Below are 55756 nucleotides of genomic sequence, written 5' to 3'. Positions count from 1 at the left end.
CCGGCGACTACAGCGCACCGGTCGGCACCAACACCGGCGTGCTGCCCGTCGCCGCGACCGAGCGGACGGACCGCAACGGTGATCCGGGGGACGACGGGCGCGACGCCGACGTCGCCCGGGCCGGCCGGCTCGACGGCTCCCACGTGATCACGCCGGGGGACCGGCGGTGAGCCTGCCGGAGACGACGCCGGCGATCGCGGAGCCGGCGGCCGCGGAGTCCGGGACCGCGCAGTCCGCGGGCCGCCGCGGTCGGCTGCGTCGCGGGGTGCCGGTGGCCCTGCTGGTGCAGCTCGGCGTCATTCTCGTCGCTCTCGCGGTCCTGGTGCTGTGGCTGCTCAACGCCCCGCTGACGCCGACCGAGGCGACGACCCTGGCGCCGTCCGCGCTGTGGGCCTACACCGTCGAGCACCTCAAGCTGACCGTGGTGGCGGCCGTCATCGTGCTCGTCATCGCACTGCCCCTGGGGATCCTGCTCACGCGCAGCCGCACCCGCTTCCTGGCCGGCCCCGTCTCCGCCGTCGCCAACGTGGGGCAGGCCGCACCGGCCATCGGGCTGATCGTGCTGCTGGCCTTCTGGCTCGGCTTCGGGTTCTGGGCCGCGATCGTCGCCCTCGTCGTGTACGCGGTGTTGCCGGTGCTGCGCAACACGGTCGTCGGCCTGCAGCAGGTGGACCGCCGGTTGATCGAGGCCGGCCGCGGCATGGGGATGAGCGCCGCCGCCGTGCTGTTCAAGGTCGAACTGCCGCTCGCGGTGCCCGTCATGCTCAGCGGCATCCGCACCGCGCTGGTGCTGCTGGTCGGCACGGCCGCCCTGGCCACCTTCATCAACGGCGGCGGACTCGGCATCCTCATCACCACCGGCGTCAACCTCAACCTGACCACCGTGCTGGTGGCCGGCTCGATCCTCGTCGCGCTGCTCGCCCTGTTCGTCGACTGGGTGGGCCGCCTGGTCGAGTACCTCGCGACGCCGAAGGGACTCTGACATGGCGACCTCCTCTGTTCGTGCGCGCGGCCGGCGCCGGCTGCGCGCCGTCGTCACCGCGGCCGTCCTGACCCTCACCCTGGGGGTCTCCGGATGCGGGTTGGCTCCGGCCACCTCCTTCGTGCCCGACGTGAAGCCCGGGTCCATCCGGCCCATCGAGGGCCTGCCCGTCGGCACCGGACTCACCGTGACGAGCAAGAATTTCACCGAGCAGCTGATCCTCGGCAAGATCGCCGTCATCGCCGCCCGGGCGGCCGGGTTCGACGTGCAGGACCTGACCAACGTGCCCGGCAGCCAGCCGGTCCGCCAGTTGATGCTCGACGGGCAGGCGGACCTGACCTACGAGTACACCGGCACCGCCTGGCTGACCTACCTGGGCAAGGACAAGCCGATCCCGGACCAGCGCAAGCAGTGGCAGGCGGTCAAGGACGCCGATACGGCCAACGGCCTGACCTGGGGCCCGCCGGCGCCGATGAACAACACCTACGCGTTCGCCATCCGCAGTGCGAAGGCCAAGCAGCTCGGCGTGACATCCCTCTCGGACATCGCGACGATCCCGCCGGCCGAGCGCACCTTCTGCATCGAGGCGGAGTTCAATTCGCGCCCGGACGGTATGAATCCGCTGCTCAAGACGTACGGGATCCCGCGCGGGTCCGGCGTCCCGAACGGCCAGATCGGCATCTACGACACCGGCGCGGTCTACACGGCCACCGCCAACGGGGACTGCAACTTCGGCGAGGTGTTCACGACCGACGGCCGGATCAAGGCGCTGGACCTGACGGTGCTGGCGGACGACAAGAAGTACTTCCCGGCGTACAACGTCTCCCCCGTCTACAACACGAAGACGCTGGAGGAGCACCCGCAGCTCGCGCAGGTCTTCGACAGGATCTCCCCGAAACTCACCGACGCCGAGCTGCAGGAGCTCAACCTGCAGGTCGACGTCCAGGGCCGGGAGCCGGCGGACGTCGCCGCCGACTGGATGGTGAAGGAAGGCTTCGTCACCCGGTAGCGGCGGCGGTCGAGCTCACCGACGCCGGAGCAGCACCACCGAGCTCATTCTCGGCGGTAGGGACATTGGCATCTCCGAGCTTCACCACTTCGTGTTGCAGAAGAGGTACGCTCACCGGGCATGTCTACCGTGCCGACGTTACCGATGTCCTCCCGCGCTCGGTCGATCGCGCCAGGTTGGCTGGCTCACCTGGTTCCGGGCTCCTCGTGCTGGCGGGCGATGAAGCCGGCCATGCCGGGGACCGTGAAGGCGATCTGCCCGTGCTCGGGAGAGTAGATGAGCCCCTTGGAGATGAGCTGCGCCCGCGTGGGGCCGAAGCTGGTGACCTTCTTCCCCAGTCGGGTAGCGACGGTTCCGGTGGTCGACGGCCCTTCGCCATCGACCGCCATGGCGTTCATGTAGTCGCGTTCGCGTGCTGTTGCCCGGTCCCAGCGGGACGGGAAGAATCCGGCGTCGAGACGCTGCCGGCCGACCCTGACCGCCTCATGAGCGTCGTCGACGTTGAAGGGGCTGACGTTGGCCACTTCCCAGATGGCGCTGCCGAATTCTTGAATGAAGTAGGGGTACCGTCCCGATGCCTCCAGCAGCGAGGCGAGTGCTTCTTCCGTGAAGGACTGTCCCATCTGGGAGGCGGGGACGGCCAACGACTCCGCGGCCTGGTCCGAGTCGAGCTGCCCGATCTGGCGGTAATCGAAGAGCCGCTCAGCGTAGCTACGGGCATCGGCAAGCCGAGCGGGAAGATTCGGCAGACCGGCACCGGTGACGAAGAACGGAAGCTCGTGCTGCACGGCGTGGTGCTGCACCGTCACCAAGGCCGCGAGGAGGTCATCGTCGACGTCCTGCATTTCGTCGATGAAGACAGCGAAGCCCTTGCGCAGGGAACGGAGGGCGGTGCCGACGTCTTCGACCACGTCCTGGAGGTCGATGTCGATATGGCCGGTGGTGGCCCGGGCGGGGTCGATCTCCACCCCGAGGGAGATGCCCTCGATGCCGACGGTGGCGCTGAACGAGGTGACGGTGCGCAGTAGGGCCTTCACTGGTCCTACGCCGATCTGGGACACGTAGCGCCTCGAGGCAACCTGCAGTTCTCGCGCCAGGGCTTTGCGAATGTCGCGCGCCCCGTGTTCTCCGGGTCGACCTTCGAGCTTGACCGTCAGCCAGCCGTGGTGGTCGGCGATGCCCTTCAGTCGGTTGAGCAGCACGGTCTTTCCCACCCCCCGGAGCCCGCTGAGCACCATGGGCCGTGCCGGCATCGACAGGGCTGTCCGTGCGACCAGAAGGTCGAATCCGTTGATCTCTGCTTCGCGGCCAGCAAGAAAGCGCGGGGGAACCCCGGAGCCGGGGTTGTAAGGGTTGAGCTGAGCCTCCATCCGCGAACTGTACCAATTTATGTTCGCCTATTGGGAAAAAACTATAACTATGTAGCGTTTCCTATACATCTCACTCAGGGCGGGGTCGTCACGCTCGCGTCGTCGACGTCGCACCCGCCGTTTGAGGTCGACAAGCCGCGGATGACGTCCAACGAGGTGAGTCTTGGCTACGCGCGCGAGTCGACCTCGAGCCAGTCGATCGAGCGACAGCGCCGCACCGTGGCGGTCACCTCGCACATGGTAAAGACGGGTAGCCGAGGCGAGGCCCGTTCACTCCAGCAGGGACCGGATGTCCTCGGCGGTGACGGCCGCGGAGAACGCGTTCTCGTCGTCGATCACGGACGCGAACAGGGCGGCCTTCTGCTCTTTCAGGGCCATCACCTTCTCCTCGATGGTGCCGGCGGAGACGAGCCGGTAGACCATGACGTTGCGGGTCTGCCCGATCCGATGAGTCCGGTCGATGGCCTGCTCCTCGGCGGCGGGGTTCCACCACGGGTCCAGCAGGAACACGTAGTCCGCCTCGGTGAGGTTCAGGCCGAACCCGCCGGCCTTGAGACTGATCAGGAACACCCCGGCGTCGCCCTGCTTGAAGGAGTCGACCACCTCGCCGCGCTTCGTCGTCGACCCGTCCAGGTAGGCGTACCGGATGCCGGCCTCGTCGAGCCGATCCGCCGCCCGGCCGAGGAACGACGTGAACTGGCTGAACACCAGCGCCCGGTGCCCCTCGGCGAGCACGTCGTCGAGCTTCTCCATCAGCGCGTCCAGCTTGGCCGAGGGCACCCCCTCGTGCTCCTCGTCGACCAGTGCCGCGTCCAGGGACAGCATCCGCAGCAGCGTCAGCGACCGGAAGACGATGAACCGCTGTCGGTCCAGGTCGTCCAGCAGGCCGAGGACCTTCTGCCGCTCCCGCTGCAGCTGCGTCTCGTAGATCCGCCGGTGCGCCTCGTCCAGCTCCACCTCGAGCGTCTGCTCCTGCTTCTCGGGCAGGTCGCGGGCCACCATCTCCTTCGTGCGGCGCATCATCAGCGGCCGCACCCGGGTCCGCAGCCGGTCCAGCATCCGGGTGTCCGCGTTCCGCTCGATCGGCTTGACGTAGTCCTCGGTGAACACGCGGGAGGTGGGGAACAGCCCGGGCGCGGCGATGGCGAACATCGACCACAGCTCCATCAGGTTGTTCTCCATCGGGGTGCCCGTGATGGCCAGCTTGAACGGGGCGGCCAGATCCCGGGCGGCCTGGTGCACACGGGCCGTGCGGTTCTTGACGAACTGCGCCTCGTCCAGGATCAGGCCGGCCCACTCCCGCTTCTGGTAGGCCCGCTCGTCCAGGCGCAGCAGTGCGTAGGAGGTGACGACGACGTCGGCCCCGTCCACGGCCTCCGCGAGGGACCCGGCCGCCTTCCCCTCGGTCCGGGTCAGGGCGCGGACGGTCAGTCCCGGCGTGAAGCGGGCGGCCTCGGCCACCCAGTTGTGCACGACGGAGGTCGGCGCGACGACGAGGAACGGCGCCCGGCGCTCCGTGTCGGTGCCGGCGCCGGCACCGGGGTGCTCTCGGGCGTGGGCGACGAGCGCCAGGGTCTGCAGCGTCTTGCCGAGCCCCATGTCGTCGGCCAGCACGCCGCCGAGGCCGTGCTCGTACAGGAACGTCAGCCAGGTGAAGCCGTCCCGCTGGTACGGGCGCAGGTCCGCGTCCAGGCCGGCCGGCAGGGCGGGGGCCGGCACGGCGTCGACGTCGAGCAGGCCGGCGACGGTCCGGGACCAGGCGGCCGACTCGTGGGTCTCCCACGCCAGCTCCTCCAGCTCCTCCCACAGCCCGGCCTGGAACCGGCTGATCCGTGGGCCGGTCTCCCACTCGCGCAGCTCCCGCGCGTCGTCGATCAGGTCCCGCAACCGGTGGAACTCCGGGCGGTCGATCGAGAAGTAGCTCTTGTCGACCAGCATGACCTTGGTCTTGCCCGCGCTCAGCGCCTCGAAGATCTTCCGGAAGGGGATCTCGTGCCCGGCGATGCGCACCATCAGGCCGAGGTCGAACCAGTCCCGCTCGGTCGAGTCGACCGTGCTGACCACCAGCCGCGGCGTCTCGTCCAGTTCGCGGAAATCCGGCCGGGTGCCGAGGTCGTGCACCTCGACGCCGTCGACGTCGACCAGCCGCGGCAGCGTGTGCTCGACGAACTCCGCGGCGTCGATGTCGTGCAGCGTGCGGTCCGCGACGGTGGCGTCCTTCGCGCCGTCGTCGGTGTCGGCGCCGGGCCCCGCCAGCGCGACGGCGGTCCGGGCCAGGACGGCGTCCTCCGCGTCCCGATCCCGGTGGCCGGGCGCGCCCGGCGAGCGGCGCAGGGGCCGCCGCGAGACGCGGGCACCGTGCGCGTACTCCCAGTGCCAACGGGCCTCGACGGTCGGACCCTCGGCGTACTCGACCTCGAGCACGAGGGTGGGCGGTTGTGGGACGGGCAGCGGCACCGACCCGTCGGTGCTGGTGACGAGGATCCGGTCGGCCAGGGCCGGGTACACGTCGTGGACGAACTCGTCGGCGTCGGCGGCGGGGATCACGAAGCCGCCCGGCTGGGTGAGCAGTTCCTTCTGGGTGGCCCCGAGCCGCTCCTCGAGCGGGGCGAGGAGAATCTCGGCGCTCGCACCCGCGGGGCCGGCCGCTCCCTGCGGGTCGGTGATCTCGCGGCGGACGTAGACGCCGTGGTCGGCGATCGTGCTGACGCCGGTGAGGTCGGAGGTCCGGCCGTCGACGTCGAGCACCGGCACCACCCGGACGTCGCCGTCGCCGGTCTGCGGGTCCTCCGCCGCCTCGACCCGCTCGGCGTCCAGACTGATCCGTGCCCGGCGCCCGATCCGCACGGCGGTGTCCTTCGCGGAGGAGACCAGGGGAATCCCGAGCCGGGTAGCCTCGTCCAGCAGCTGCCACAACAGCGGGTTGGCGAAGTCGTCGAGGTAGAGCCACGAGTCGTTCTGCCCGAAGTAGCCGACCCCGGCCGCCCGGTGCAGGCCGGGGAACTGGGAGAACCAGCGGTGCTGGTCGGCGTCGAAGGTCAGGCCCTGGGTCTGGTAGGCGATGTTGGACCAGGCCAGCTGGTTGCGCACCCACCGGCCCTTCTCGTTGCGGATCACCGGACGGACGCCGAGCTTGTGGTTGGCGCTGCGGCGCTTGATGCCGCGGCTGGCCGCCCAGCGGGAGAAGGTGTCACCGAGTTCGCGGAGCTCGAACTGCAGGCCCAGGGGGGTCGGCGCGGCCTCGCCGTCGTCGGTGTCCTCGCCGGGCAGGAGCGTCTCGACGTGTTCGCGCCAGTCCGGCTCGGTGGTGCGGGCGGCTCGGGCCCGCTCCTTCTCCGTGCGGTGCCGGTCGCGGGCGTGATCGGCGTTGGCCTGCAGGACCGTGGCGGCGACGTGCTTGCAGGCGGCGCCGACGGGGCAGTCGCACGACGTCGACGCGATCCGGTGCCGTCCGTCGCGCAGCGGGGCGAGGGTCAGCCGGGTGCGGTAGGGAACCGGTTCGCCTCCCTGCACCCGACTGCTCAGGCGGCGCGCGTCGGCGTCCCATTCGAGGGAGATGACGGCGCCGTCACGCATGTAGGCCTTGCCGCGGTGCATCGCGGGGCCGCCGACGACGCGCAGCAGATCCTGGGCATCGATCAACGGCACGGTGGGCATCCGCTCATTCTCTCACCGCGCGGCCGCCCGCCGCACACGCCCCTCTCCCGCTGACTGGTCAGTAGATGCCGGAATCGGCGTCGCGGGACGCGGTATTCCGACAACTACTGACCAGTCACGGGATGCGGAGGCCGGGGGTGGCCTTGTGCGCGGCGGGCCAGCACACTGGAGGCATGACGGAGCGCAGACCTGTCCTGACCGAGGCGGAACTGGCCGCGGAGGACTATCACGAGAAGCCCCGCCCCGGCGGTCCGGAGGGACCGCTGGTGCCGGCCCCGGAGGAGTTGCTCGATCCTGAAACGACGGGGGAGCGGTCGGGCGGGTCGTCGGACGCCCCGACGGCGACGCCGGTGGAGGGCGACGCCACCGCGGCGGTCGCCGATGCGGCGGGCCCGGGCGCGGCCGCGCAGACCGACGCCGACGCCGGGGAGGCGGACCTCCCGCCCGGCGACGACGTCGTGCCGGGCGAGGACCGCTGACGTCGGTCCAGGCACCCCGGCGCCGAGGTGAGTGATCAGGCCGAACCGCTGATCAGGCGGTGCTGTCCTCGGGCTCCGGACCCCAGGACCGGTCCCGCGCCTGCGGGCTGACCCGGCCGCCGTAGGTCGGATCCCACGCCAGGCCGTCCGCTTCCGCGTTGAGCTGGTAGGCGACCTTGCCGTCGAGCGCCTCACGGATCAGGTCCGCGTGCCCGGCGTGCCGGGCGACCTCGGTGGCGACGTGGATGAACACCCAGCGCGCGGTCCAGAACTCGACGTCCTCGGGGAACCACGGGGCGTCCGGGACGGGCACCGCCACGTCCAGGGGCACCGACTCGACGACGGGCCGCACCCGCGCCGCGACCTCGTCGTACGCCGCGAGCAGGTCGGCCAGGGACGCGCCCGGCGGCACCTCCGCCCCGGCGTACCAGGACCCCGCCAGCACCGCCGGCCGGCCCTGCCCCAGTCGCGCGGCCCCGGCGGGCTCCGGTGCCACCTGGGCACGCACCAGCCAGGTGTGCGTCGCGAGGGTGACGTGGGCGATCAGCCCGGCGATCGACAGGGTGCTCGGGGGGACGGTGCGCCGGGCCTGCTCGTCGGTCAGGCCACCCGCGGTCAGACGCAGCTGGTGCAGCTGCTGCTCGATGAAGGTGGCGTGGGCGTCCGGCTCGGATCCGACGGGGGCGGTGAGGAAGGCCATCAGGACTCCAGGGTGGGAGGGGCTCCTGTCAGCATGCCACCGGCGGGCGGGACGGTCGAGATCGGGAACGGGGCAGGCCCGGCCGGGCACGCGGGGTGCGTGACCGGCCGGGCCCCCGGGCATCAGTCCTGCCCGCGCCGACGCCCGGAGAGGACCATCCACCACCCGAAGCCGGCCAGCAGCAGCACGCCGACCACGATCACGACGACGGGCAGCGGGTTGCTGTCGGAGGTCCCGGCAGGCGCGGGGGCCGACGACCCGGTGGAGGACGGCGTCGCCGCCGATGACGCCCCCGCCGCCGACGTCGTCGGCCCGGCCGAGCTCGCCGCCGTGGCGGTGAAGGTGAACGTCCCCTCGATCGGGTGCGAGTCGGAGGAGACGATGCGCCAGTCGACGGTGTACCTGCCGGCCGGGGCGCCGGGCTTGATCGCCTGGGCGGCGGTCGTGTCGGTGATCCGCACCGAGCCGTCGGCCTGGTCGTCGCCGGCCGGGTCGAGCACCTTCACCTGCGCGCCCAGGGCGATGGGCGTCTCGTTGAACCGCAGGGTGATGGTCTCCGGGACGGTCGACACGGTGGCGCCGTCACCCGGGGTGGTCCCGGTCAGCTGGTCGTGCGCCTGGGCGGCCGGGGCGCCGAGGCCGAGACCGGCGAGGGTGAGCACCAGGGCGAGGGCAACCGCACGCCGCCGGCTCATCGCCCGGCCTCCTGCCGCGCCGACCGCGGTTCCGTCCCGCGGTCACGGGCGGCCGGGGTCCCGATGGCACCGCGCCGGGTCAGTAGGGCGACGACGAGCGCGGCGGCCCCGAACACGAACCCGGCGGCGCCGAGGCCGAGGCCCCAGCCTGCGGCCGGCGAGCCGCCGGTGGTCGTCGCCGCGGGGTGGGCGTCGGCCGCACCGGCGCCGGACGCCGCCGCGTCATGGTGGTCGGAGGACGCCGCCGTCGTCGTGAACGTCGGGGCGGGGTGCTCCGGTTCCGTGTCGCCCTGCGCCCGCTGGTCCCACCGCACGACACGGCCGTCGGTGTAGGTCTGGGTGGCGGGCAGGGTGACGGCGATTCCCTCCGCCGGCAGCTTCCCGACGGCGAGGGAGAAGGACTGGTATTCGTGCTGCCCGATGCGGTGGGCGGCGTCGTCAGCGGTCCAGACGACGGAGGTGACCGCCCTGGTCACGGTCGTCCCGTCGACGTCGACCGGTGCGGGCAGCGTGGTCGTGGTCAGCTTCGCGGTCCAGCCCTCGACCGGCCGGACGGAGACGGACGTGAAGGGCGTCCCCGTCGGCAGGTCGACCTGGACCTTCGTGGTCTGGGCGGTGGCCGACTCGGTCGGAACGTTGAAGGCGAGCTTGGCGTAGCCACCGGCGGACGTCGTGTCCGGCACGACGGTGACGTGGGCGCTCGCGGCGCCGGCTCCGAGCAGGAGCGCGGTGGCGGTGGCGGTCAGGGTGGCCGTACCCGTGAGGGCGCGGCGAAGGGCGGATGTCATGGGAATCCTCGTCGATGAGTGCGCGGAAGCGCGGGGGGTCGCCCGGTCGCGACCGGGACGCGACAGCACGTCACCGGGACGGTGACGAGCCGGGGCGAGCGCCGGACGATCGGCGGGCGACGAGGGGAGAGGTCAGCGGGCGGGAGCTGGCGGCGGGCCGCGTCGACGGGGCAACCGGAGCGCGGTCCGGGCCGGGGGTGCCGGGGTGGCGGTGCCCGAGACGGACCGCGGTGGGACCGGCAAGCGGGTCGGCGCCGGCAGATGCAGCAGCGGGCGCAGCCAGCCCAGCAGCGTGAGCAGGGCGGCCTCGCCGCGGGCGAGGACCACGGCGACGCCGAGGGTCGCGAGGGCGTGCAGGACCAGCATCGGGACGGAGGGGGAGGCCGAGACCGCGCTCGCGGCGGCGCCGGGGGCCAGCGGTGGGGCGGCCTCGCCGCCGTGGTGACCGTGACCGATGAGGAAACTCGTGGTCGGCGTGGTGCCCGGGAGGGAGAGCCGGGTGAAGACCAGGTGCAGCACCGCCTGCCCGGCGACGAGCAGGCATCCGAGGACGCCGGTGGTCAGCTTCCGGCCGGCGAGCAGCATCGTCGGGACCAGCGCGACCACGGTGACGGCGACCAGGATCGGCACCGGTGGCAGCGGACCGCCGGCCGTCGTGTGCGCCCCCAGCCCCAGGGCCACCATGGCCGTCGTGACCGCGGCGGCGCGAGGCAGGCGCAGTCGAGTGGGTGTCACGCCGTCCTCCCTCGTTCCTGACCGGTGGGGTGCCCTCCGCCACGATGCCCACCGTCCGGCAGCGTGGCTCGGGGGCATCTGCTGGGCACCACTGTAGGCGCCGACACCGACCGGCCGGGCGGCCCGGTCCTGCGGGGGCGCTGGCTAGGGTGGGCGTGAACGGCGTCCACCGGGACGACGGCGCGGGAGGTGCGGGCATGGTGCGAGCGAGCCGGCGACGGCGGGTGACCCGGTTGCGGGTCGGCGACGACGGGGCCGTCGAGGTCAACGCGCGGGCGGACACGATCGCCGGCGAGGAGCCGCTCGAACTGCGCCTGAACGGCCGGCCCTTCACCGTCACCATGCGCACCCCCGGTGACGACTTCGACCTCGCCGCCGGTTTCCTCGTCTCGGAGGGCGTCGTCAGCAGCATGGACCACATCGCGGGGCTCCGTTACGGTCCCGGCGTCCACGCCGACGGGCGGGCCAGCTACAACATCGTCGAGGTGACCCTCGCGCCCGGGGTGGCGCCGCCCGACACCAGCGCCGAACGGCACGTGTACACCTCGTCCTCGTGCGGGATCTGCGGGACGGCGTCCATCGAGGCGGTGACGAAGACCAGCGCCTTCGACGTCGCACGTGACGGTCTGCGAATGACCGCGGCGCAGCTGCTGGCCCTGCCGGAGGCGCTGCGCGCGGAGCAGTCGCTGTTCTCCAGCACCGGCGGGGTGCACGCCGCCGGCCTCTTCGCGCTCGACGCCGACGGGCCCCGGCTGCTGTGCCTGCGGGAGGACGTCGGCCGGCACAACGCCGTCGACAAGGTGGTCGGCTGGGCGCTGCGCACGAACCTGGTCCCGGCCCGCAACACCGTGCTGCAGGTGTCCGGCCGCGCGTCCTTCGAGCTGGTGCAGAAGGCGCACCTGGCCGGCATCCCGGCGCTCGCCGCCGTCTCGGCGCCGTCCTCGCTCGCGGTGGAGCTCGCCGACCAGGCGGGCATCACGCTCGCCGGGTTCAGCCGGGGCCGGTCCGTCAATCTCTACACGCGGGCCGACCGGGTCCGCACGGACTGAGCCGGCTCAGCGGAACAGGTCGGCCGCCCGGGAGAGCGTGTTGACGATGCCGTAGAGCAGGGGGACGGCGACCAGGGTCCAGCCGATGATCAGTCGAGCGCGCATGTCAGGCCTCCTCGGCGGCGGTGCGGGTGGTGGTCGCGGTGGCCGGCCCGGCGTCCGCTGCCGCGACGGCCGAGGCGCCCTCCCGCCCGGTCCGGGTGCCGGTCGCCGTTCCGGCGCCCCGGCGGGGCTCGTGGTAGCGCGGGTCGACCGAGCGGACGAGCAGGTTGGCGACGAATCCGACGACGAGGAGCCCGACCATGACGAACAGCGCCGGCTGGTAGGCGCCGGCGTCGAGCGTGCCCGGCTTGCCGCGGGCGTCCAGGACGCCGTTGACGATCAGCGGGCCGGCCACGCCCGCCGCGGACCACGCGGTCAGCAGCCGGCCGTGGATCGCGCCGACCTGGAACGTGCCGAACAGGTCGCGCAGGTACGCCGGGGCGGTCGCGAAACCACCGCCGTAGAAGGACAGGATCACGAAGGCCAGCAGCACGAACAGCAGGGTCGCGGCGGACCCGACCGTCGCCAGCACCACGTAGAGCACGGCACCGACGCCGAGGTAGACGAGATAGATCCGCTTGCGCCCGATGTAGTCCGAGGTGGTGGACCAGACGAACCGGCCGGCCATGTTGCCGATGGAGAGCAGACCCACGAAGCCGCCCGCGACGGCGGCGGAGACGAGGGAGTGCCCGTCCGGCTGCCGGAAGAAGTCCTGGATCATCGGCGCCGCCTGCTCGAGGATGCCGATGCCGGCAGTGACGTTGCAGAACAGCACGATCCACAGCAGCCAGAACGGCCGGGTGCGGATGGCGTTGTTCGCCGAGACGTGGGCGTCCGTCACCAGTGCCTTGGCCTTGACGGTCGCCGGGTCGAACCCGGCCGGGCGCCACCCGTCGGCGGGCACCCGGATGGTGAAGGCGCCGAACAGCATGTACGCCAGGTGCAGCACGGCGAAGGTGAGGAAGAGCTTGCCCACGGCGTCACCACTCGGGGTGCCGGAACCGGACGCCGGGTCGTACAGCTTCAGCAGCGCCGTGGAGAGCGGGCTGGCGATCAGCGCGCCGCCGCCGAAGCCCATGATGGCCATGCCCGTCGCCAGGCCGGGCCGGTCCGGGAACCACTTGATCAGGGTGGACACGGGGGAGATGTAGCCGATGCCCAGCCCGATGCCGCCGATCACCCCGTAGCCGAGGTAGAGCAGCCACAGTTGACCGGTGAAGATGCCGAGGGAGCCGACGAGGAAGCCGGTGACCCAGCACGCCGCCGAGGCGACCATGGCCTTGCGCGGCCCGTTGGTGTCCACCCAGGTGCCGAAGATGGCGGCCGAGAGGCCGAGCATGACGATGGCGACCGAGAAGATCACGCCGATCGCGGTCTGGCTGGTGCCGAAGTGCTCGACGAGCGCGGTCTTGTACACGCTCGTCGCGTACACCTGGCCGATGCACAGGTGGACGGCGAGGGCGGCCGGCGGGATGAGCCAGCGGTTGAAGCCGGGTCCGGCGATCGTGCGGGAGCGGTCGAGCACGCCCAGAGGACTCACAGCATCTCCGTTTCTGCCGCTCGCGGGGATGGGCGCGAACGATGGTCGGTGCGACGGGCCCGACGATCCGTGCGTCGGCCGGCCCGATGCGCCATTGTGTCCCAGCCCACAGGTGGATGCAATCACATCCGTCCGTGTCCCGGACTATCAGTAGACTGCTCGAATGTCGAGAGAGTTGACCGGCCCGACGGTGACACCGGGGTCTGACCTGCGCCTGCGCGCCGGCATCGGGCCGGGACGACCCGCCGGCAGGGCGGCCGCCCTGATCGCCGACGCGTTCGCGGCCGGAACCGGGATCGGGACCGCCGGGGCGCTGGAGCTCGCGCGTCGGCTCGGTACGGAGCTGCCCGGCCCGGGAAGGGGCAGGACGGCCGAGTTGTGGGAGGCGCTCGCCGAGGTCGCCGCCCGCGACCTCGGGGCCGCCCGCACCGTCGAGCCCCATCTGGACGCCCTCGCCATCCTCGACCAGCTGCCGGACGCCGACCGGGACCGGGTGGCGGCCGTCGGCGCCGGCCCCGACAGCACGTGGGGGGTGTTCGCCGCCGAGGGGCAGGGCCTCCGGCTCGAGGCCCACGGTGCCCGCGGCGGGCCGACCCAGCTGCTGACCGGCGGCAAGCCGTGGTGCTCGCTGGCCGGCAGCCTCACGCACGCCGTCGTCACGGCGCACCCGGCCACGGCCGGTGTGCCGGCGGACGGGCAGGCGACCGGCGACGCGCGCCGGGCCTTCGCCGTCGACCTGCGCCACCCGGGCGTCACCGTCGCCGACGCCGCGTGGGTCGGCCTCGGCCTGCCGACGGTGCCGAGCGGCCCGGTCGAGTTCGCCTCCGTCCCCGCCGTCCCGGTCGGCGAACCCGGCTGGTACCTGCGCAGGCCCGGATTCGCGTGGGGCGGCATCGGCGTCGCGGCCTGCTGGTACGGCGGCGCCGTCGGGGTGGCCCGGTTGCTCGCGACCCAGGCACGCCGACGCGGCGACGGCCTCGACCAGATCGGCCTGATGCTGCTCGGCCAGGTGGACGTCGCCCTCGTCGCCGCCCGCACCGCCCTCGCCGACGCCGCCGAGCGGGTGGACGCCGGCGGGGCGACCGGATCGGCGGGAGCGCTCCTCGCCCTGCGGGTCCGCGCCGTCGTCGCCGACGCCGCCGAGACGGTGCTGCGCGCCGTCGGCCACGGCACCGGCCCGGCGCCCCTGGCCTTCGACGCCGAGCACGCACACCGGGTCGCCGACCTGCAGCTCTACCTGCGGCAGGAGCACGCCGAGCGGGACCGCGCGGCGCTCGGACGCTCGCTGCTGACCCGGCTCGCCGACGACGAGGAGCTGCCCTGGTGACCGCCCGCTTCACGCACACCGACGCCGGGCGCAGCGAGGCGTCGTGGTCGTCCTCCCCGCTGGCCGGGCTGCCCGCGGCGGAGCTCACCGACCGGGACGGAGTGCCCCTGCGCCGGCTGGTCGTGCTCGCCGCCCACCCCGACGACGAGACGCTCGGCGCCGGGGGACTGATCGCGCGCGCCGGCGCGCTCGGGGCTGCCGTCACCGTCGTCGTCGCCACCCAGGGCGAGGCCTCCCACCCGGACTCCCCGACGCACACCCCGGACCGGCTCGCCGCGCTGCGCCGGGAGGAGATCCGGGCCGCCGCGGCCCGGCTGCACACGGCTGTCGACGTCGTGCTGCTGGAGCTGCCCGACGGCCGGCTCGCCGCGCACGAGGACGCCGTCGTCGCGGACCTGCGCAGCCGGCTGACGGAGCCGGGCACCGTCCTGGCCGCGCCGTGGCATCTGGACGGGCACACCGACCACGACGCCGCCGGCCGGGCCGCCGCCACGGCCGTGACCGGGACCGCCGCGCGACTGCTCGAGTACCCGATTTGGGCGTGGCTGTGGGCCGACGACGCCGACGTTCCCTGGGACGGTGCCGTCCGGCTGGACCTGACCCCCACCGAACGGGACGCCAAGGCCGCCGCACTCGCCGAGCACACCAGCCAGGTGGCCCCGCTGTCCCCGGCGCCGGGCGACGAGCCGATCCTGCTGCCGGACATGGTGGGGCGGTTCGCGCGGCCCTTCGAGACCTTCCTCGACGCGGAGCGGTTCGCCGGCATCTTCGAGCGGCTCCACGCCGGCGGCGCTGACCCCTGGGGTTTCCGGGATCGCTGGTACGAGCGGCGCAAGCGGGCCCTCACCGTCGCCGCCCTGCCGCGCGAACGCTTCCGCCGGGGACTGGAGGTCGGGTGTTCGATCGGCGTCCTGACGGCCGAGCTGGCGCCGCGCTGCGCGACACTGGTCGCCACCGACGTCAGCCCCGCCGCGCTCGCCGGGGCGGCGCAGACCCTGGCCGACGCCGGTGTCGCCGATGTCGTGGAGCTGCGCCGGCTGCGGTTGCCGGCGCAGTGGCCCGAGGGCGTGTTCGACCTGGTGGTCGTCTCCGAGGTGGGCTACTACCTCACCGCCGCCGGCCTGGACCTGCTGGCCGACCGGATCCTCGCCGGCCTGACCGACGACGGCGTCGTCCTGCTGTGCCACTGGCGCCATCCGATGACCGGGTGGGCGCTCGACGGCGACGCGGTGCACGAGCGACTGCGCGGCCGGCTCGGCCTGCCCGTGCTCGTCCGGCACGTCGAGGAGGACCTGCTGATCGAGGTGCTCGTGCGACCGGGCGTCGGTTCCGTGGCGCGGGAGTCGGGACTGGTGTGAGCGACGTCGAACCCGTCCGCGGCCGACCCGAGCCGCTGCGCGCCGTGCACGTGGTCGTCCCGGCCCGCAACGAGGAGGCGCTGCTGCCCGGTGCCCTCGCCGCGCTCCGCGCCGCCGTCGACCATCTCACCCGCACCCGTCCGGGCGTGCGAGCCGACGTCACGGTCGTGCTCGATGCGTGCACGGACGCCACCCCCGACCTCGTCGCCGCCGCGGGCTGGGTGCACGCCCATCACGTCACCTCGGGCACGGTCGGAGCCGCGCGTTCGGCCGGGGTCGACGCCGCGGAGGCGGTCGACGTGCCGGACCGGGTCTGGGTGGCCAGCACCGACGCGGACAGCCGCGTGCCCGTCGACTGGCTCAGCGTGCAGGTGGACCTGGCCGACGGCGGCGCCGACCTCGTCCTGGGCACCGTCGAGCCGGATCCCACCGACACGTCCGCCGCCCAGCTGGCCGCCTGGCACCGGCGGCACCGCCTCGCCGATGGTCACGCGTACGTCCACGGCGCGAACCTCGGCATCCGGCTCTCGGCCTACCGGGCCGCGGGCGGATTCGGAGCGGTCGCCGCCCACGAGGACGTCCGGCTGGCGCACCGGGCGCGCGTGGCCGGCGCTGTCGTCGTCGCCACCGACCGCATCCGCGTCACCACGTCGGGCCGCGCGACCGGCCGGGCACCCGCCGGGTTCGCGGGCTACGTCAGATCCCTGGCGCCGCGTCTGAACGCCGGCACCACCCCCGGCGTTCACCCCGGGTGAACGTCGCCGCCCGAACGGCCTCGTCATCGGCTCGGTGACTAGGCTTGCCGGGTACGGCCGCAACGTCCCTCGAGAAAGGATCACGCCATGGCGAACCACGCGAGCGAACACGATCACGACCCGGGCACCCACGAGTCCCGCATCGTCGTCTCCCGCCTCATCGACGCCTCCGCCGGTGACATCTTCAACCTGCTGACCAACCCGGCTCAGCACCGCCAGTTCGACGGGTCCGGCTTCCTCCGGTCCGAGGACCGCAGCTTCCGGATCAGCAAGGTCGGCGACGTGTTCACCATGAACATGGAGGGCGACCACATGGGCGGCGAGTACCAGACGGAGAACCACGTCACCGCCTACGAGGACAACAAGATGGTCGGCTGGAAGACCGCGCCGGCCGGTACCGAGCCTCCGGGCTGGGAGTGGCTCTGGGAGCTGGAGGCGCAGGGGTCCGACGCCACCGAGGTCACCCTGACCTACGACTGGAGCAAGGTCACGGACAAGGAGCTGCTGAAGAAGGTGTCCTTCCCGCTGGTGAGCAAGGACCAGCTGGAGCACTCCCTCGGTCTCCTCGCCGGGGCCGTCGTCAAGAGCTGACGAAGCGTCAAGAGCTGACGGCATCGTGTTCTCGCCCGCGGGCCCCGGTCGTTCGGACCGGGGCCCGCGGTGCGTACGGGCCCGCCGTCCCGGGTGGCGTCCGCTGACTAGGATCGCAGGGTGAAACCCTTCCTGCTGCTGTCCACCCGCGATCACGACGCGGCGGCGGCCGGGGAGCTGGCCTCGTTCCTCACCCACTCCGGGCTGCCGCCGGAACGGCTCGACCGGATCCGGCTGGTGCTCGAACCCGACGCCGACATCGAGCTCGGCCGGTACGCGGGCGTCTTCCTCGGGGGCAGCCCGTTCAACTCCTCGGACCCGCTCGAGCAGAAGTCCGACGTCCAGGTGGCCGTCGAGGCGCGGCTGCGGCAGCTGCTGGACACGATCGTGGCCGAGGACCTGCCGTTCCTTGGCGCCTGCTACGGCGTCGGCACCCTCGGGGTGTTCGCCGGCGGCGTCGTGGACCGGACGTACGCCGAGCCGATCAGCGCGGTGCGGGTGACCCTGACCGACGCGGCTGCGGCGGACCCCCTCTGCGCGGGCCTGCCGGCCGCGTTCGACGCGTACGTCGGACACAAGGAGGCCGTCCGCGAGCTGCCTCCCGGCGCGGTGCTGCTCGGGTCCTCGACCGCCTGCCCGGTCCAGATGTTCCGGCTCAAGCAGAACCTGTACGCGACGCAGTTCCATCCCGAGCTCGATGCCGGCGCCCTCGCGCAGCGGATCGACGTCTACAAGTACGCGGGGTACTTCCCGCCGGAGACCGCGGAGGAGCTCAAGGCCGAGGTGGCCGCCGCCGACGTCGAGGCGTCCCACGCGATCCTGCGCCGTTTCGTCGAGCTCTACGGCTGACCCCCCCCGGTCGTTCCTGCATTCCGCCAGCTCGCCAATAGATGTTGGATCGGGGCCCACGGAAGCGCTTGCGTCGACATCTATTGACGAGCTGGGGCGCGGTGTAGGTTCGCTGCATGCTCACGGTCATCGGAGAGGCGCTCGTCGACGTCGTCCAGCGCGAGGGCGAGCCGCAGCGGGCGCACGTCGGCGGCAGTCCGCTCAACGTCGCGGTCGGCCTCGCCCGGCTCGGGCACCCCACCCAGTTCATCGGCCGCTACGGGCAGGACCCGTACGGCGACCTGATCGAGGGCCACCTGCGCTCCAACGCGGTGCTCACCCCGTGGCCGGCGGACACCGGCCGCACCAGCGTCGCCGCCGCGCGGCTGCGACCGGACGGCAGCGCCGACTACGACTTCACCCTGCACTGGGAGCTGCCCGGCCTGCTCGAGCGGCTGCCCCGCCTGCTGGCGGGCACCACCCTCGTGCACACCGGCTCCATCGCCACCATGCTCGACCCCGGCGCCGCCCAGGTGCTGGCCGCCGTCGAACGCGCCCGGCCCGCCGCCACCATCGGCTTCGACCCGAACTGCCGGCCGTCCATCATCACCGACGTCGATCGCGCCCGGGAACGGACCGAACGGTTCGTCGCCCTGGCCGACGTGGTCAAGGCCTCGGACGAGGACCTCGCCTGGCTCTACCCGGACCGGTCCCTGGAGGACGCCGCGGCCGCGTGGCTCGACCTCGGGCCGGCCCTGGTGGTCGTCACCCGCGGCGCCGAGGGTCCCTGGGGGATCTGCCGGGCCGGTGCGACGGCGGTACCCGCCGCCCGGGTCGACGTCGTGGACACCGTGGGCGCCGGCGACTCGTTCATGGCCGCCCTGCTCAGCGCCGTCGTCGACCGCGGCTGGGACGGCTCGGGGCAGCGGGAGCGGCTGCCGCGCCTGTCCGTCGAGGAGCTGGCTGAGATCCTCCGCTTCTGCAGCGCGGCGGCCGGGGTCACCGTCTCGCGCGCCGGCGCCAACCCGCCCACCCGGCACGAGGTGCCCCGGTAGGCCGGTCCGCTCCGCGGCGGCACCGGGTGAGCCGCGCGTCGTCGGTAGGCTGGGACCAGCACCGTCCGCCCCCGCCGAGAGGACCACGATGACCTCGATCGACCCGTACGACGAGCTGCCCTTCGTCCCCGCGTTCACCCTCACGTCCGCGAGCATCACCGACGGCGCCACCCTGGCCGCGCCGCAGCTCAGCGGCACGATGGGCGTGCCCGGCGGACAGGACGTCTCCCCGCAGCTGACCTGGAGCGACTTCCCGTCCGAGACGGAGAGCTTCGCCGTCACCGTGCTCGACCCCGATGCGCCGACCGCGAGCGGCTTCTGGCACCTGGCGCTGTTCAACCTGCCGGTCTCCACGACGTCGCTGCCGGCCGGTCCCGGCGAGGGGAAGCTGCCCGCGCTGCCGGACGGCGCCGTGGTGCTGCGCAACGACGCCGGTTATGCCGGATTCGTCGGCGCCGCCCCGCCGTCCGGGCACGGCCCGCACCGGTACATGGTCGTCGTGCACGCGCTCGACGTCGATCACCTGGACATCCCCGATGACGCGAGCCCGGCGTTCCTCGGCTTCAACCTCTTCAGCCACAGCATCGGCCGCGCCCGGATCACGGGCCGGTACGAAGCGAAGTAGCGCACGCGTGCGGCTGATCGCCAGCGACCTGGACGGCACCATCGTCGGGCACGACGGGAAGATCTCGGCGCGCACCGTCGACGCCTTCGCCGCGGCCCGCGCGGCCGGCGTCGGGATCGTCTTCGTCACCGGGCGGCCGCCGCGCTGGCTCGATCCGCTGGTGGACCAGCTCGGCCACGAGGGCCTCGTGATCTGTTCGAACGGGGCCGTCGTGTACGACCTCGGACAGCGCCGGGTGCTGGACCGCACGACCATCGCCGCCGACGACGTGTATGCCGCTCGGGAGCGGATCGAGCAGGCGTTCCCGGATGCCCGGTTCGCCCTCGAGTCCCTCGCCGGGTTCGTCGTCGAACCCGGGTTCCTCGACATCGAGAGCATCGAACTGCGCGAACTCGCGCCGCAGTGGATCGCCGACGTGCTGCCGCGCCGTGCCCGCGTCACGGACGGCGTCGAGGAGGAGATCCCCGACGACGAGTCGGTGGTCAAGTTCCTGGCCAAGCACCCGACGCTGACCCCCGACGACTTCCTCGGCCACGTGCGGGGGCTGGTGAGCGACCTCGTCGCCGTCACCCACTCCAGCCCCGGCGTCGCGCTGGTGGAGATGGCACCGCAGGGCATCGACAAGGCGGTCACGCTGGCGCGGTACGCCGAACGCCACGGCATCGACGCCGGCGACGTGTACGCCTTCGGCGACATGCCCAACGACCGGCAGATGCTGCGCTGGGCCGGGCACGGCTACGCCATGGCCAGCGGGCACCCGGAGGCGCGGGAGGCGGCCGCGAACCTCGCGCCGCCGTTCGACGAGGACGGCGTTGCCCAGGTGATCGAAGGGGTGCTCGCGTCCGGGCACGACGCCGATCCCCCGTCCCCGGCCGCTCCGTCGCCGGAGCCGCAGGACCCGGCGCGTGCCTGACCGCCCCTACCTGGCCAACGTCATCGGCGGGGTCGCGCGGCCCAAGGGGCTGGCCCACCGTGGTTACGCCCCGGACGGCGCCGAGAACTCACTGGCCGCCGTGCAGGCCGCCGTCGACCTCGGCTGCGGGTGGGTCGAGACCGACGTGCAGGCCAGTGCCGACGGTGAGCTGTTCGTCTTCCACGACGACACGCTCGAACGCGTGACCGGTACGACGGGACGCATCTCGACCATGACGGCGGCCGCCGTGCGTGCCGTGCGGATCGGGACGGACCCGATTCCCACCCTCGCCGAGGTGCTCGAGCGGTTCCCCGACCTGCGGCTGAACATCGACGTCAAGAGCAGGGTCGGCGTGGCCCCGCTCGCCGCCGTCATCGACCGGCTCGGCGCCCACGACCGCGTCCTCGTCGCGTCCTTCTCGGACCGGCGACGCCGGGCCGTGCTGCGCCGGCTGAGCCGACCCGCGGCCACGTCCGCCGGGACCGCGCTGACCGCGGTCTGGGTACTCGCGTCCGTGCTGCCGTTGCTCGCGCCGGCCGCGCGGCGGCTGCTGCGTGACGTCGACGCGTTCCAGGTGCCGGAGCGGCAGCGGATGCTCGGTGTGGCCGTCCCCGTGGTGACCGCGCGGAGCGTCGCGCTGGCGCACCGGTGGGGGCTGGAGGTGCACGTGTGGACGATCAACGACGCCGACGCCATGCGCCGGCTGCTCGACGCCGGCGCGGACGGGATCGTCAGCGATCGGGCCGACGTGCTCGCTGCGGTGCTGACGGAGCGGGGCGCTTGGCCGCAGGCGTGACCCTCCTTTCGTTCAGCGCCAGCTCGTCGATAGATGTCCGATCCGGGCCGGAATCGACTCTTTTCGTGCATCTATTGACGAGCTGGCGCTGGCGAGCCGGCGCGACGTCTGGCGGCCGGGTCAGGCGGCCAGGTGGAACGTGTCCGCGAACCGGCCGAGCAGATCGCCGCGTCCGTGCAGCACCTCGACCACGCCGGTCGCGATGGCGCGATCCGGGTCCAGCTCCCCCGCGATGACCCTGTGGATGCCCGGGCCGGCGGCGAACGCGAGATCGGCCGGGCCGTCCCCGCGCGTCACGTCGAGCCGGGAGCCGTCGACCCGGATCAGCAGCTCGGCGACGCCGACGTGGGCGGCATAGGCGGTGGGCGGCAGGTCCAGGGCGACCTGTGGTCGGAAGGCGGTGCGCAGGTCGATGGTCATCGAGTCCGGCGTGATGATCTGCTCCTCCCGCGCCTGGCCCATCGCCTTGAAGCCCCACGCCCCGAGCGCGAGCACCACAGGCTCAAGCTCACGGCCGAAAGGCGTCAGCTCGTAGACGATGACGCGGGAGCGCGGCGCCCGGCGCAGCACGCCGGCCGCCTGCAGCTCCTTCAGCCTCGCCGCCAGGATGTTCGTCGGGATCCGGGGGAGCCCGGCGGCCAGTTCGCCGTAGCGGCGCGGCCCGACCAGCAGGTCCCGGACGATCAGCATGGCCCAGCGCTCGCCCACGAGCTCCAGGGCGCGAGTGACCCCGGAGTACTGCCCGTAGTCGCGTGCGGCCATGGACCTCAGGCCTGCTGGTTCGTGTACGCCTCGGGGCCCTGCTCGGCGGCGACGGGATCCATCCAGCCGAACTCCAGGACGTTGCCGTCGGGATCGGTGAGCTGGCGCTGGTACATGAAGCCGTAGTCCGAGGCGGGGCGCGGCTCCGCTCCGCCCGCCTCCAGGCCGCGGGCGACGGCCGCGTCCACCTCTTCCCGGCTGTCGTGGAAGATCGCGGTCGAGACCGACGGGTTGACGGCCGGGTCGCCGATCGGCAGGTCGGTGAAGGTCTGGAAGAACTCGCGGACCAGGATCATGAAATAACTGTGGCCGTCCTCGACCACGACGCAGGCCGCATTGTGGTCCGTGAACTGCGGGTTGATGGTGAAGCCGATCGCCGTGTAGAACGCCTTCGCGCGTTCCAGGTCGGTCACCGGCAGGTTGACGAACATGGCAGTCATCGGAAGCTCCTCATCGGTGGAGTGCTGATGACTGTCATACTTGTAAAAAACAAGTAACACGTCAAGGGTCTGCGTCGTCTCCTTCAGGACCGAGCTACTTGAGGAACTTCGACGTCCGCCGGTCCGCCAGCGGCTTGCCGCCGGTCTGGCAGGTGGGGCAGTACTGCAGGGACGAGTCGGCGAACGAGACCTCCCGGACGGTGTCGCCGCACACCGGGCACGCCTCTCCGGTGCGGCCGTGCACGGCCATGGAGGAGCGCTTCGAGTCCTTCAACTCGGCGGCCGGCTTGCCCGCCGACGCCGCGATCGCCGCGTCGAGGGTCGTGTGCATCGCCGTGTAGAGCCGCTCGACCTCCTCGTCGGGAAGCTTGGCGGCGATGGCGAACGGCGAGAGCTTCGCCGCGTGCAGGATCTCGTCGCTGTACGCGTTGCCGATCCCGGCGATGGTCGACTGGTCCCGCAGCAGGCCCTTGATCTGGCCGCGGTGCCCGGCGAGCAGGCCCGCGAAGTCCGCCTCGCTCAGGGTCAGCGCCTCCGGGCCGAGGGTGGCCAGGCCGTGCACGTCGGCCGGGTCGTCGACGACGTAGACGGCCAGCGCCTTCTTCGTGCCCGCCTCGGTCAGCTCGAATCCGGCGCCGCCGTCGGACGCCCCGTCCACCTCGAGCCGCAGCGCGACGGGGCTCTTGCCGGGCCGCAGCGGGCGTGCGGGCGGGTGGGCCAGCCACCGCAGCCACCCGGCACGGGCGAGGTGGAAGACGAGGTGCACGCCGTCGCAGTCCAGGTCGATGTACTTGCCGAAGCGGGCGACGCCGGTGATCTCGGCCCCGGCGAGGGCGTCCAGCGGGGGCACCGCGGTCTTGAGCACCGCGAAGGAGCCGAGGGAGACGCCGGTGACGTGGGCGCCGCCGTCGAGCTGCTCGCCCTCGGGCGTCACCCGGTGCACCAGCCGGGCGTCGAGGAAGTCGACGAGGGCCTGGACCTGCGGCATCTCCGGCATGGCGTCAGCGTACCGGGGCCGTCAACCCGGGGCCGGCGCGGAAGAAGTTCCCGGAAGGCGCGGGCGCGACGGGTCATCCTCACCGCACACGCGTGAGTCCGTCAGTTCCGCCCTCACGGGGTGGTCAAAGACCCCCGTCGGAGGGCGCAACCGACGGACTCAGCGCGCCCGCAGGACGGAACCGACGGACTCGGCGACTCGGCGACTCGGCGACTCGTCGCCGGGGAGGACGGACTCACCCGAGCTGGCTGGGCTCCGTCCCGACGTCCTCGAGGTGCTCGGGGTCCTGCACGGCCCGGGTGAACCGGTTGATCGCCGTCATGCCGTGGAAGAGCACGAGCGCCGCCGCGGTGCCGAGGGCGATGCCGGCGAAGGTGAGGTCGCCGGCCACCCAGGTGACGTCGGCGATGCCGATCACCAGCGCGACGGCCGCCGTCGTCAGGTTGATCGGGTTGGCGAAGTTGACCCGGTTCTGCACCCAGATCCGCACGCCGAGCATGCCGATCATGCCGTAGAGCAGGATGGCGGCGCCGCCGAGGACGCCCGGGGGCACCGTGGCGATCGCGGCGCCGAACTTGGGGGAGAAGCTCAACACCAGGGCGGTGATCGCCGCGACCCAGTACGCCGCCGTCGAGTACACCTTCGTGGCGGCCATGACGCCGATGTTCTCCGCATACGTCGTCGTGCCGGACCCGCCACCCGCCCCCGCGAGCGCCGTGGCCAGGCCGTCCGACATCAGCGCCCGGCCGGTCAGGTCGTCCAGGTTGCGGCCGGTCATCAGGGCCACCGACTTCACGTGCCCGATGTTCTCCGCGACGAGCACGAGCACGACGGGCACGAAGAGGCCGACGACGGAGAGGTGCAGCTCGGGCGCGGTGAACGGGGGCAGGCCCACCCAGGCGGCCTGCTCGACGGCGGCGAAGTCGACCTCGCCGCGGAGGACGGCGACGACGTAGCCGAGCGCGACGCCGACGAGGATGGCCAGGCGGCCGAGGATGCCGCGGAACAGCACGGTGACCAGCACGATGGCGAGCAGCGTGACGACCGCCGTCACCGGCCCCTTCTCCAGGTTGGCGCGGGCGCTCGGCGCGAGGTTCAGGCCGATGAGGGCGACGATGGCGCCCGTGACGACCGGCGGCATGAGCACCTGGAGCCACCGGCTGCCCGCGAGCTGGACCACCAGCCCGACGAGGAAGAGGACGACGCCGGCCAGCAGCACCCCGCCGAGCGCGCCGCCCATGCCGTGCTGGTTGGTCGCTGCGCCGATCGGAGCGATGAAGGCGAAGCTGGAGCCGAGGTAGCTGGGCACCCGGCCGGCCGTGATGACCAGGAACAGCAGCGTGCCGATGCCGGAGAAGAACAGGGTGGTGGCCGGCGGTAACCCGGTGAGCAGGGGCACCAGGAAGGTCGCGCCGAACATGGCGACGACGTGCTGCATGCCGATCCCGACGGTCCGCGGCCAATTGAGCCGCTCGTCCGGGGCGACGACGGCGCCCGGGCGGACGGTGCGTCCGTCCCCGTGCAGCGTCCAGGAGAATCCGGGCAGTGCCATGAGCGTCCCTTCCGGGCGGTGGTTCGAGGGCCGCAGGTCAGACTATGCGACCGGCGTCGGCACCCGTCACCGCGGCCGTGTGACGAAGCCGACAGCCGGGCCGGGGAATCCGGGGTCCGCCCCCGCCGGTTGACGCGGGGTGGATCAGTCATGACAGCGCAGGAGGACACCATGACCACTCAGATCGCCGAGACCGTGCTGGACGAGCACGCCGCCGACCTGCTGTTCCGTGAGGGACGCACCGCCAACACCTTCACCGACGACATCGTCACCGATGAGCAGCTGCGCGCCATCTGGGACCTGGCCAAGATGGGCCCGACCGCCTTCAACAGCCAGCCGCTGCGCGTCACCTGGGTGCGCGACGGTGAGCCCCGCGAGCGCCTCGTCCGCCACATGGCCCGCGGCAACCAGGCGAAGACCGTCGCCGCGCCCGTCGTCGCCGTCCTGTCCTACGACACCCGCTGGCACCGCCGCTTCGACGACTTCATGCCGGGGATGCCCGAGCGCACCGCGCCGATGGCGGAGAACTTCGCCGCGAACGAGGCCCTCAGCCACCAGATCGCCAACAACAACGCCAACATGCAGGCCGGTTACTTCGTGCTCGCCGTCCGCGCGCTCGGCCTGGACGCCGGCCCGATGAGCGGCTTCGACGCCGCGGGCCTGGACGCCGACTTCTTCCCGGACGGCTCGCAGAAGTCGTTCGCCGTGATCAACATCGGCCACGCCGCCGAGGACGCGTGGGGCCCGGCCAAGCCGCGGTTCTCCTTCGAGGACGCCACGACGACGCTCTGACGCCCGTCCCCTGAGGCAGCGGCCTCACTTGACGTACTTCATCCCCGTGAACGAGGCGTTGTAGGGGAAGGACACGTTTCCCTTCGGGCCGTAGACGCGGGTGCCCACGGTGCCGACGGCCGTGTGCACGGTGACGATCCGCACCGGATTGGTGGTGTTCGAGTGGAACGTTCCGAGCATCGAGACGATCTTGTTGCCGTGGTTGCCGACGTCGGTGCGGTACGCGGACTGGCCGGTGTGCCCGGAGAAGACGAACCGGATGTTCGCGTACTGGCGGATCAGCCGGTTCCACAGGTAGCTCGGGGAGCTGTACCCATAGCCCGCGCTTCCGCTGATGCCGCCGTCCGCCTTGAGGTACGAGTGGGTCTGGACGATGACGTTGTGCCGCGGGTGCGTGGCGACGACGCTCCGGGCCCACTCGATGGCCGCGGGACGGGCCCACAGTTCGAGGTTGATCACGAGCCACTTGAGTCCACCGGCGTCGAACGTGCGGTACGAGTTGTCCACCTTGCCCTTCTCGAAGAACCCCGCGCCGGGGAACCGGGTGGTGGGGAAGTACCGGTTGAACGCGGTGGTGTCCCGGACGGTCACCCGCACGTCCTTGCCCGGGCATCCTCCGCCGCCGGGGCATACCGCCGCCGTGTCGTGGTTGCCGATGGTCAGCTCGTACGGGATGCCCGCCTTCTCGAGCGGGGCCATCGCGGCGCTGGCGATGGTGAACTGGGCCGGCGCCTTGTCCCCCCAGTTGACGACGTCGCCGGTGTGCAGGACGAACCGCAGATCCAGCGCCTTCCGGTTGGCGATCAGCCAGTTCGTGCGGCCGATGAAGGTGCCCGTGGAGAAGACCTCCTGCTGGGTGTCCGGGTACACCGCGAAGCTGAAGTCGGTGTCGGCGGCCGGGACCACGGTGGGGGCCGCCGCCGACGGTGCGGCCGGTGGTCTCGCCTGGGCCACGCTCGGCGCGCCGAGACCGACGAGCAGCAGCGCCGCGACGACGGATGCGGAGAGAACGGACCTGGTGCTCATGGGGACTCCCCGGGGTGAGAGCAGGGATGACGATCACGTCACGGTCGACGGGATCGAGGGTAACCCCTGATGCGCGCCGAGGGAACGGCCCGAACGGCCCCGCAGGTCAGGAGATGACCGAGTCCACCAGTTTCTTGGCTTCGGCCTGCACCTCGGTCAGGTGGTCCGCGCCGACGAAGGACTCCGCGTAGATCTTGTAGACGTCCTCCGTGCCCGACGGGCGGGCCGCGAACCACGCCCGGCCGGTGGTGACCTTCAGCCCGCCGATCGGGGCGCCGTTGCCGGGGGCCTCGGTCAGCTTCGCCGTGATCGGGTCACCGGCCAGGGAGTCCGCCGTCACCTGCTCCGGGCTGAGCTTGCCCAGCTTGGCCTTCTGCTCCCGGCTGGCCGCCGCATCGATCCGGGCGTACACCGGGTCGCCGAACTCCGCGGTCAGTTCGCCGTAGCGCACGGCCGGGGTCTTGCCGGTGACGGCGGTGATCTCGGAGGCGAGCAGGCACAGGAGGATGCCGTCCTTGTCGGTGGACCAGGGCTGCCCGTCCCGGGTGAGGAACGACGCGCCCGCCGACTCCTCGCCGCCGAACGCGATGCCGCCGTCGAGCAGGCCGGAGACGAACCACTTGAAGCCCACCGGCACCTCGATCAGCGTCCGGCCGGTGCTGGCCGCGACCTTGTCGATGATGGACGACGAGACGAGCGTCTTGCCGATCGCGGACGTCGCCGGCCACCCGTCGCGGTGCCGGAACAGGTAGTCGATGGCGACCGCGAGGTAGTGGTTGGGGTTCATCAACGCCCGCGCGCCGTCCGGGCCGGCGCACACGATGCCGTGCCGGTCGGCGTCGGCGTCGTTCCCGGTCGCGATGTCGTAGTCGCCGGCCTTGCCGATCAGCGAGGCCATCGCGTACGGGGAGGAGCAGTCCATCCGGATCTTCTCGTCCCAGTCCAGCGTCATGAACGCCCACTGCGGGTCCACGACGGGGTTGACGACGGTCAGGTTCAACCCGTGCCGCTCCCCGATCGCGGCCCAGTAGTCGACGGAGGCGCCGCCGAGCGGATCCGCGCCGATCCGCAGGCCCGAGCTCCGGATGGCCTCCAGGTCGAGGACCTGCGGAAGGTCGTCGACGTAGCCGGCCAGGAAGTCGTAGGTGCCGACGACGTCGGCCGTGCGGGCCTGCTCGATGGGGATCCGCTTGACGCCGCGGTTGTCCTCCGCGAGCAGGTCGTTGGCGCGGTTCGCGATCCAGCCGGTGGCGTCGGTGTCCGCCGGGCCGCCGTTCGGCGGGTTGTACTTGAACCCGCCGTCGGCCGGCGGGTTGTGGCTCGGGGTGACGACGATGCCGTCGGCCGTCTCCGCGTGCTCCCCGCCCCGGTTCCAGGTGAGGATGGCGTGGCTGAGCGCCGGGGTGGGCGTGTAGCCGTCCCGGGCGTCGATCAGCGTCCGCACACCGTTCGCCGCCAGCACCTCCAGCGCCGTGTTCTGGGCGGGATCGGACAGGGCGTGGGTGTCCTTGGCCAGGAACAGCGGTCCGGTGATGTTCTGCCCGGCGCGGTACTCGACGATCGCCTGGGTGATCGCGGCGATGTGCGCCTCGTTGAAGGCGTTCTTCAGGCTGGACCCCCGGTGCCCCGAGGTGCCGAACGCCACCCGCTGGGCCGGATCGGAGAGGTCCGGCTTGCGGTCGTAGTACGCGTCCAGCAGAGCGGACACGTCGATCAGGTCGCTGGGGAGGGCCACGGTGCCCGCACGGTTTGCCATGCGTCCAAGCATGTCAGAGCGGGCGACGGCGTCAACAGGGGGCCGGCGTGACGGGAGCCCCGCGTCGCGAGCCGTCAGCCCGCCGCGACCGTCGCCGGGTGCCAGCCGATGGCCGGGGCGACGTGCTCGGCGATGGTGCTGAGCATCCGCGTGTTGTAGTCGACGCCGAGCTGGTTCGGCACGGTCAGCAGCAGCGTGTCCGCGGCCTGCACGGCGGCGTCGTTCGCCAGCTGTGCGGCGATCACGTCCGGCTCCCCGGTGAACGACGGCCCGAACCGGGCGAGGGTCTGGGCATCGACGTAGCCGACCTGGTCACCCTCGGCGCCGTCACGGTCGCCGAAGTACATCCGGTCCTCGTCGGTGACCAGGGGGATGACGCTGCGGCTCACGGAGACCCGTGGTTCGCGGTCCCAGCCGGCCTCGGCCCACGCAGCGCGGAACTGGGCGATCTGCTCGGCCTGTGCTTGATCGAACGGCACACCGGTGTCCTCGGTGAGCAGCGTCGAGGACATCAGGTTCATGCCCTGCTGCGCCGCCCACACGGCGGAGGAGCGGGTGCCCGAACCCCACCAGATCCGGTCGCCCAGCCCGGGGGAGAGCGGCTGCAGCCCCACGACGGCGTCGGACCGGCCGGTGGTCCGGGGATCGGAGTGGGCGACGCCGGCCCCGGCGATCGCGGCGCGGAACACGGCGGTGTGCTGGCGGGCCAGGTCGGCGTCGGTGGTGCCCTCGGCAGGCACGTACCCGAACGCCTCGTAGCCGTTCAGTGCGGGCGACGGCGTGCCGCGGCTGATGCCCAGCTGCAGGCGACCGCCGGCGATGAGGTCCGCCGCGCCGGCCTCCTCGGCAGCGTAGAGCGGGTTCTCGTAGCGCATGTCGATCACCCCGGTGCCGATCTCGATCCGGCTCGTCCGGGCGCCGATCGCGGCCAGCAGCGGGTACGGGGCGGCGAGCTGGCGCTCGAAGTGGTGCACCCGGAAGTACGCCCCGTCGATGCCGAGCTCCTCGGCGGCGACGGCGAGCTCGATCGACTGGATCAGGGCGTCCGCGGCGGACCGCGTGTGCGGACCGGACGGGTGCCAGTGACCGAACGAGAGGAAACCGATGCGCGTGGGGTGACCTGCATTCATGCGCATGAAAACGCCGGAGGGCGACCGGGATATTCCGGCCGCCCTCCGGCGTTCAGCGCGAGCCACCGCGTCGGCGCCGCGAACGGCGCCACGGCAACGGGTCAGTGCACGCCGCTCATCAGCTTGCGGATGGGCTTGATCGCCAGGCCGAGCAGGACGCCCACCACGATGCAGACGCCGCCGATGACGGCGAAGTACGGCGCCTCGTTCGTGGGGTCGTAGTGGCCGGCCAGGATCCCGGCCATCGAGCTGCCGAGCGCCACCGAGAGGAAGAACAGGGCCACCATCTGGGTGCGGAACCGCTCGGGAGCGAGCTTCGTGGTGACCGAGAGCCCGATGGGGGACAGCAGCAGTTCCGCAAAGGTGAACAGCAGCAGGATGAACGCGATCACCAGCAGCGGGGTGCCGTTGGTGCCGGTGCCGACGAACGGCAGGAACGCCAGGAACGCGACGCCCATGATGACGAGCGAGAGCGTGAACTTCGTCGGCGTCGACGGCTGCCGGGCACCGAGCCGGGTCCACAGGGCCGCGAACACGCCGGAGAGCACGATGATGAACACCGGGTTGATCGACTGGACCCACTCGATCGGCATCTCCCAGCCGAACAGGTTCCGGTTCAGGCGGGTGTCCGAGTAGATCGTCAGCATCGAGAACTGCTGCTGGTACAGCGACCAGAACACCGCGCTGGCGATGAAGATCGGGATGAACGCGTACACGCGGCGGCGCTCGGTGGGCGTCAGGTTCGACGAGAGGATGACGGCGAAGTAGGCGACGGCCGCGACGATCGTCGCGATCACCACCAGGGTGGCGAGGTTGCCGGGAGTGATCAGACCGGTGAGCACGGCGACGACGATGACGACGATCGCGGCGGCGGCGATGCCCACGGCGAGACCGTACCGGTTCCGCGGCAGGGGGTTGGGCACGTGGCCGGCCTCGGCGGGCAGGTTCTTCCGGGTCAGCCCGTACTGGACGAGGCCGATCGCCATGCCGACGGCGGCGAGGGCGAACGCCCAGTGGAAGCCGACGGTGTCCCGGACCAGGCCGGTGAGGAGCGGCCCGAACAGGGCACCGATGTTGATGCCCATGTAGAAGATCGAGAACCCGGCGTCTCGCCGTTCGTCGCCGGCCGCGTAGAGCGTGCCGACGATCGAGGTGGCGTTGGCCTTGAGCCCGCCGCTGCCGATGGCCACGAGGAGGAGCCCGACGCCGACGCCGGCCCAGCCGGGCAGCACGGCGAGGGCGATGTGCCCGAGCATGATCAGGACGGCGCTGATGAACAGCACCCGCTCGGAACCGAGCAGCCGGTCGGCCACCCAGGCGCCGAGGATCGTGGAGAGGTAGACGCCGCCGCCGTAGGCACCCATGATGCCGACGGCTGCGGTCCGGTCCCCGCCGAGGCCGCCCTGGTCCACCGCGAAGTACATGTACAGCAGGACGACGGCCTGCATGCCGTAGAAGGAGAAACGCTCCCACAGCTCGACGCTGAAGACGTTGGCCAGCATGCGGGGCTGACCGAGGAAAGTGGGGCCCTCCGTGGGTGCCGGAGCACCCGGCGTGGAGGACGTCGTGGATGAGCTCATCCTTCTATCGTGACACCGGTCGCACCGCAAGGCCTGTCCGGCACCCGACGGATGTGGCCGAGATCACCCGTGGGCGGCGTCCTCCGGGCCGGCTCGGTGCAGCAGATCGGCCAGCGCCAGCAGCGTCGATTCGCCGCTCGGCCGGCCGATCAGTTGCACGCCCATCGGCAGCGAGGCAGCGTCGGGTCCGGCCGCTGGATCAGGTGCTGTCCAGTGCGTCGTCGCCGTGATCGCGGGCAGGCCGACGACGTTGAGCACGGACGTCCAGGGGGTGTACTGGCACTGCCGCCGGTAGTCGGTGTCGGCGTCGACGTCCCAGTCCGCGCCCGTGTACCAGCCGATCGGCCGCGGGGTGTCCGCCAGGGCCGGGGTGAGGACGACGTCGTAGGGCGCGAACGCGGCGACGGTGTCCCACTCGATCTGCCGCAGCACGTCCAGGGCGCGGGCCAGCTCGGTGGCCGGACGGTGGCGGGCGCGGGCGCGGAACTCGCGGGCCAGCGGGGTCAGCCGCGCCTCCGCGCCGTCGTCCAGGTCCGGCAGCCCCATCGGGGTGGTCCAGGTGGTGGCGAACGCGTCGGGGTAGCGCGGGTCCCAGTGCGGGTCGAGGTCCTCGAGCCGGTGGCCCGCCGCGTCGAGCGCCGTGATCGCGGCGTCCAGCGCGGCGTGGGCCGCGGGCGCGATCGGCAGCTCGTAGGCGGACGCGAACGGCGAGGCCGTGGTCACGCCGATCCGCAGGGGGCCCGGCGACCGGACGGAGGAGAACGAACCGGGCGCGGCGCTCAGCGCGCGGTGGTTGGTGTCGGCGGCGAGGGAGTCCAGCAGCAGGGCCGCGTCGGCGGCGTCCCGGGCGATGGGGCCGGCGACGACCAGCCGGCCGAGGTCCGCCTGGCCCGACGCCGTCGCCACGCGACCCCGGTTCGGCTTGAGCCCGACCAGCCCGCAGGCGGCGGCCGGGATCCGCACCGAGCCGCCCCCGTCGGTGCCGACGGCGAACGGCAGCATCCCCGCCGCGACGGCGGCCGCGCTGCCGCCGGACGAACCGCCGGGGCTCAGCCGCGGGTCCTGCGGCAGCCGGGCCGGGGAGTGGACGCGGTTCCCGCTGTGGCAGCTCAGCCCGAACTCCGGGACCTGGGTCTTGCCGACGAGGACGACGCCGGCACGCCGCAGCGTCGCGACCAGCGGGGCGTCCGCCGTGGCGACGGTCGGTGTCACCGCCGCGGACCCGTGACCGGTGGGCACGCCCGCGACGTCGGTGAGGTCCTTGATCCCCAGGGGCAGCCCGTGCAGGGCACCCACGGGGCCGCCGCGTGCGAATCGGTCGTCCAGGTCGGCGGCGTCGCGCATCGCCTGCTCCGCCGTCACCGTGACGAACGCCCCGAGGCCCGGATCGCGCGCCTCGATCACCCCCAGGAAATGGGCGGTGACCTCCCGGGCGCTCAGCTGACCTGCGGCGAGACCGTCCCGCAGGGCGAGCGCGGAGAGGGCGGAGAGTGAATCCATCATCGCTCCCGAGGCTAGCGGAGGGCCCGGACGGCGTCGGAGTCTCTATCATGTGCCCTATGCACACGTCAGTTCGACAGAGCCCGGACGGCGCTGTCGAGCGCCCGGACCGCCGGCAGCGGTCCATCGCCCGTCGCCCCGGGTACCCCCTGTTGCTGCTGCTGCAGCGGATGACGTCGGAGCTGGAGTACTACGGCGCCCGGATGCGGCGCCGTGCGGGGGTGCGGCGCACCGACATGCATGCCGTCTCCGCCGTCGTCGAGGCGGAACGCCGGGACGAGGAGATGACGCCTGGGCGGCTCGGCACCATGCTCGGCCTGTCGTCGTCGTCGGTCACCGCGCTGGTGGACCGGCTCTGCGAGGCGGGGCACCTGGACCGCGGCACGGCCCGGTCGGACGCCCGCCGGGTCGCCCTGCACGCCAACGACACGGGCCGCCGGGTGGCGGCGGAACTGTTCGATCCCCTCGATCACGCCCTGATGGAGGTCTTCGACCGGTACACCCCCGCCGAGCTGGAACTGTTCGGCCGGATGATCGGGGACATCACCGCCGCGACCGCGGACGCCGGCGGGCCGGTGCGGGCCAACGGCTCCGCCACCGCGAACGGGAGCGCCAGGAACGGGAACGCCGGCAACGCGAGCACCGGCACCGGCGCGGTACCGGTCGACGGGCTACCGGCAGACGGCCGGGCTCGCGACGCCTGAGCGATCAGCCGATGACCGGCGCGGTGAACCGTTCGGGCCGGGCGGCCGCCAGCAACGGCGCCTGCTCCACCAGCCACGGGCTGAACGCGAACGGGATGGCCGCGACGGCGTCGAGCAGCCGGCCCGGTTCGGCCCACGCGACGTCCATCACCTCGTCGGCGCGCGGGTCGAGGCCGCCGTCGAGTACCGCGGTGTAGACGGGGCAGACCTCGTGCTCGACGATGCCGCTCGCGTCCACCGCCCGATACGAGAAGTCCGGCAGTGCCACCGCCAGGTCCGCGACCGCGACGCCGAGTTCCCGCCGGGCGCGGCGTCGCACCGCGTCCGCCATCGCCTCCCCGGGCGCCGGGTGCCCGCAGAACGCGTTGGTCCACACACCGGGCCAGGCGACCTTCCCCAGCGCCCGCCGAGTCAGCAGCACCCGGCCGGCGGCGTCGAACACCCAGCACGAGAACGCCAGATGCAGGGCGGTGTCCCGCGTGTGGACCTCCGCCTTGCGCGCCACGCCGGAGGGCCGGTGCTCGCGGTCCAGCAGCACCACCAACTCGGCCGTGTCCGCGGGCACGGCGGACGTGTCGACGGAGGTGTCCATGGGTCCGATCCTAGATCGCCTTCTCGATATTCGAGAGAGGTGCTGTTGAATGGAGTCATGACGGTGGTCACGGAGTCGGGCGAGACGCAGTTCCTCGGTGCGGTCGACGAGGTGCTGACCACGTTCTTCGCCCGCGGCCGGGCCGGTACGGCGGGCCTTCCGGCCACCGTGGGTCACCTGTGGGACGCCCTCGCCTCGTCGGCGTCCGGCGGCAAGCGGGTCCGGCCCCGGTTGCTGCTCTCCGTCGTGGACGGGTACGCGGGGCCGCGCCGGGACGCGCACGACGAGGCGGCCTGGTCGGCCGACGACCCGGCCGTCGTCACCGCCGCCGCGCTCGAGCTGCTGCACACCGCCCTGGTGACCCACGACGACGTCATCGACCACGACTTCGTCCGTCGCGGCAAGCCCAACGTCGCCGGCATCTACCGGCACCGGGCCACCGACGAGGGGTTCGACGCCGTCGCCGCCACCGAACGCGGTCAGGCCGCCGCCATCATCGCCGGCGACGTCGCACTCGCCGCCGCCTACCGGCTGGTCGCCTCCACGCGGGCGCGGGAGCTGCCCGTGCTCCTGGACCTGATGGACGCGGCCGTGCACGCGGCCGCCGCGGGGGAGCTGCTCGACGTCGAGTACTCCGGGCACCTGCGCATCCCGGCCGCCGAGGTGGTGCTGCAGACCGCGCTGCTGAAGACGGCCATCTATTCCTTCGACGTGCCGCTGCAGGCCGGGGCGGTGCTCGCCGGCGCGCCCGAGGCGGACCGGGAGCTGCTGTGCCGGATCGGGCAGGACGTCGGCACCGCCTACCAGCTCGTCGACGACCTGCTGGGGGTGTTCGGCGTCGAGTCCGCGACCGGCAAGACGACCACCGGCGACCTGACCGCCATCAAGCACACCCTGCTCCTCTCCCACGCCTCCCGGCAGGCCGGCTGGTCGGAGGTCGCACCGCTGCTGCTGGGGGCGGGGGCGCGCTCGGACGTGGACGCCCTGCGGGGCTTCCTCGACCGCTCCGGCTCCCGCGCCTACGTCGAGGCGATGGCCCGGGAGCACGCGGAACGCGCCCGCCACGCCGTCATCGGCTCGGCGCTGCCGGCCGCCCTGCGCGCGGACCTGGAGGTGCTCATCGACGCCGCGATCGACCGGGTCCGATGACCGCGCACGTCGAGGGGCCCGACGACGCGCGGCTGCGCCGGGATTCCGCCGCCCGGTACGACGACGTCGCTCAGCGCGCCGCCGCCGTCGTGATCGGCCGGTACTCGACGTCGTTCGGTGCGGCCAGCCGGCTGCTGGCCGCACCGCTGCGGCGGCACGTGCGCAACATCTACGCCCTGGTCCGGGTGGCGGACGAGGCGGTGGACGGGGTGGGGACCGAGCACGGGCTCGACGACGCGGCCGTCCTCGCCGCCCTGGACGAGCTGCAGGCCCAGACCGAGGAGGCCCTGCGCACCGGGTACAGCGCGAACGTCGTCGTGCACGCCTTCGCCCTGACCGCGCGCCGCACCGGCATCGGCCCGGAGCTGACGAGGCCGTTCTTCGCGTCCATGCGCACCGATGCGCAGCGCTCCGAGCATGACGCCGGCAGCTTCGACGCCTACGTGCACGGCTCCGCCGAGGTGGTGGGCCAGATGTGCCTCCGCGCGTTCTTCGACGGCGGTCCGGTGGACCCGGCCGAACTGGCGGAGCTGGACGCCGGCGCGCGCCGGCTCGGGGCCGCGTTCCAGAAGGTCAACTTCCTGCGCGACGTCGGCGCGGACGTGCAGACACTGGGCCGCCGGTACTTCCCGGGCGTCGATCCCACCGTGCTCACGGAGACGGAGAAGCGCCGACTGGTCGACGACATCGACGCGGACCTCGCGGCGGCACGCGCCGTGATCGGCCGGCTCCCGGCGGGCAGCCGCGCGGCGGTGCTCGCCGCCCACGACCTGTTCGCGGAGCTCAACGCTCGGTTGCGGCGCACCCCCGCGGCGCACCTGCTGACCACGCGCGTCAGCGTGCCCACCCGCCGCAAGGCGCTGATCGTCGCGGGCGCCGTCGTCGGTGCGCGCCGAGGCGCCGCGTGACCGCCGGGACCGCCGGGACGGCCGGGGCCGACGCACCCCGCCGGGTCGCCGTCATCGGCGGCGGGATCAGCGGGCTGGCCGTCGCGGGCATGCTGGCCCGGCTCGGCCACGAGGTCACGGTGCTGGAGCAGCAGGAGAGCGTCGGCGGCCGGGCGGGCCGGTGGAGCGCGGACGGGTTCCGGTTCGACACGGGCCCGTCCTGGTACCTCATGCCGGAGGTCTTCGACCACTGGTTCGCGCTGATGGGCTCGAGCGCCGACGCCGAACTGGACCTCCAACGGCTCGACCCCGGTTACCGGGTGTACTTCCGGGACGGGGGTCCACCGGCGGACATCCCGGCCGGCCGGGAGCGGGCGATGGCCCTGTTCGAGGAGTACGAACCCGGCGCCGGAGCCCGGCTCGCCCGCTACCTGGACTCCGCCGCCGACGCCTACCGGCTCGCGCTGGCCCACTTCCTCTACACGTCGTACCAGTCGTTCCGGCCTCTGCTGAACCGCGAGGTGCTCACCGGCCTCCCGCGCCTGGCCCGCTTGCTCACCGAGTCGCTGCAGCACCGCGCGGCCCGCACGGTGAAGGACCGGCGGCTGCGCCAGCTGCTCGGGTATCCCGCGGTCTTCCTCGCCTCCGCACCGGACCGCACGCCGAGTCTCTACCACCTGCTCTCCCACCTCGATCTGCAGGACGGCGTGTTCTACCCGCGCGGCGGTTTCGCGGCCCTCATCGACGCGGTCGAACGGCTCACGCGTGAGGCGGGCGCGTCCATCCGCACCGGTGCCACCGTGACGGCCATCGGCACGGAACCCGTCCGTGCGGGCGGGGTCGGCGGGCGGCGGCGGGCCCGGGTCACCGGGGTGCGGTACCGCACCGCCGACGGGGCGGAGCACCACCTCGCCGCCGACGCCGTGATCAGCGCGGCGGACCTGCACCACACCGAGACGGCGCTGCTGCCTCGAGAGCTGCAGACCCTGCCCGAGCGGTTCTGGCGACGACGCCTGCCCGGCCCCGGCGCCGTGCTGCTGCTGCTCGGCGTGCGTGGCGAGCTGCCCCAGCTGGCCCACCACACGCTGGTGTTCACCGAGGACTGGGACGCGAACTTCGACGCCATCTTCGGCCGCGAGAAGCGCATCCCCGAGCCGGCGTCGATGTACGTGTCCCGCACGTCGGCCACCGACCCCGATGCGGCCCCGCCGGGCCACGAGAACCTGTTCGTCCTCGTCCCGGTGCCCGCGGACCCGGGCCTGGGCCGTGGCGGTGTCGGCGGCGCCGGGGACCCGGGACTGGAGGCCGCGGCGGACCGGATGATCGCGCAGCTGGCCGCCGACCTGGACGTGCCGGACCTGGCGGAGCGGATCGTGACGCGCCGGGTGATCGGCCCCGGGGACTTCGCCGCGGACCTGAACGCCTGGAGCGGCACGTCGCTCGGCCCCGCGCACACGCTGCGGCAGAGCGCGTTCCTGCGTGGACCGGTGGTCAGCTCCCGCGTGGACGGCCTGGCGTACTGCGGCTCGAGCACCCAGCCCGGCGTGGGCCTGCCGATGTGCCTGATCAGCGCCGAGAACGTGGTCAAGCGGCTGCACGGTGACCTCTCGACGGTCCCGCTGCGTGCGCCCCTGGACGCCGCGTCGTTCCGGGTGGGCCGCCGGTGACCGGACTGCTCTACGGGGCCTGCCTGCTCGCCGGGCTGGCCGCGATGGCCGCGGTCGATGCCCGCTGGCGGCTGTTCGTGTTCTCCGGGGAGCCGGTGCGGGCGCTGCTCACCCTGCTCGCGGGGGTGCTGTTCTTCGTGGCGTGGGACGTCGCCGGCATCGGGCTGGGCGTGTTCTTCCGCGGGGAGGGGCCGTTCCTGAGCGGCATCCTGCTCGGGCCCGAGTTCCCCGTCGAGGAGCTGCTGTTCCTCACGTTCCTGGCCTGGCTGACCATGGACCTGTGGGCGCTCGCGACCCGGCTGCTGGCCGACGGCCGGGCGGGGCGGCCCGACGCCGGGGACCGCGAGCGGGCACGGGGGGCGCGATGACCTACACCGCGCTCAACCTCGTCGTGCTGGTGCTCGCGGGGGTCTTCGCGCTCGTCGCGCACCGGCTGGTGAACCGGCGCACGTCCGACGCGCGGGGCCGTGTCGGACGGGTCCGCCGGCCGCGCCTGGTCGCGGGCGCGATCACGCTGGCCGTGATGCTCGTGCTGACGGTCGTGTTCGACTCGATCATCGTCGGCGTCGGCCTGGTGGCCTACGACCCGGCGCGGATCAGCGGCGTGCTCGTGGGCCGCGCCCCGATCGAGGACCTGGCCTACACCGTGGGCGCCGTGCTCGTGCTGCCGGCCGTGTGGCGGCTGCTGGGGACGGGCGGCCCCCGGCGCGGGTCCGGGGCGCGGCGATGAGCGGCACGGCCACTCTGCCCCGCCGGCTGCTCGCCTCGTCCCGGCCCCTGTCGTGGGTGAACACCGCCTACCCTTTCGCGGCGGCCTACCTGCTGACCGCCGGCCGGATCGACGTCACCCTCGTCGTCGGCACGGTCTTCTTCCTGATCCCGTACAACCTGGCGATGTACGGCATCAACGACGTCTTCGACTACGAGAGCGACCTGCGCAACCCGCGCAAGGGCGGCGTCGAGGGTGCCGTGCTGGATCCCTCCGTGCACCGGGCGACCCTGTGGGCGGCCGTGCTCGCGTGCCTGCCGTTCGTCGTGTACCTGTACGCGGTCTCGGGCCCGGTGGCGGCGCTGGTGCTGACGGTGAGCCTGTTCGCCGTCGTCGCCTACAGCGCACCGCGGCTGCGGTTCAAGGAGCGCGCGTTCGTCGACTCCGTCACCTCCAGCACCCACTTCGTCTCCCCGGCGGTGTTCGGGTTGACCGTGGCGCACGCGACGTGGACGCCGGCCCTGCTGGCCCTGGTGGCAGCGTTCTTCTGCTGGGGCGTGGCCAGCCAGGCGTTCGGAGCGGTGCAGGACATCGGACCGGACCGGGAGGCCGGGCTCGGCTCGGTGGCCACCGTGATCGGCGCCCGCCCGACGGTCTGGTTCGCCGCCGTGGTCTACCTGCTCGCCGGGGTGCTGCTGCTGGCCACGACGCCGCCGGGACCGCTCGCGGCACTGCTGGCGGTGCCGTACATCGCCAACGTGCTGCGGTTCCGCTCGGTCACGGACACGACGGCGGAGCGGACCAACGCCGGCTGGCACACCTTCCTCTGGCTGAACTACGTGACCGGCTTCCTCGTCACGCTGCTGTTGATCTGGTGGGCGGTGAGTCGCTGAGCCGGTGAGGGTCCCCGTCAGGACCCGGCGTCGTGCGCCCGGCTCGCGTACCGGCCGACCGCCAGCGGGTAGACCAGCAGGATCAGCACCAGCACGACGGCGAGGACGCCACCGGCGATCCAGCCCGCACCGGGTCCGATCACCACGTGCACGATGAACGTCAGGCAGCCGGTCAGCATCAGGGCGATGCCCCCGACCATCACCTTGATCAGGGTGTCGCCGTTGCTGACCAGCAGCGGCTTGTGGTGGTGGCGGAACAGCAGCCGGTGCAGGCTCACCGGGGCGAGCATCACCGCCGTCGTCAGGCAGGCGAGGACCACGAGGCCGAGGTAGAGCGCGAGGCCGGTGCCGTCCAGCTGGGTGAAGCGCTGCTGGAACGGCAGCGTCAGCAGGAACCCCGTGATGATCTGGACGCCGATCTGCATCACCCGGATCTCCTGGAGCAGTTCGTTCCAGTTCCGGTCCGCCCGTTCCTCGGCGGTCTCCTCACGGCCGGGGTCGTGTTGCGCTCTGGGGGCGATGCCGGACTCGTGGGACACGGGGCCTCCTCGCGGACAGGTGGGTCGGGTGGACGTCGTCGCCCCCATTGTCGCAAGCCCCGCGCCGTCATGAGGCCGGTGACCGCGGCCGGCCCCGAGGGGGTGCACTAGGCTCGACGGCGAGGCCGGCCCCACCGGCCCGATGCCGACGACCACCGGTTCGAAGAGGAAGTGAGCAGCCGTGGATTCCCTGCCGAGCGTCACGGTCGACGCGATCACCGACGACACCACCGTGCTGGACGTGCGCGAGGACGACGAGTGGGAGGCCGGGCACATCGCGCACGCCCGGCACATCCCCCTCGGTGACATCATGGTGCGCTACGGCGAACTGCCCGCCGACGAGGAGATCCACGTGATCTGCCGGACCGGCGGCCGTTCCTCCCGGGTGACGGCGTGGCTGAACCAGAACGGGTTCGACGCCGTGAACGTCTCCGGCGGCATGGGCGCGTGGATGGACGCCGAGCGGGACATGGTCTCCGAGACCGACGCCGCGCCCTACGTCAAGTGAGCGACGGCGCGTGAGTCCCGACGGCGCCGGCGGGGAGAGCTACGCCTACCTCGGACCCGAGCTGACGTTCACCGAGTCCGCGCTGCTGACGGTGCCCGGTGCGGCGCAGGCCCGCCGGGTACCCGCGACGAGTGTGAACGCCGCGCTGCAGCTGGTGCTCGACGGCGAGGTCGGCGCGGCCATGGTGCCGATCGAGAACTCCGTGGAGGGCGGCGTCACCGCCACGCTGGACGCCATCGCCGTCAGCGACGAGCTGCGGATCATCCGGGAGGTCGTCGTCCCGGTGCGCTTCAACCTCCTCGCGCGCCCCGGCACCCGGCTCGAGGACGTACGTGTCGTCGCCACCCACAGCCATGCCATGGCGCAGTGCCGTGGCTGGGTGGACGCCCACCTGCCCGGCACCGAGTACCTGCCCTCGAGTTCGACGGCGGCCGCCGGGGTCGCCCTGACCGGGCCCGGCCCGTGGCCGTGGGACGCGGCGATCTGCGCCCCCGTCGTCGGTGAGCGATACGACCTGGCCGTCCTCGCCGAGGACATCGGCGACCGCACGGGGGCCGTCACCCGGTTCGTCCTGGTCAGCCGGCCCCGCCCCCTGCCGCCGCGCACCGGCTCCGACAAGACCACCATCGTCGTGCCGCTGCCCGACGACCACCCCGGTGCGCTGATGGAGATCCTCGACCAGTTCGCCGCCCGGGGCGTCAACCTCTCACGCATCGAGTCCCGGCCCACCGGCGCCTATCTCGGGGACTACTTCTTCAGCATCGACGCCGAGGGCCACCTCGAGGACGCGCGCGTCGCCGACGCCCTCGCGGGGCTGCACCGGATCAGTCCCGCGACCCGGTTCCTCGGCTCGTACCCGCGGGCCGACGACGGCGTGCCCACCGTCCCGCGGCACCACCGGGACCAGGCGTTCGAGGACGCCTCCCGCTGGGTGAGCTCCCTGACCGGCCGCCGGGGCGGCGGGAACGCCGGCCCGGACACGGCCTGACGCTGGTCCGCCGTCGCTCGGATCCGCGAATGGGACCGTTGCTGCCGTTCGGGACGGAGTAGCCCGCTCCCACGGCAAGAACGGTCCCACAGCTGACCGGGAGTCGACGGCCGCCGTCGCGCTCACCCCACAGGCCGATCCCCGTGCCACGGATTGAGCGGCCGGGCCGTCACCGCATAGGCTGAACGATCCGCGGCCGCCGAGGGGCGGCCCGTCCGTGACAGATCCGCGGGTGACCCGCGAGAAGGAGCACAGCATCGTGAACGAGATCCCGGACCGGTCCGACGACGGCGAGATCGTCAACCCGGAGCTCCAGTACGAGCCGAACGCCTCCGGTACGGACGACGACATCGCCCGGGACGAGGCCGACGAGGCGAACGACATGCGCTTCGCCGAGGAGGAGCAGGCCATCGCCCGTCAGTCACGCGGCGAGGACGAGCTCCACGTCTCCGAGGGCGAGAAGGACGTCGAGGCGGACTTCAACAAGCAGTGACGTCCGACGGCGGCGGCCCTCACCCGGCCGCCGCCGAGGGCCCCGGCTGGACCGGCCACCGAGGGCCCCGGCTGGACCGGCCACCGAGGGCCGCGGCTGGACCGGCCACCGAGACCGGCCACAGGACGCCGCCGAGCCACCACGAGCCGGGGCGCCGTCAGGCCGAGCCACCACGAGCCGGGGCGCCGTCAGGCCGGGTCGCCGTCAGGCCGGGTCGCTGAGCTGCCTGTCCATCGTCGGCGACAGCACCCGCACCGTCAGGGCCCCGGGATTGACGGTGACCCGCATGGCCAGCGCGTCACCGGTCTCGTCGCCGTCCACCTGCGTCATCAGGGCGTCCTCGGTGCTGATCTGGGCCTCCCGGGCGTCGTAGTAGCGGATGGCCGGCAGCGACCGGCGGTGCTTGAACACCACCTTCCCGAGCACGGCGAACCACTCGAACATGTTCCGCGGCGCCATGATGACGACGTTGAGCGTCCCGTCGTCGATGACGGCGTCGGGGATGAAGTCGATGCCGCCGGGCAGCAGCCCGCAGTTGGCGACCAGCACGCTGCGCATCCGGAATCGCTTCCGGCCGCGGTCGTCCAGGTCCATCTCGACCGGGTGCCGCCTGCCCACCAGCTTCCGGACCCCCGCTTCCCCGTACGCGAGCCAGCTGATCTTCGACTTCAGGTCGTCCCGGGTCCCCGCGATCACCTCGGCGTCGAACCCGATCCCGGCCATCACCAGGCCGGTGTGCTCGTCGACGGACCCGTCCTTCCGCTCCAGCCGCACCGTCGACGTGTCGATCGCCCGGTGCACCCCGAACAGCGCGGCCTCGATGTTGCCGTCCAGGTCGTCGGGGTCGATGTCGAGGTTGCGAGCCAGCAGGTTGCCGGTGCCCAGCGGCACGATGCCCATCGGGACGTCGCTGCCGGCCAGGGCGTGCGCGACCATCCGGATCGTCCCGTCGCCGCCGCCGGCGATGACGACGTCGGGGTCGACACCGAGCGCATCCCGCGTCATCGCCACGCCCGCGTCCTCCACGGTCGTCTCGAAGAACCGGGGCTCCTCCCAGCCGGCGTCACGGCAGACCGCCGCGATCCGCTGCCGGGCCTGATCGGCGTTGGACTTGATCGGGTTCAGCACCACCGTGACCCGCTGCGGGCCCTCGTGCCGCGGCGTCGTCTCGCCGTTCACGGCCGACCTGACGTGCCGCGCGCGAACCGCCTGCACCGACGGCAGGTGCGTCACCCGGGAGCTGCCGGTCAGGCTCGCGACGGCACGGGCGATGAGCGGCACGCGGGTCTCGGTCATGTGCTCCATGCTATCGGCGCGTCCCGGCCCTTCCCCGGGCCGGCCGGTCGCAGCGGCAAACGTCCGGCCGGCCGTGCCGCTTACTGGACCGTGCCTCCTGGACCGTGCTTACTGGACCGTGGTGTGCAGCCGGACCGCGTTGCGCATCGCCATCGCGACCGTCATCGGCCCGACCCGCGGGATGAACGCCCCCGCCGTCGTCACGATCTCGTCCGTGAAGTTGCGGAACTCGGCGAAGTTGGCGCAGATCGCCCCCGGCTTGATCTCGTCCGGGCCGATCAGGTCGAAGTCGCGGGACGGCACGCCGGTGACGACGACGTCGGCCCGGGCCAGCGCCTCCCGCCGGTCCATCGACGTCGGCTGGATGACGTGGGACTGGCGACCGATGGCCGGTGCGAACAGCAGCGCCCCGTCGATGTCGATGGAGATCACCTCGGCCCCGTCGTTGGCCAGCATCGCCGAGAGCGGCCGGCCCACGATCTCGGACCGGTTGATCACGCACGCGGTGATGCCCCGCAGGGGAGCGTCGGCGTCGGAGTCGGACAGCCCGGCCCGCTGGAGCAGCTTGAGCAGAGCCAGCGGGGTGCACGGCAGGATCGCCGGCGTCGTCCGGCCCTCGTCGAGGTACCGGCGGTTCTCGTACAGGTACCGGCTCCAGAAGGAGTGCATGCCCTCGACGTCCTTGCGCGGGTCGACGAGCTCGCGCAGCCACCGGTCCCCGTCCGGCCCGTGCAACGGGTAGTAGAGGAAGATGCCGTGCACGTCCGGGTCGGCGTTGGCCTCGCCGATCGCCCGCTCCGCGTCGGCGGGATCCACCCGGCGCAGGTCGAAGTCGATGCCCACGGACTCGCAGCCCCGCTGGGTGTAGCGGGCGTACGTCGCCGCGGGCCCGGACTCCTGCGCGAGCAGCCCGACGATCCGCACGCGGTGGTCCAGCCGGCCCAGCTCCCCGCGCAGGCGGGCGCGGTAGTCGGCCGCCAGCTCGGCGGGATCGATGATGGTCGCGGTCACGTCAGTCCTCCTGCGGGTGGGAGAGCGCGGGGCGCAGGTCACGGTGGGCGGCCTCCAGGCGGGCGAGCGTCGCGTCGCGCCGCGACGTGAACGCCGCCCGCGGTCCCTCGGCCAGGGAGGGCAGGTTGATCTCGACGGTGTGCAGCGCCGCGTGGAACGACCCCGCGAGGATGTCCGCCCCGGCCAGCACGTCACTGCGGACGTGGTCGTCGACCCGGTCGACCACCGTCCCGGCGAACTCGACGGCCTCGGTGATGGTCTCCGCCAGCCGCAGGGGCACCTCCGTCGCGCCCTCGCTCGCCTCGGCGACCGCCTGCTTCCGGTCCTCGCCCGCGGCGCCATCGCGGGGGAGCCGGTAGGCGCGCATCAGCGCCTCGAAGGCGGCGACGTCGGCCGCGGCGGCCTCGGCGAGCGCGTCGGCGAGCTCCTCGCCGCGCCGCGCGTCGTCGTCCCAGGCCCCGCGCGCGGCCTCCGCGTCGCCGGAGGTCTCGCGGGCGGCCTTGCGGGCGGAGATGTGCACGGCCATCTGGACGAGGCTCACCCCGAGCGTGGCGGTGACGGACGAGACCGACCCGCCACCGGGCGTGGGCTCGGGACCGGCGGTGCGGCGCCGGAACTCGGCCAGCGGCAGCGACCACAGGTCGGCGTGATCCTCGGTGGACGGGGCAGGAGCAGCGGTGTGATCGGCCATCGACACCATCGTAGGGTGCGCTTCCGGATGGCGGGCGGGCGCGCTCACACGTGACCCGTAGGATTGGGGCCGTGATCGATCTGAACGAGCTCCGGGAGAATCCAGACCGCTTCGTCGCCTCGCAGCGCGCCCGGGGGGCCGACGGTTCCCTCGTGCAGCGGCTGCTCGACGCCGACGGCGCCCGGCGCTCCTCGATCACCGCCTACGAATCGCTGCGCGCCGAGCAGAACGCGTACGGCAAGCAGGTGGCGAAGGCCACCGGCGACGAGAAGGCGCAGCTGCTGGCGCAGGTCAAGGAGCTGGCCGCCCGGGTCAAGGCCGCGCAGGCGGACGCCGACGCCGCCCAGGCGGAGCTGGACGGGCTCGCCCGCACCATCCCGAACCTCGTGCTCGACGGCGTGCCCGCGGGCGGTGAGGACGACTTCACCGTGCTGCGCGAGGTCGGCACCGTCCGCGACTTCACCGCGGAGGGGTTCGAGCCGCGGGACCACCTGGCCCTCGGCGAGGCGCTCGGCGGCATCGACATGGAGCGCGGGGCGAAGGTCTCCGGCTCCCGGTTCTACTTCCTCAAGGGCGCCATCGCCCGGCTCGAGCTCGGCCTGCTGTCCATGGCCATGGACCAGGCGGCCGCCTACGGCTTCGTCCCGATGATCACCCCCACCCTGGTCCGCCGCGAGACGATGGCCGGCACCGGGTTCGACGTCCAGCACGACGACGAGATCTACCAGCTGCCCAAGGACGACCTCTACCTGGTGGGCACCTCCGAGGTGGCCATCGCCGGGTACCACGCCGACGAGATCCTCGACCTGACCGACGGCCCGATCCGCTACGCCGGCTGGTCCTCCTGCTACCGGCGCGAGGCCGGCTCGCACGGCAAGGACACCCGCGGCATCATCCGCGTCCACCAGTTCAACAAGGTGGAGATGTTCACCTACACCACCCTCGAGGACTCCGCCGCGGAGCACGAGCGGCTGCTGGCGTGGGAGGAGGAGATGCTCGGCAAGTGCGAGCTCGCCTACCGGGTGATCGACATCGCCGCCGGGGATCTGGGCACGTCCGCGGCCCGCAAGTTCGACTGCGAGGCCTGGGTGCCGAGTCAGCAGCGGTACCGGGAGCTGACCTCGACGTCGAACTGCACGACGTTCCAGGCGCGGCGCCTGAACATCCGGGAGCGCGTCACGGCCGCCGACGGCAGCAAGGCCGGCACGCGGATGGTCGCCACCCTGAACGGGACCCTGGCGACGACGCGGTGGATCGTGGCGATCCTCGAGCAGCACCAGCAGGCCGACGGCTCGATCCGGGTGCCCGAGGCGCTGCGGCCCTACGTGGGTGGGCTCGCCGAACTGCGTCCGTAGGTTCCGGCCCGGCACTGTTCACCGGGCCTTCATCCGGGCGTCCCGCCCGCGCCCGGGTGACGGTCAGGGGTGCGTGGCAGGATCGGGACATGACCACGAGTTTCACGACCGGCACCGAGGACCGGTCCTCCGATCATCCGACCCCTGCCCGTCCCGCCTCCGGGCCCGTCCCCGCGGCGCAGCGCCGCCTCGTCGCGCTGGACGTCGACGGCACCCTGCTCGACCACGACGGGCACATGAGCGACGCCGTCCGCGAGGCGGCGGGCGCCACCGTCTCCGCCGGACACCACGTCGTCATCGCCACGGGGCGGTCCCTGCACGCGACGCTGCCCGTGATCGAGCGCATCGGCCTGGACCGGGGTTTCGCCGTCTGCAGCAACGGCGGCGTCACCGTCCGGGTCGATCCGGACCTGCCCGACGGGTACGAGGTGGTCGAACGGGTGACCTTCGACCCGTCCCCGGCCCTGCGCGCGCTCCGCGCCATCCTGCCCAACGCCACGTACGCGCTCGAGGACGACACCGGCCGCTTCCTCTCCACCGAACGCTTCCAGGACGCCAGCTTCGGTGTGGAGGCCGAGGGCGTCGACTTCGGCCGGCTCCTCGACACCACCGCCGTCCGCCTCGTCGTCTACAGCGCGGACAGCACGTCCGACGACTTCGCCGCCGCCATCGAACGGGCGGGACTGCACGGTGTCGCCTACTCCGTGGGCTGGACGGCGTGGCTGGACATCGCTGCCCAGGGCACGACCAAGGCCAGCGCCCTCGAGCAGGTCCGCCGCCGGCTGGACGTCGACCCGGGGCTGACCGTCGCGATGGGTGACGGCCGCAACGACATCGAGATGCTCGGCTGGGCCGGGCACGGCGTGGCCATGGGCCAGGCACCCGCCGAGGTCGTCGCCGCCGCGAACACCGTCACCGGCAGCGTCTACGAGGACGGCGCCGCCGTGGCGCTGCGCGCCCTGCTGGGCTGAGTCCGGCCGGCGCCGTCCGGCACGACCGCGGCGGACCGCCCGGCGCCCGGGCCTAGACTGCGAGGATGGCGCACTCCCGGGCGGAACGGTCGGTATCGGCGGCTGTCCGGGACACGGGCTCCTCGCCCCGCACGCCGCGGGAGGGCGGCGGCAAGCCGGAGCACGGCGGCTCGCTGTTCACCGTGCTCATCGCCTTCGCCGCCAATGTGCTGATCGCCATCGCCAAGTCCGTGGCGGCCGTCCTCACCGGCTCGGCCTCGATGGTGGCGGAGGCGGCGCACTCCTGGGCGGACTCCGGCAACGAGGTCTTCCTGCTGATCGCCGAGCGCAAGGCCGGCAAGAAGCCCGACCCCTCCCACCCGCTCGGCTTCGGCCGCGACGCCTACGTGTGGTCGATGTTCGCGGCGTTCGGCCTGTTCAGCGCCGGAGCCGTCGTCTCGATCTGGCACGGCATCCAGTCGCTGGCCGAGGAGGGCGAGCAGACCGACCCGCTGGTCGCGTACCTCGTCCTGGCCATCGCGTTCGTGCTCGAGGGCGTCTCGTTCTTCCAGGCGACGCGGCAGACGCGCGGACAGGCGGCCTCGCTCGGGCTGCACCCCCTGCGGTTCATCACGCGCACCTCGGACCCGACGCTGCGCGCCGTGTTCATCGAGGACGGCGGCGCGCTCATCGGCATCCTGCTCGCCGGCGCGGGCATCCTGCTGCACCAGCTCACCGGGTCGGCCGTCTACGACGCGTTCGGGTCCATCGCCGTCGGCCTCGTGCTCGCGGTGATGGCGATCTTCCTGATCGCCCGCAACCGCGAGTTCCTCGTCGGCCAGCCGCTCGGCAATCCGCAGCGGGACGTGGTGCTGCGCGGCCTGCTCGAGGACGAGGAGGTCGAGCGCGTGACGTACCTGCACCTCGAGTTCGTCGGCCCGGGCCGCATCTTCCTGGTGGCGGCCGTCGACCTGGCCGGCGACCGGACCGAGTCCGAGGTCGCCGAGCGGCTCCGCGCGGTCGAGGCCAGGCTCGAGAGCCAGGACCGCATCACCGAGGCCGTACTCACCCTGGCCACGCGCGACGAGCGCCCCCTCGTGCCCGAGAGCCCGGCCACCTCCCCCTAGGCGCCGTTTCACCCGGCCGCCCGGCCCCTCGGCGACTCCCCGGCCCCTCGGCCGACTCCCCGGCCGCCGGCCTCGCTCAGCGCCGTCGACGGATCAGCCGGTCCAGCGCCGCCGCGCCGGGCCCGCGGGAGGGCCACCGGGGGACCTGCCGGCGAACGGTCAGGCGGAGAGGACGCGCTGCCGATCCAGCAGCCCGAGCAGCCGGGCGGCCGCCGGCCGGGCCGCCCACTCCTGCGGCAGCAAGGACCGGTGCACGGCCTGCGAGACGGCCTGGACGGTGACGCCGAGCTCGGCGGCGATCGCCTTCTGCTGCCCCCGGACCCCCGGCGTCATCAGGTCCACGACGCGCCACTCCGCCACGGTGCGCACCGCGACGATGCGGCCGATCAGACGCAACACCGCCTCCGCCTCCGCTGCCAGGTCCTCGTCGAGGCCCTCGACGGACAGGGCCACCCGGTCCGTCACGGCCAGGGAGCGTTCGGCCGCGTTGCGGGTGTGCACGAGGGCGGGACCGGTGGCGTCGAGGATGTGGTCCGAGGTCAGGTCGTCCACCCGGCCGACGCCGATTCCCACGGACCAGTGACCGCCGCGCAGTCCGATCAGGGCGGCGTCGACGGCGACGGCGGGATCGTCGACGATGCCCTGTACCTCGTCGGCGACGGACCGCTGGAACGGCACGAGCGCCGCGTGGAACCGCAACCGGGTCATCAGGTCCGGCACCAGGTCGCCCGCCTCACGCCCGGCCCGCTGGTCGAAGGTCAGGGCGAACACGGGTCCAGTATGCCGGGAGTCCCGGCATACGCTGGGCACAACCGCGGCGGGAGGAGCGGCGGGGTGCGGTCGGAGTGGGTCCGGTTCGAGGCCCGGAGCAGAGTGCAGGACGAGCCGGGGAAGGCGCACATGGGCGAGGTGATCGCGGGACGGGTCGAGCTGGTCTCGATCATCGCGTCGGGCGCCACCGGACATGTGTGGCTGGGCTGGGACCGCCGTCGCCACCACGAGTGCGCGGCGAAGGTCATGCGCCAGAGCCAGAGCCCGGACCTGCTGCGGTTCGTCCGCGAACAGGCGGTCACGTTCGACCATCCCCACCTGGTGTGCCCGTACGGCTGGGTCGCCGAGGACCAGAGCGTGGCGATCCTGTCCCCGCTGTGCGCGGGCGGCAACCTCGCGACCGCGCTCGCCGACCACGGGGCGTTCTCTCCCGGTCTGGTCGCGGAGGTGGTGTCCCAGCTGCTGGACGGCCTGGCCTCTGTCCACCGCTCCGGATGGGTGCATCGGGACGTCAAGCCCGCCAACGTCCTCCTGGAGGTCACCGGGCAGGGCACGCCGCACGTGCGGCTGGGGGATTTCGGGCTGGCCCTGCACCGCGACGAACCGCGGCTGACCGGCACCGGTCTGGTGTACGGCACGCCGGGCTACATGGCGCCCGAGGTATTCGATCTCGCCGACCCGGACCCGGCCCAGGACCACTTCGCCGTCGGTGCGCTCGCCGTGGCCCTGCTCCGGCCCGACCTGCGCGGCGTGCAACTGGAGGAGGCCTGCCGTCGCATGGGCGACGGTGCGGCGGGCGCGTCGGGGCTCGCCCCGGACGACGACCTCGACGTGCTCCTGCCGGTGCTGGCGGGTCTGCTGGCCCCGGATCCGGCGCGGCGCGTGGCGGCGGCCGGTGAGGCGGCGGGACGGCTGGCCCCGCTCCGCAGCCCGGGCGGGTACCTCGTCGCCTCCGGAGAGCCGTTCGAGGTGTTCGATGTCGTCCACGCGGAGGCAGAGGACCGGAGCGGGCCGGTGGCGGCCGGCCGGAGCCAGGTACCCGCCGTGCCGGCGCGACCCGTCGGGGTTCCCTCGATCGGTTCCGCGACCGCCCCCTCGATCGACTCCTCGGCCCGGGCGTCCGGGGAGGAGGATCCGTCGCTCCGCGAGACCGAGGCGGTCCCGCCGACCGGGGCGGCCGCCGCCACGAACCCCGTGACGGCCGCGTCGACGTCGGCCGGGAAGGGAGCCACGCGTCGCGCCGGCGGGCGCGGTCGACGGCTCCCGGTCGTGGTCCCCGTGCTCGTGATGGTGGTCGGCCTGGCGCTGGTGATCGGTGCCGCCGTCGTGCTCCTCACCGGTGGGGTCGCCGGGGTCCCGGGGACGGGCTCGCCGACGACCGCCGTCGCCACGTCGCCGCCCGCCACCGCCGCGCCCGCGTCGCCCGCGTCGCCCACCGCCGCGCCCGCGTCGCCCACCGCCGCGTCATCGGCACCCGCGCGGACCGGTCGATCCTCCACCCCGTCGCCGACGGCGACGCCGAGCAGCTCCGCCCGGGAGGGCGCGGCGTGCAGTTGGCTGGAGGTGGACCTGACCGTCCGCGGTGCCGACGGACGGATCCTCACCTGCACCGCGGAGGGTCAGGACCAGGTGTGGCGGTCGCGCTGACGATGCCGTCGCCGGCGCGGCGTCCCGTCGCTCAGCCGGTGTGGTCGCCGGACCGGCGGCTCCGCGCCGCCGCCCACCAGATCCCGCCGCCGATCAGCAGCACCACGCCGAGGGCGCCGGCCAGCCACGGGATGCCGGCGTTCGTCGCGGAGCGGGCGGCGCCCGAGCCGGCGTCGCCCTGCGCGGCCGGAGTGCTCGAGGCGGCGACGGACGCGTCGGTCCCGGTGGGGCTGCCTGCCGCCGTCGCGCCGTCCGATGCCTCCGACGCGGACCCACCGCCGCCCTGCAGCACCACGTCGCCGCCCTGCTGGGCGGTGCCGTCCACCTGGACGGTCAGCTCGTAGGAGAACTCGGGGTCGGTGCCGGCGTTGTTGGTCGAGGCGTTGCCGTCGACGACGATGGAGTAGTCGCCGGCCAGGTACTGGTCACGACCGTACGACCCGGAACGATTCGCGTCGTCGACCAGTTGACGCATGCTCAGGTCGATGTGCTTGCCGGTCGAGCCGAAGCCGAGGTAGTTGCCGGTCGGCTCACTCTGGTTGACCGCTTCCCGGACGGGCGAGAAGAGTTTGGCGTCGACGCCGATCACCTGGCTGTCCTCGTTCTCGACGGAGGTCAGCCGGTAGCTCAGCCGCTGCCCCTGTGCGATGTGCACACGGTAGAACCGCATCTCGTCTCGCTGGACCGTGTCCCGGTAGACCCGGCCGGCCTCGAGCCGGGTCGCGTCGTTGAAGCTGCCCGCCCCGGAGACGGCCTGCGCGTCGCCGCGCACGGTGATGGCCGCCGGCTTGAGGCTCTCGGTCGCCCGAGCCGCGGGAGACGCGCCGTCGTGTGCCGGCTCCGCCCAGTACGCGAGCTCGATGGGCAGGGGCGTGCCGGTGAACCGCGCCCCGGTCCGCGTCACCTTGGCGTAGATGGCGGGCGAGCCGTTGTGGGAGCAGGTCGCACCGGGCTTCTCCAGGGAATCCAGCGTGTGGGTGTACGCCACCACGGGACGGCGCACGGTGGCGTTGTCCGGCGTGTACATGCTGACGCCGCACGAGGTACCGTCGTCCGCTTCCAGGGTGACCTTCACCGCGAGGGACTTGTTCCGCTCGGCCTCCGGCACCGGGTGCTGACCGGCCTGCAGGACGGCCAGGTGCAGGCGCTGACCCGGCTGCGCGTCACCCAGACGGTAGTACGAGACGGTGCCGTCCTTGCTGTTCGGGCCGTCCGTGCCGGCGGCGTCGAGTTGGTCCCGGTACTGTCCCGGCTTCAGCTCGGGAGCGTCCTGGTACTCGGCCGTGCCGGTCACGGGCGTGCCCGTCACCTCGTATCCCTGGAACGCCCGGAAGGTGCGGGTGGACAGCTTCTCCGCCAACTGCCCGGCGTCCTTCGCGGCCGCGTAGGTGCCGCCCGTCGCGCCGGCGATGCATTGCAGCTCCGCCTGGGCCTTGCCCGAGACGCGGAAGCCGATCGTGTGGATGGTGAGGTCGATCCCCCGCGTCGCCAGCGTCCGGGCCGCGTCGCACGCCGCCGGACGCGAGCAGGTCTCCTGGCCGTCGGAGACCAGGACGATCGATTTCGGTCCCTCCCGGCCCTGGAACGACTCGGCCGCCTTCAGCAGGGACGCCCCGATCGGCGTCTGGCCGACGGCCTTGAGCTGGTCGATGCGGGCCCGCAGCGCGGGCTTGTCGACGGCGGCCAGAGGCTGGACGGTGGTGATGTCCTGGCACGACTTGGCGCTGGTGGTCCCGTAGACGGTCAGCCCCAGTTGGCCGTTGTCCGGCACGCGGTCGATCAGGGCCTTGACCGCGTCCTGTGCGGCCCGCAGGCGGGTGGTGGTGCCGGCCGCATCGGCGTCCTTGGTGAGCATCGAGCCCGAGTAGTCCATCACGAGCATCACCGGGCGGAGCACCGTCGACGTCGGCGTGCTCGAGGACGGCCCGGACGAGGTGTCGGCCAGCGCGGGGGACCCCAGCAGGCCCAGCGCGGCGACGACGGCGCCGACGACGAGATTGCGTGCCGCGGTACGGACGGCACCCCGGCGACGAATCGGACGGCGGATCGATCGGGGACGAGCGGTACGGTGCGGCATCGGGTCCTCCTCTGCTGGGCCGTCGGCAGCTCCTCCGACGAGGAGACCGCGGCAACCAATTGCTTTAGCAAACGTATCGGATCTGTTAGCGAAAGCAAATATCCCGGACGGCGACGGTGGCCCCGACGCGAGTCGCCGTTCGAGAACGGCGCTGTGCCCCACGATAGGTCCCGGGAACGGCGCTGCCCCCGGCCGCGGAGGCGATCGGGGGCAGCGTCGGGCGGCGATCAGTTGTTGACGGCGTCCGCGTCCACGTCGCGGCCCTGCGGCTCGTCCTCCTCGGAGGCCTCGCCCTCGGCCTGGAAGCGGTCGAGGGACGCGAGCACCTCCTTCTCGGCGGCCTCCCGGCCCTCCCAGTCGGCCGCCTCGACCCACTTGCCCGGCTCGAGGTCCTTGTACTTGGTGAAGAAGTGCTTGATCTCGTCCAGCAGGTAGGAGGAGACGTCGCCGATGTCCTGGATGTGGTCGAAGCGCGGGTCGGCGGGCACGCACAGCACCTTGGCGTCCCCACCGCCGTCGTCGACCATGTTGAACACCGCCACCGGCCGGGACTCGATCAGCACGCCGGGCACGACGTCGACGTCGAGCATCACGAGGGCGTCCAGCGGATCGCCGTCCTCGCCGAGGGAGTTCTCGATGTACCCGTAGTGCGTGGGGTACTGCATCGAGGTGAAGAGCACGCGGTCCAGGCGCAGCCGGTGCGTCTCGTGGTCGATCTCGTACTTCACGCGGGACCCCTTCGGGATCTCGACGGTGACATCGAAGTTCATGGTTCTCCTTGCGGTGAGTGGGCGTCGCACGTCCGGTGCCGGCCGGCGGGGCCGGATCGGCCAGACTGGTACCCACGATAGTTCAGCATCCAGCGGCGACGACGGGAGGACCCGGTGGCCACCTCATCGCGCGCACGCGGCGCCGCACGGCGCGGGCGGCCCGGTTCCGCGCGGGTGCTGATCGGGCTGCTGGTGGTCCTCGGGATCGTGGCCGCGGCGATCCCGACGGGGCTGTTCGTGCTGCCCGGGCTGCTGCCCTCCGGGGTCCTCGCCCGGAACCCGCCCGCGTCCGCCGCGCCGTCCACGAACCCGGCGGCCGTGCCCGCCCAGGGCACGCCCACCGCGCTCGCCGTGCCCGCCGACGCGTCGTCGGCCCCCGCGCCCGCCCCCACGGGGGTGGCGGCGGCGCTCGCCGCCGCGCAGGCGTCCACCCCCACCGGCATCGACGTCTCGGCCGCCGTGCTGGACGCGGCCACCGGCCGGGCCGTGTACCAGGATGCCGCCGCCGAACCGCGCATCCCCGCCTCCAACCTCAAGCTCCTCTCCTCCCTCGCCGTCCTCGCCACCCTCGACCCGCGACAGCGGATCACCACGACCGCGGTCCGCGGTTCCCGGACGGGCGACGTCGTGCTGGTCGGGGCGGGCGACGTCATGCTCGGCGCCGGCGCCTCCGACCCGGACGCCACCATGGGCCACGCCGGGCTGCGGACCCTGGCCGAGCGCACCGCCGCATCGCTGCGGGCCGCGGGCGTGCGGGGAACCGTGCGGGTCAGCGTCGACACCTCGCGCTTCACCGGCCCGGTGCTGAACCCGGCGTGGCAGGACGGCGACGTCGCCGCCGGGGAGATCGGCCCCGTCACCCCGCTCGCCCTCTACTCCGGTCACACCCGAGCGGACGCCGCCCCCGGCGAGCGGCCCGCCGACCCGGCGGTCGCGGCCGGGGAGGCGTTCGCGGCCGCCCTGCGCGTCGCCCTGGCCGCCACGGCCGGCTCCGCCACCGACGTCGCCCCCACCGTCACCCGCGCCGCCGCAGCCCCGGCCGTCGACGGCGGCCGGCTCGGCGCCGTCGACTCCGCCACCGTGGGGGAGCAGGTGCGGTGGCTGCTCGACCACTCCGACAACGACGTCGCCGAGGCCCTGACCCGGGTCGCCGCCCACGCGGCGGGCGCTCCGACCGACCCGGCCGGAGCGGCCCGTTTCGTCCGGGACACGGTCGCCCGGCTCGGCCTGAGCGTCGACGGCCTCGTGGTCACCGATGCGTCGGGGCTCGCGGACACCAACCGGGTCGGTGCCGCGACCCTCGCCGGGGCGGTGCGGCGGGCCGTCGTCGACGAGCGGTTCGCCGACGCGGCCGCCGGCCTGCCGATCGCCGCCCTCACCGGCACGCTCGCCGAGCGGTTCGACGACCCGGGCGACGCCGCCGGCGCCGGCGTGGTCCGGGCCAAGACCGGCACCCTGAACGCCGCCTCCACGCTCAGCGGTTACGTCGTGGACCGCGACGGCCGGCTGCTCGTGTTCGCGTTCATGGCCGCGAACCCGCCCGGGAGCACCGCCGCCGCCCGCGCCGCCCTGGACCGCGCCGCCGCCGCTCTCGCCGGCTGCGGTTGTCGCTGAGCCGCGACCGTTGCGCCGACCGACCGGTGCGCGGGGTCGTCGGTGTGCCAAGCTGAGGACATGCCGGAGCCCCGCAGCACGGAAGAGAAGATCGCCGAGCAGGAGAAGATCTACGGCCAGAGCCTCGCCGACCGGTTCGGTGCGGTGATGGCTCACTACGGCATCTCCAACCGGCGGCTGGCGGCCGTGCTGGGCATCTCCGCGCCGATGCTCTCCCAGCTCAGCTCGGGACAACGGATCAAGATCGGCAACCCCGTGGTGCAGGAGCGGCTGCTGATGCTCGAACGCGACATGGAGTCGGCCATGGAGCCCGCGCTCATCCTCGAACGGGTCGCGGCCTCGCAGCCGGTCGCGACGACCACCGCCGGGGCCGCCGGGACCGCCCGGTCCTCCGCCCCGGCCGGAGCCGCGGACCGGGACGCCGTCGTCGCCTCCCTGCGCGACGCCGCCGGCCGCGCCACGCTGATCGCCGCGGCCGTCGCCGCCGGC

At 73.0% G+C, this 55756-nt stretch carries 56 protein-coding genes (1 of these 56 cut by a window edge); 31 read left to right on the top strand and 25 right to left on the bottom strand.

Features of this window, described 5'->3' with window-relative positions; all coding sequences use genetic code 11:
• The 3 genes from IEX22_RS00280 to IEX22_RS00270 form a co-directional block, all read left to right on the top strand.
• On the top strand, positions 1–170 hold the final stretch of the coding sequence (locus IEX22_RS00280; RefSeq protein WP_229659655.1) for an ABC transporter ATP-binding protein. 1177 nt of this gene lie to the left of the window's left edge; 170 of the gene's 1347 nt are visible here — the last part of the coding sequence; its start codon lies beyond the left edge, outside the window; its stop codon occupies positions 168–170.
• Between the two features lie 83 nt (positions 171–253).
• Positions 254–982: an ABC transporter permease gene (locus IEX22_RS00275; RefSeq protein WP_438816577.1), complete on the top strand. Its 729-nt coding sequence runs from the start codon at positions 254–256 to the stop codon at positions 980–982.
• A 1-nt stretch (position 983) separates the two neighbouring features.
• Positions 984–1991, top strand: a complete 1008-nt coding sequence (locus tag IEX22_RS00270) for a glycine betaine ABC transporter substrate-binding protein (RefSeq protein ID WP_188664588.1) — start codon at positions 984–986, stop codon at positions 1989–1991.
• Between the two features lie 185 nt (positions 1992–2176).
• Here IEX22_RS00270 and IEX22_RS00265 read toward each other — a convergent pair whose 3' ends face one another.
• Both IEX22_RS00265 and IEX22_RS00260 read right to left on the bottom strand, forming a co-directional pair.
• Positions 2177–3361: an ATP-binding protein gene (locus tag IEX22_RS00265; RefSeq protein ID WP_188664585.1), complete on the bottom strand. Its 1185-nt coding sequence runs from the start codon at positions 3359–3361 to the stop codon at positions 2177–2179.
• 270 nt (positions 3362–3631) lie between these two features.
• On the bottom strand, positions 3632–7018 hold the full coding sequence (locus IEX22_RS00260) for a DEAD/DEAH box helicase (RefSeq protein WP_188664582.1): 3387 nt from the start codon (positions 7016–7018) through the stop codon (positions 3632–3634).
• Positions 7019–7191: 173 nt separating this feature from the next.
• Here IEX22_RS00260 and IEX22_RS00255 point away from each other — a divergent pair, with 173 nt between their 5' ends.
• Positions 7192–7497 carry a hypothetical protein gene (locus IEX22_RS00255; protein ID WP_188664578.1) on the top strand — a complete coding sequence of 102 codons (306 nt, stop codon included), beginning with the start codon at positions 7192–7194 and terminating at the stop codon, positions 7495–7497.
• A 52-nt stretch (positions 7498–7549) separates the two neighbouring features.
• Here the strand turns inward: IEX22_RS00255 and IEX22_RS00250 are convergent, their stop codons facing one another.
• From IEX22_RS00250 to IEX22_RS00235, 4 genes are all read right to left on the bottom strand, one after another.
• Positions 7550–8197 (bottom strand): DinB family protein, encoded by a 648-nt coding sequence (locus tag IEX22_RS00250; protein ID WP_188664575.1) that lies wholly within the window; start codon positions 8195–8197, stop codon positions 7550–7552.
• Positions 8198–8319: 122 nt separating this feature from the next.
• Positions 8320–8892 (bottom strand): copper resistance CopC family protein, encoded by a 573-nt coding sequence (locus tag IEX22_RS00245; protein WP_188664572.1) that lies wholly within the window; start codon positions 8890–8892, stop codon positions 8320–8322.
• Positions 8889–9680 (bottom strand): YcnI family copper-binding membrane protein, encoded by a 792-nt coding sequence (locus IEX22_RS00240; protein ID WP_188664569.1) that lies wholly within the window; start codon positions 9678–9680, stop codon positions 8889–8891. The genes IEX22_RS00245 and IEX22_RS00240 overlap by 4 nt, the downstream gene beginning before the upstream one ends.
• 132 nt (positions 9681–9812) lie before the next feature.
• Positions 9813–10415: a hypothetical protein gene (locus tag IEX22_RS00235; protein WP_188664566.1), complete on the bottom strand. Its 603-nt coding sequence runs from the start codon at positions 10413–10415 to the stop codon at positions 9813–9815.
• Positions 10416–10612: 197 nt separating this feature from the next.
• Between IEX22_RS00235 and fdhD the strand changes: the two genes are divergently transcribed.
• A complete protein-coding gene (gene fdhD, locus IEX22_RS00230; protein ID WP_188664563.1) occupies positions 10613–11464 on the top strand; it encodes a formate dehydrogenase accessory sulfurtransferase FdhD in 852 nt (283 codons plus the stop codon).
• Positions 11465–11470: 6 nt separating this feature from the next.
• On the opposite strand, the gene IEX22_RS16520 is transcribed toward fdhD, so the two are convergent.
• Together IEX22_RS16520 and IEX22_RS00220 are read right to left on the bottom strand one after the other, a co-directional pair.
• Positions 11471–11569 (bottom strand): MFS transporter small subunit, encoded by a 99-nt coding sequence (locus tag IEX22_RS16520; protein WP_188664560.1) that lies wholly within the window; start codon positions 11567–11569, stop codon positions 11471–11473.
• Position 11570: 1 nt separating this feature from the next.
• On the bottom strand, positions 11571–13037 hold the full coding sequence (locus IEX22_RS00220) for an OFA family MFS transporter (RefSeq protein ID WP_188666004.1): 1467 nt from the start codon (positions 13035–13037) through the stop codon (positions 11571–11573).
• Between the two features lie 172 nt (positions 13038–13209).
• Between IEX22_RS00220 and IEX22_RS00215 the strand changes: the two genes are divergently transcribed.
• The 9 genes from IEX22_RS00215 to IEX22_RS00175 all read left to right on the top strand — a co-directional run bounded on the left by IEX22_RS00215 (position 13210) and on the right by IEX22_RS00175 (position 21294).
• Positions 13210–14373, top strand: coding sequence for an acyl-CoA dehydrogenase family protein (locus IEX22_RS00215; protein ID WP_229659654.1), 1164 nt, complete (start codon positions 13210–13212; stop codon positions 14371–14373).
• Positions 14370–15731 carry a bifunctional PIG-L family deacetylase/class I SAM-dependent methyltransferase gene (locus IEX22_RS00210; RefSeq protein ID WP_229659653.1) on the top strand — a complete coding sequence of 454 codons (1362 nt, stop codon included), beginning with the start codon at positions 14370–14372 and terminating at the stop codon, positions 15729–15731. Before IEX22_RS00215 ends, IEX22_RS00210 begins: the two co-directional genes overlap by 4 nt.
• The gene (locus IEX22_RS00205) at positions 15728–16486 is read left to right on the top strand and encodes a glycosyltransferase family 2 protein (RefSeq protein ID WP_229659652.1); all 759 of its coding nucleotides are present in this window, start codon (positions 15728–15730) and stop codon (positions 16484–16486) included. Before IEX22_RS00210 ends, IEX22_RS00205 begins: the two co-directional genes overlap by 4 nt.
• Before the next feature lie 87 nt (positions 16487–16573).
• Positions 16574–17077 (top strand): SRPBCC family protein, encoded by a 504-nt coding sequence (locus tag IEX22_RS00200; protein WP_188664557.1) that lies wholly within the window; start codon positions 16574–16576, stop codon positions 17075–17077.
• A gap of 120 nt (positions 17078–17197) precedes the next feature.
• Positions 17198–17926 (top strand): glutamine amidotransferase, encoded by a 729-nt coding sequence (locus tag IEX22_RS00195; RefSeq protein ID WP_188664554.1) that lies wholly within the window; start codon positions 17198–17200, stop codon positions 17924–17926.
• A 116-nt stretch (positions 17927–18042) separates the two neighbouring features.
• Positions 18043–18960 carry a carbohydrate kinase family protein gene (locus IEX22_RS00190; protein ID WP_188664551.1) on the top strand — a complete coding sequence of 306 codons (918 nt, stop codon included), beginning with the start codon at positions 18043–18045 and terminating at the stop codon, positions 18958–18960.
• A gap of 88 nt (positions 18961–19048) precedes the next feature.
• Positions 19049–19585, top strand: a complete 537-nt coding sequence (locus tag IEX22_RS00185) for a YbhB/YbcL family Raf kinase inhibitor-like protein (RefSeq protein WP_188664548.1) — start codon at positions 19049–19051, stop codon at positions 19583–19585.
• A gap of 7 nt (positions 19586–19592) precedes the next feature.
• Positions 19593–20498: an HAD family hydrolase gene (locus IEX22_RS00180; RefSeq protein ID WP_188664545.1), complete on the top strand. Its 906-nt coding sequence runs from the start codon at positions 19593–19595 to the stop codon at positions 20496–20498.
• A complete protein-coding gene (locus IEX22_RS00175) occupies positions 20491–21294 on the top strand; it encodes a glycerophosphodiester phosphodiesterase family protein (RefSeq protein ID WP_229659651.1) in 804 nt (267 codons plus the stop codon). Before IEX22_RS00180 ends, IEX22_RS00175 begins: the two co-directional genes overlap by 8 nt.
• Positions 21295–21414: 120 nt before the next feature.
• Here IEX22_RS00175 and IEX22_RS00170 read toward each other — a convergent pair whose 3' ends face one another.
• From IEX22_RS00170 to IEX22_RS00155, 4 genes are all read right to left on the bottom strand, one after another.
• Positions 21415–22056 carry a winged helix-turn-helix transcriptional regulator gene (locus IEX22_RS00170; protein ID WP_188664542.1) on the bottom strand — a complete coding sequence of 214 codons (642 nt, stop codon included), beginning with the start codon at positions 22054–22056 and terminating at the stop codon, positions 21415–21417.
• A 5-nt stretch (positions 22057–22061) separates the two neighbouring features.
• The gene (locus IEX22_RS00165; protein ID WP_188664539.1) at positions 22062–22496 is read right to left on the bottom strand and encodes a VOC family protein; all 435 of its coding nucleotides are present in this window, start codon (positions 22494–22496) and stop codon (positions 22062–22064) included.
• Between the two features lie 94 nt (positions 22497–22590).
• Positions 22591–23493 (bottom strand): DNA-formamidopyrimidine glycosylase family protein, encoded by a 903-nt coding sequence (locus tag IEX22_RS00160; RefSeq protein WP_188664536.1) that lies wholly within the window; start codon positions 23491–23493, stop codon positions 22591–22593.
• Between the two features lie 235 nt (positions 23494–23728).
• On the bottom strand, positions 23729–25045 hold the full coding sequence (locus IEX22_RS00155) for a uracil-xanthine permease family protein (protein WP_188664533.1): 1317 nt from the start codon (positions 25043–25045) through the stop codon (positions 23729–23731).
• Between the two features lie 171 nt (positions 25046–25216).
• Here IEX22_RS00155 and IEX22_RS00150 point away from each other — a divergent pair, with 171 nt between their 5' ends.
• Positions 25217–25837, top strand: a complete 621-nt coding sequence (locus IEX22_RS00150; protein ID WP_188664530.1) for a malonic semialdehyde reductase — start codon at positions 25217–25219, stop codon at positions 25835–25837.
• A 24-nt stretch (positions 25838–25861) separates the two neighbouring features.
• Here the strand turns inward: IEX22_RS00150 and IEX22_RS00145 are convergent, their stop codons facing one another.
• From IEX22_RS00145 to IEX22_RS00125, 5 genes are all read right to left on the bottom strand, one after another.
• A complete protein-coding gene (locus IEX22_RS00145) occupies positions 25862–26863 on the bottom strand; it encodes a metallophosphoesterase (protein ID WP_188664527.1) in 1002 nt (333 codons plus the stop codon).
• A gap of 106 nt (positions 26864–26969) precedes the next feature.
• Complete coding sequence (gene pgm, locus IEX22_RS00140; RefSeq protein WP_188664524.1) at positions 26970–28619, bottom strand: phosphoglucomutase (alpha-D-glucose-1,6-bisphosphate-dependent); 1650 nt, start codon at positions 28617–28619, stop codon at positions 26970–26972.
• 74 nt (positions 28620–28693) lie between these two features.
• Positions 28694–29755, bottom strand: coding sequence for an LLM class flavin-dependent oxidoreductase (locus IEX22_RS00135; protein ID WP_229659650.1), 1062 nt, complete (start codon positions 29753–29755; stop codon positions 28694–28696).
• Between the two features lie 95 nt (positions 29756–29850).
• Entirely contained in the window at positions 29851–31329 is a 1479-nt protein-coding gene (locus IEX22_RS00130; protein WP_188664510.1) for a peptide MFS transporter, read from the bottom strand.
• A 63-nt stretch (positions 31330–31392) separates the two neighbouring features.
• Entirely contained in the window at positions 31393–32832 is a 1440-nt protein-coding gene (locus tag IEX22_RS00125; RefSeq protein WP_306464411.1) for an amidase, read from the bottom strand.
• Positions 32833–32888: 56 nt separating this feature from the next.
• On the opposite strand from IEX22_RS00125, the gene IEX22_RS00120 reads away from it, so the two are divergent.
• Positions 32889–33533 carry a MarR family winged helix-turn-helix transcriptional regulator gene (locus IEX22_RS00120; protein WP_188664508.1) on the top strand — a complete coding sequence of 215 codons (645 nt, stop codon included), beginning with the start codon at positions 32889–32891 and terminating at the stop codon, positions 33531–33533.
• A gap of 4 nt (positions 33534–33537) precedes the next feature.
• Here IEX22_RS00120 and idi read toward each other — a convergent pair whose 3' ends face one another.
• Entirely contained in the window at positions 33538–34125 is a 588-nt protein-coding gene (gene idi, locus IEX22_RS00115) for an isopentenyl-diphosphate Delta-isomerase (protein ID WP_188664505.1), read from the bottom strand.
• Between the two features lie 57 nt (positions 34126–34182).
• Here idi and IEX22_RS00110 point away from each other — a divergent pair, with 57 nt between their 5' ends.
• Genes IEX22_RS00110 through IEX22_RS00085 form a run of 6 tightly spaced genes read left to right on the top strand, consistent with a single transcriptional unit; the run spans position 34183 to position 39430 of the window.
• Entirely contained in the window at positions 34183–35274 is a 1092-nt protein-coding gene (locus tag IEX22_RS00110) for a polyprenyl synthetase family protein (RefSeq protein WP_188664502.1), read from the top strand.
• Positions 35271–36182: a phytoene/squalene synthase family protein gene (locus IEX22_RS00105; protein WP_188664499.1), complete on the top strand. Its 912-nt coding sequence runs from the start codon at positions 35271–35273 to the stop codon at positions 36180–36182. The genes IEX22_RS00110 and IEX22_RS00105 overlap by 4 nt, the downstream gene beginning before the upstream one ends.
• Complete coding sequence (gene crtI, locus IEX22_RS00100) at positions 36179–37828, top strand: phytoene desaturase family protein (RefSeq protein ID WP_188664496.1); 1650 nt, start codon at positions 36179–36181, stop codon at positions 37826–37828. Before IEX22_RS00105 ends, crtI begins: the two co-directional genes overlap by 4 nt.
• Positions 37825–38196, top strand: a complete 372-nt coding sequence (locus IEX22_RS00095; protein ID WP_188664493.1) for a lycopene cyclase domain-containing protein — start codon at positions 37825–37827, stop codon at positions 38194–38196. The genes crtI and IEX22_RS00095 overlap by 4 nt, the downstream gene beginning before the upstream one ends.
• Complete coding sequence (locus tag IEX22_RS00090; RefSeq protein WP_188664490.1) at positions 38193–38558, top strand: lycopene cyclase domain-containing protein; 366 nt, start codon at positions 38193–38195, stop codon at positions 38556–38558. The genes IEX22_RS00095 and IEX22_RS00090 overlap by 4 nt, the downstream gene beginning before the upstream one ends.
• Positions 38555–39430, top strand: a complete 876-nt coding sequence (locus IEX22_RS00085; RefSeq protein WP_188664487.1) for a prenyltransferase — start codon at positions 38555–38557, stop codon at positions 39428–39430. Before IEX22_RS00090 ends, IEX22_RS00085 begins: the two co-directional genes overlap by 4 nt.
• A gap of 17 nt (positions 39431–39447) precedes the next feature.
• On the opposite strand, the gene IEX22_RS00080 is transcribed toward IEX22_RS00085, so the two are convergent.
• Positions 39448–39969 carry a DUF6328 family protein gene (locus tag IEX22_RS00080; RefSeq protein WP_229659649.1) on the bottom strand — a complete coding sequence of 174 codons (522 nt, stop codon included), beginning with the start codon at positions 39967–39969 and terminating at the stop codon, positions 39448–39450.
• Between the two features lie 181 nt (positions 39970–40150).
• Between IEX22_RS00080 and IEX22_RS00075 the strand changes: the two genes are divergently transcribed.
• From IEX22_RS00075 to IEX22_RS00065, 3 genes are all read left to right on the top strand, one after another.
• On the top strand, positions 40151–40477 hold the full coding sequence (locus IEX22_RS00075) for a rhodanese-like domain-containing protein (protein ID WP_188664484.1): 327 nt from the start codon (positions 40151–40153) through the stop codon (positions 40475–40477).
• 10 nt (positions 40478–40487) lie between these two features.
• On the top strand, positions 40488–41465 hold the full coding sequence (pheA, locus tag IEX22_RS00070) for a prephenate dehydratase (protein WP_188664481.1): 978 nt from the start codon (positions 40488–40490) through the stop codon (positions 41463–41465).
• A gap of 259 nt (positions 41466–41724) precedes the next feature.
• On the top strand, positions 41725–41958 hold the full coding sequence (locus tag IEX22_RS00065) for a hypothetical protein (protein WP_188664478.1): 234 nt from the start codon (positions 41725–41727) through the stop codon (positions 41956–41958).
• Between the two features lie 204 nt (positions 41959–42162).
• Here IEX22_RS00065 and IEX22_RS00060 read toward each other — a convergent pair whose 3' ends face one another.
• The 3 genes from IEX22_RS00060 to IEX22_RS00050 form a co-directional block, all read right to left on the bottom strand.
• On the bottom strand, positions 42163–43254 hold the full coding sequence (locus IEX22_RS00060) for a diacylglycerol/lipid kinase family protein (RefSeq protein WP_188664476.1): 1092 nt from the start codon (positions 43252–43254) through the stop codon (positions 42163–42165).
• 108 nt (positions 43255–43362) lie between these two features.
• Positions 43363–44265 (bottom strand): bifunctional methylenetetrahydrofolate dehydrogenase/methenyltetrahydrofolate cyclohydrolase, encoded by a 903-nt coding sequence (locus IEX22_RS00055; protein ID WP_188664472.1) that lies wholly within the window; start codon positions 44263–44265, stop codon positions 43363–43365.
• Between the two features lies 1 nt (position 44266).
• Complete coding sequence (locus IEX22_RS00050) at positions 44267–44956, bottom strand: cyclodeaminase/cyclohydrolase family protein (protein WP_188664469.1); 690 nt, start codon at positions 44954–44956, stop codon at positions 44267–44269.
• 71 nt (positions 44957–45027) lie between these two features.
• Here IEX22_RS00050 and serS point away from each other — a divergent pair, with 71 nt between their 5' ends.
• The 3 genes from serS (at position 45028) to IEX22_RS00035 (ending at position 48388) form a co-directional block, all read left to right on the top strand.
• On the top strand, positions 45028–46311 hold the full coding sequence (serS, locus tag IEX22_RS00045) for a serine--tRNA ligase (RefSeq protein ID WP_188664466.1): 1284 nt from the start codon (positions 45028–45030) through the stop codon (positions 46309–46311).
• Positions 46312–46400: 89 nt separating this feature from the next.
• Positions 46401–47282 carry an HAD family hydrolase gene (locus IEX22_RS00040; RefSeq protein WP_188664463.1) on the top strand — a complete coding sequence of 294 codons (882 nt, stop codon included), beginning with the start codon at positions 46401–46403 and terminating at the stop codon, positions 47280–47282.
• A 65-nt stretch (positions 47283–47347) separates the two neighbouring features.
• Entirely contained in the window at positions 47348–48388 is a 1041-nt protein-coding gene (locus tag IEX22_RS00035) for a cation diffusion facilitator family transporter (RefSeq protein ID WP_188664460.1), read from the top strand.
• Between the two features lie 159 nt (positions 48389–48547).
• Here the strand turns inward: IEX22_RS00035 and IEX22_RS00030 are convergent, their stop codons facing one another.
• Positions 48548–49159, bottom strand: a complete 612-nt coding sequence (locus IEX22_RS00030; protein ID WP_188664457.1) for a hypothetical protein — start codon at positions 49157–49159, stop codon at positions 48548–48550.
• Positions 49160–49222: 63 nt separating this feature from the next.
• On the opposite strand from IEX22_RS00030, the gene IEX22_RS00025 reads away from it, so the two are divergent.
• Positions 49223–50806, top strand: a complete 1584-nt coding sequence (locus IEX22_RS00025) for a serine/threonine-protein kinase (protein ID WP_188664453.1) — start codon at positions 49223–49225, stop codon at positions 50804–50806.
• Positions 50807–50837: 31 nt separating this feature from the next.
• On the opposite strand, the gene IEX22_RS00020 is transcribed toward IEX22_RS00025, so the two are convergent.
• Together IEX22_RS00020 and IEX22_RS00015 are read right to left on the bottom strand one after the other, a co-directional pair.
• On the bottom strand, positions 50838–52883 hold the full coding sequence (locus tag IEX22_RS00020; protein ID WP_188664450.1) for a vWA domain-containing protein: 2046 nt from the start codon (positions 52881–52883) through the stop codon (positions 50838–50840).
• A gap of 227 nt (positions 52884–53110) precedes the next feature.
• A complete protein-coding gene (locus IEX22_RS00015; protein ID WP_188664447.1) occupies positions 53111–53653 on the bottom strand; it encodes an inorganic diphosphatase in 543 nt (180 codons plus the stop codon).
• 114 nt (positions 53654–53767) lie between these two features.
• Here IEX22_RS00015 and IEX22_RS00010 point away from each other — a divergent pair, with 114 nt between their 5' ends.
• Positions 53768–55267 (top strand): D-alanyl-D-alanine carboxypeptidase/D-alanyl-D-alanine-endopeptidase, encoded by a 1500-nt coding sequence (locus tag IEX22_RS00010; RefSeq protein WP_188664444.1) that lies wholly within the window; start codon positions 53768–53770, stop codon positions 55265–55267.
• A gap of 60 nt (positions 55268–55327) precedes the next feature.
• On the top strand, positions 55328–55756 hold a 429-nt coding region (locus tag IEX22_RS00005; protein ID WP_188664440.1), incomplete at its 3' end, for an XRE family transcriptional regulator.

It is taken from the genome of Tersicoccus solisilvae, assembly GCF_014643255.1.
Lineage (GTDB): Bacteria > Actinomycetota > Actinomycetes > Actinomycetales > Micrococcaceae > Tersicoccus > Tersicoccus solisilvae.
This window is presented reverse-complemented; position numbering and strand designations above follow the sequence as displayed.

What these genes read in the sequence shown, in the direction of transcription:
- IEX22_RS00170 (WP_188664542.1), bottom strand. Translation starts at nt 22,056, where the DNA reads ATGGCCGCACGCGACTACGGGCAGTACTCCGGGGTCACTCGCGCCCTG.
- IEX22_RS00145 (WP_188664527.1), bottom strand. Translation starts at nt 26,863, where the DNA reads ATGAGCACCAGGTCCGTTCTCTCCGCATCCGTCGTCGCGGCGCTGCTG.
- IEX22_RS00185 (WP_188664548.1), top strand. Translation starts at nt 19,049, where the DNA reads ATGACCTCGATCGACCCGTACGACGAGCTGCCCTTCGTCCCCGCGTTC.
- IEX22_RS00150 (WP_188664530.1), top strand. Translation starts at nt 25,217, where the DNA reads ATGACCACTCAGATCGCCGAGACCGTGCTGGACGAGCACGCCGCCGAC.
- IEX22_RS00260 (WP_188664582.1), bottom strand. Translation starts at nt 7,018, where the DNA reads ATGCCCACCGTGCCGTTGATCGATGCCCAGGATCTGCTGCGCGTCGTC.
- IEX22_RS00245 (WP_188664572.1), bottom strand. Translation starts at nt 8,892, where the DNA reads ATGAGCCGGCGGCGTGCGGTTGCCCTCGCCCTGGTGCTCACCCTCGCC.
- IEX22_RS00165 (WP_188664539.1), bottom strand. Translation starts at nt 22,496, where the DNA reads ATGACTGCCATGTTCGTCAACCTGCCGGTGACCGACCTGGAACGCGCG.
- IEX22_RS00200 (WP_188664557.1), top strand. Translation starts at nt 16,574, where the DNA reads ATGGCGAACCACGCGAGCGAACACGATCACGACCCGGGCACCCACGAG.
- IEX22_RS00040 (WP_188664463.1), top strand. Translation starts at nt 46,401, where the DNA reads ATGACCACGAGTTTCACGACCGGCACCGAGGACCGGTCCTCCGATCAT.
- IEX22_RS00125 (WP_306464411.1), bottom strand. Translation starts at nt 32,832, where the DNA reads ATGATGGATTCACTCTCCGCCCTCTCCGCGCTCGCCCTGCGGGACGGT.
- IEX22_RS00155 (WP_188664533.1), bottom strand. Translation starts at nt 25,045, where the DNA reads ATGGCACTGCCCGGATTCTCCTGGACGCTGCACGGGGACGGACGCACC.
- IEX22_RS00120 (WP_188664508.1), top strand. Translation starts at nt 32,889, where the DNA reads ATGCACACGTCAGTTCGACAGAGCCCGGACGGCGCTGTCGAGCGCCCG.
- IEX22_RS00265 (WP_188664585.1), bottom strand. Translation starts at nt 3,361, where the DNA reads ATGGAGGCTCAGCTCAACCCTTACAACCCCGGCTCCGGGGTTCCCCCG.
- IEX22_RS00160 (WP_188664536.1), bottom strand. Translation starts at nt 23,493, where the DNA reads ATGCCGGAGATGCCGCAGGTCCAGGCCCTCGTCGACTTCCTCGACGCC.
- IEX22_RS00240 (WP_188664569.1), bottom strand. Translation starts at nt 9,680, where the DNA reads ATGACATCCGCCCTTCGCCGCGCCCTCACGGGTACGGCCACCCTGACC.
- IEX22_RS16520 (WP_188664560.1), bottom strand. Translation starts at nt 11,569, where the DNA reads ATGCGCGCTCGACTGATCATCGGCTGGACCCTGGTCGCCGTCCCCCTG.
- pgm (WP_188664524.1), bottom strand. Translation starts at nt 28,619, where the DNA reads ATGGCAAACCGTGCGGGCACCGTGGCCCTCCCCAGCGACCTGATCGAC.
- IEX22_RS00255 (WP_188664578.1), top strand. Translation starts at nt 7,192, where the DNA reads ATGACGGAGCGCAGACCTGTCCTGACCGAGGCGGAACTGGCCGCGGAG.
- IEX22_RS00105 (WP_188664499.1), top strand. Translation starts at nt 35,271, where the DNA reads ATGACCGCGCACGTCGAGGGGCCCGACGACGCGCGGCTGCGCCGGGAT.
- IEX22_RS00015 (WP_188664447.1), bottom strand. Translation starts at nt 53,653, where the DNA reads ATGAACTTCGATGTCACCGTCGAGATCCCGAAGGGGTCCCGCGTGAAG.
- IEX22_RS00190 (WP_188664551.1), top strand. Translation starts at nt 18,043, where the DNA reads ATGCTCACGGTCATCGGAGAGGCGCTCGTCGACGTCGTCCAGCGCGAG.
- IEX22_RS00085 (WP_188664487.1), top strand. Translation starts at nt 38,555, where the DNA reads ATGAGCGGCACGGCCACTCTGCCCCGCCGGCTGCTCGCCTCGTCCCGG.
- IEX22_RS00060 (WP_188664476.1), bottom strand. Translation starts at nt 43,254, where the DNA reads ATGACCGAGACCCGCGTGCCGCTCATCGCCCGTGCCGTCGCGAGCCTG.
- IEX22_RS00135 (WP_229659650.1), bottom strand. Translation starts at nt 29,755, where the DNA reads ATGCGCATGAATGCAGGTCACCCCACGCGCATCGGTTTCCTCTCGTTC.
- IEX22_RS00090 (WP_188664490.1), top strand. Translation starts at nt 38,193, where the DNA reads ATGACCTACACCGCGCTCAACCTCGTCGTGCTGGTGCTCGCGGGGGTC.
- IEX22_RS00215 (WP_229659654.1), top strand. Translation starts at nt 13,210, where the DNA reads ATGTCGAGAGAGTTGACCGGCCCGACGGTGACACCGGGGTCTGACCTG.
- IEX22_RS00270 (WP_188664588.1), top strand. Translation starts at nt 984, where the DNA reads ATGGCGACCTCCTCTGTTCGTGCGCGCGGCCGGCGCCGGCTGCGCGCC.
- IEX22_RS00035 (WP_188664460.1), top strand. Translation starts at nt 47,348, where the DNA reads ATGGCGCACTCCCGGGCGGAACGGTCGGTATCGGCGGCTGTCCGGGAC.
- fdhD (WP_188664563.1), top strand. Translation starts at nt 10,613, where the DNA reads ATGGTGCGAGCGAGCCGGCGACGGCGGGTGACCCGGTTGCGGGTCGGC.
- IEX22_RS00250 (WP_188664575.1), bottom strand. Translation starts at nt 8,197, where the DNA reads ATGGCCTTCCTCACCGCCCCCGTCGGATCCGAGCCGGACGCCCACGCC.
- IEX22_RS00110 (WP_188664502.1), top strand. Translation starts at nt 34,183, where the DNA reads ATGACGGTGGTCACGGAGTCGGGCGAGACGCAGTTCCTCGGTGCGGTC.
- IEX22_RS00020 (WP_188664450.1), bottom strand. Translation starts at nt 52,883, where the DNA reads ATGCCGCACCGTACCGCTCGTCCCCGATCGATCCGCCGTCCGATTCGT.
- IEX22_RS00130 (WP_188664510.1), bottom strand. Translation starts at nt 31,329, where the DNA reads ATGAGCTCATCCACGACGTCCTCCACGCCGGGTGCTCCGGCACCCACG.
- idi (WP_188664505.1), bottom strand. Translation starts at nt 34,125, where the DNA reads ATGGACACCTCCGTCGACACGTCCGCCGTGCCCGCGGACACGGCCGAG.
- IEX22_RS00050 (WP_188664469.1), bottom strand. Translation starts at nt 44,956, where the DNA reads ATGGCCGATCACACCGCTGCTCCTGCCCCGTCCACCGAGGATCACGCC.